This is a genomic window from Actinoplanes sp. KI2, from assembly GCF_025630775.1.
GTDB lineage: Bacteria > Actinomycetota > Actinomycetes > Mycobacteriales > Micromonosporaceae > Actinoplanes.
Genome location: NZ_JAOSZE010000004.1, coordinates 56,418 through 112,106, shown reverse-complemented (window position 1 = coordinate 112,106; position 55,689 = coordinate 56,418). Strand labels below are relative to the sequence as shown.

54 protein-coding genes, 1 tRNA gene and 1 riboswitch (2 of these 56 running past the window's edge) are annotated in these 55,689 nt (G+C 70.9%); of the genes, 27 read left to right on the top strand and 28 right to left on the bottom strand.

The window, feature by feature from the left end; translation table 11 throughout:
- The 3 genes from ODJ79_RS05440 to ODJ79_RS05430 all read right to left on the bottom strand — a co-directional run.
- Positions 1-49, bottom strand: the 5' portion of a protein-coding gene (locus tag ODJ79_RS05440; protein ID WP_263022208.1) for a sensor histidine kinase. The gene continues 1,538 nt to the left of window position 1, outside the view; only the first 49 of its 1,587 coding nucleotides appear in the window; it begins with the start codon at positions 47-49; the stop codon falls past the left edge of the window.
- Positions 46-1,248 (bottom strand): PP2C family protein-serine/threonine phosphatase, encoded by a 1,203-nt coding sequence (locus tag ODJ79_RS05435; RefSeq protein ID WP_263022207.1) that lies wholly within the window; start codon positions 1,246-1,248, stop codon positions 46-48. The genes ODJ79_RS05440 and ODJ79_RS05435 overlap by 4 nt, the downstream gene beginning before the upstream one ends.
- A 78-nt stretch (positions 1,249-1,326) precedes the next feature.
- Positions 1,327-1,662: a hypothetical protein gene (locus ODJ79_RS05430; protein ID WP_263022206.1), complete on the bottom strand. Its 336-nt coding sequence runs from the start codon at positions 1,660-1,662 to the stop codon at positions 1,327-1,329.
- Between the two features lie 77 nt (positions 1,663-1,739).
- Here ODJ79_RS05430 and ODJ79_RS05425 point away from each other — a divergent pair, with 77 nt between their 5' ends.
- A complete protein-coding gene (locus ODJ79_RS05425; protein ID WP_263022205.1) occupies positions 1,740-4,091 on the top strand; it encodes a M28 family peptidase in 2,352 nt (783 codons plus the stop codon).
- A gap of 3 nt (positions 4,092-4,094) precedes the next feature.
- Positions 4,095-4,634, top strand: a complete 540-nt coding sequence (locus ODJ79_RS05420; protein WP_263022204.1) for a dihydrofolate reductase family protein — start codon at positions 4,095-4,097, stop codon at positions 4,632-4,634.
- Here the strand turns inward: ODJ79_RS05420 and ODJ79_RS05415 are convergent.
- Positions 4,631-4,915, bottom strand: coding sequence for a Smr/MutS family protein (locus ODJ79_RS05415; RefSeq protein WP_263022203.1), 285 nt, complete (start codon positions 4,913-4,915; stop codon positions 4,631-4,633). The two genes, ODJ79_RS05420 and ODJ79_RS05415, sit on opposite strands and share 4 nt — an antisense overlap.
- A 10-nt stretch (positions 4,916-4,925) precedes the next feature.
- The gene (locus ODJ79_RS05410) at positions 4,926-5,297 is read right to left on the bottom strand and encodes a tetratricopeptide repeat protein (RefSeq protein WP_263022202.1); all 372 of its coding nucleotides are present in this window, start codon (positions 5,295-5,297) and stop codon (positions 4,926-4,928) included.
- A gap of 224 nt (positions 5,298-5,521) precedes the next feature.
- On the opposite strand from ODJ79_RS05410, the gene ODJ79_RS05405 reads away from it, so the two are divergent.
- The 5 genes from ODJ79_RS05405 to ODJ79_RS05385 all read left to right on the top strand — a co-directional run bounded on the left by ODJ79_RS05405 (position 5,522) and on the right by ODJ79_RS05385 (position 12,544).
- A complete protein-coding gene (locus tag ODJ79_RS05405; protein ID WP_263022201.1) occupies positions 5,522-6,259 on the top strand; it encodes a response regulator transcription factor in 738 nt (245 codons plus the stop codon).
- Positions 6,237-7,829: a sensor histidine kinase gene (locus tag ODJ79_RS05400; protein WP_263022200.1), complete on the top strand. Its 1,593-nt coding sequence runs from the start codon at positions 6,237-6,239 to the stop codon at positions 7,827-7,829. The genes ODJ79_RS05405 and ODJ79_RS05400 overlap by 23 nt, the downstream gene beginning before the upstream one ends.
- A 173-nt stretch (positions 7,830-8,002) precedes the next feature.
- Positions 8,003-9,082: a 3-deoxy-7-phosphoheptulonate synthase gene (locus ODJ79_RS05395; protein WP_263022199.1), complete on the top strand. Its 1,080-nt coding sequence runs from the start codon at positions 8,003-8,005 to the stop codon at positions 9,080-9,082.
- Between the two features lie 33 nt (positions 9,083-9,115).
- On the top strand, positions 9,116-11,170 hold the full coding sequence (locus tag ODJ79_RS05390; protein ID WP_263022198.1) for a glycosyltransferase family 39 protein: 2,055 nt from the start codon (positions 9,116-9,118) through the stop codon (positions 11,168-11,170).
- 135 nt (positions 11,171-11,305) lie between these two features.
- Entirely contained in the window at positions 11,306-12,544 is a 1,239-nt protein-coding gene (locus ODJ79_RS05385) for a bifunctional glycosyltransferase family 2/GtrA family protein (RefSeq protein WP_263022197.1), read from the top strand.
- Between the two features lie 158 nt (positions 12,545-12,702).
- Here ODJ79_RS05385 and ODJ79_RS05380 read toward each other — a convergent pair whose 3' ends face one another.
- The 3 genes from ODJ79_RS05380 to ODJ79_RS05370 form a co-directional block, all read right to left on the bottom strand.
- On the bottom strand, positions 12,703-12,999 hold the full coding sequence (locus ODJ79_RS05380; protein WP_263022196.1) for a DUF3040 domain-containing protein: 297 nt from the start codon (positions 12,997-12,999) through the stop codon (positions 12,703-12,705).
- Positions 13,000-13,155: 156 nt separating this feature from the next.
- Positions 13,156-14,253 carry a winged helix DNA-binding domain-containing protein gene (locus ODJ79_RS05375; protein WP_263022195.1) on the bottom strand — a complete coding sequence of 366 codons (1,098 nt, stop codon included), beginning with the start codon at positions 14,251-14,253 and terminating at the stop codon, positions 13,156-13,158.
- 34 nt (positions 14,254-14,287) lie between these two features.
- Complete coding sequence (locus tag ODJ79_RS05370; protein ID WP_263022194.1) at positions 14,288-14,896, bottom strand: GNAT family N-acetyltransferase; 609 nt, start codon at positions 14,894-14,896, stop codon at positions 14,288-14,290.
- A gap of 92 nt (positions 14,897-14,988) precedes the next feature.
- Here ODJ79_RS05370 and ODJ79_RS05365 point away from each other — a divergent pair, with 92 nt between their 5' ends.
- On the top strand, positions 14,989-15,618 hold the full coding sequence (locus ODJ79_RS05365; protein WP_263022193.1) for a TetR/AcrR family transcriptional regulator: 630 nt from the start codon (positions 14,989-14,991) through the stop codon (positions 15,616-15,618).
- Between the two features lie 36 nt (positions 15,619-15,654).
- On the opposite strand, the gene ODJ79_RS05360 is transcribed toward ODJ79_RS05365, so the two are convergent.
- Complete coding sequence (locus tag ODJ79_RS05360; protein ID WP_263022192.1) at positions 15,655-16,956, bottom strand: saccharopine dehydrogenase family protein; 1,302 nt, start codon at positions 16,954-16,956, stop codon at positions 15,655-15,657.
- Positions 16,957-17,086: 130 nt separating this feature from the next.
- Positions 17,087-17,267, top strand: a riboswitch (cyclic di-AMP (ydaO/yuaA leader).
- A gap of 1 nt (position 17,268) precedes the next feature.
- Between ODJ79_RS05360 and ODJ79_RS05355 the strand changes: the two genes are divergently transcribed.
- Positions 17,269-17,952 (top strand): LysM peptidoglycan-binding domain-containing protein, encoded by a 684-nt coding sequence (locus ODJ79_RS05355; protein WP_263022191.1) that lies wholly within the window; start codon positions 17,269-17,271, stop codon positions 17,950-17,952.
- 75 nt (positions 17,953-18,027) lie between these two features.
- Here ODJ79_RS05355 and ODJ79_RS05350 read toward each other — a convergent pair whose 3' ends face one another.
- Positions 18,028-18,393, bottom strand: a complete 366-nt coding sequence (locus ODJ79_RS05350) for a YybH family protein (protein ID WP_263022190.1) — start codon at positions 18,391-18,393, stop codon at positions 18,028-18,030.
- 70 nt (positions 18,394-18,463) lie between these two features.
- Here ODJ79_RS05350 and ODJ79_RS05345 point away from each other — a divergent pair, with 70 nt between their 5' ends.
- Together ODJ79_RS05345 and ODJ79_RS05340 are read left to right on the top strand one after the other, a co-directional pair.
- Complete coding sequence (locus ODJ79_RS05345) at positions 18,464-19,351, top strand: LysR family transcriptional regulator (RefSeq protein WP_263022189.1); 888 nt, start codon at positions 18,464-18,466, stop codon at positions 19,349-19,351.
- A 51-nt stretch (positions 19,352-19,402) separates the two neighbouring features.
- A complete protein-coding gene (locus ODJ79_RS05340; protein ID WP_263022188.1) occupies positions 19,403-19,765 on the top strand; it encodes a GatB/YqeY domain-containing protein in 363 nt (120 codons plus the stop codon).
- A gap of 77 nt (positions 19,766-19,842) precedes the next feature.
- On the opposite strand, the gene ODJ79_RS05335 is transcribed toward ODJ79_RS05340, so the two are convergent.
- The 3 genes from ODJ79_RS05335 to ODJ79_RS05325 form a co-directional block, all read right to left on the bottom strand.
- On the bottom strand, positions 19,843-20,622 hold the full coding sequence (locus tag ODJ79_RS05335) for an SAM-dependent methyltransferase (RefSeq protein ID WP_263022366.1): 780 nt from the start codon (positions 20,620-20,622) through the stop codon (positions 19,843-19,845).
- Positions 20,623-20,747: 125 nt separating this feature from the next.
- Positions 20,748-21,947, bottom strand: coding sequence for an NAD(P)/FAD-dependent oxidoreductase (locus tag ODJ79_RS05330; RefSeq protein ID WP_263022187.1), 1,200 nt, complete (start codon positions 21,945-21,947; stop codon positions 20,748-20,750).
- 5 nt (positions 21,948-21,952) lie between these two features.
- Complete coding sequence (locus tag ODJ79_RS05325) at positions 21,953-22,516, bottom strand: TetR/AcrR family transcriptional regulator (protein WP_263022186.1); 564 nt, start codon at positions 22,514-22,516, stop codon at positions 21,953-21,955.
- A gap of 110 nt (positions 22,517-22,626) precedes the next feature.
- Here ODJ79_RS05325 and ODJ79_RS05320 point away from each other — a divergent pair, with 110 nt between their 5' ends.
- The gene (locus ODJ79_RS05320; protein ID WP_263022185.1) at positions 22,627-23,178 is read left to right on the top strand and encodes a class I SAM-dependent methyltransferase; all 552 of its coding nucleotides are present in this window, start codon (positions 22,627-22,629) and stop codon (positions 23,176-23,178) included.
- Here ODJ79_RS05320 and ODJ79_RS05315 read toward each other — a convergent pair.
- Genes ODJ79_RS05315 through ODJ79_RS05295 form a run of 5 tightly spaced genes read right to left on the bottom strand, consistent with a single transcriptional unit; the run spans position 23,161 to position 30,910 of the window.
- The gene (locus ODJ79_RS05315) at positions 23,161-25,050 is read right to left on the bottom strand and encodes a lipopolysaccharide biosynthesis protein (RefSeq protein WP_263022184.1); all 1,890 of its coding nucleotides are present in this window, start codon (positions 25,048-25,050) and stop codon (positions 23,161-23,163) included. The two genes, ODJ79_RS05320 and ODJ79_RS05315, sit on opposite strands and share 18 nt — an antisense overlap.
- Positions 25,050-27,197, bottom strand: a complete 2,148-nt coding sequence (locus ODJ79_RS05310) for a hypothetical protein (protein WP_263022183.1) — start codon at positions 27,195-27,197, stop codon at positions 25,050-25,052. Before ODJ79_RS05310 ends, ODJ79_RS05315 begins: the two co-directional genes overlap by 1 nt.
- On the bottom strand, positions 27,194-29,548 hold the full coding sequence (locus tag ODJ79_RS05305) for a glycosyltransferase family 2 protein (protein ID WP_263022182.1): 2,355 nt from the start codon (positions 29,546-29,548) through the stop codon (positions 27,194-27,196). The genes ODJ79_RS05310 and ODJ79_RS05305 overlap by 4 nt, the downstream gene beginning before the upstream one ends.
- A gap of 43 nt (positions 29,549-29,591) precedes the next feature.
- Complete coding sequence (locus ODJ79_RS05300; protein WP_263022181.1) at positions 29,592-30,191, bottom strand: DsbA family protein; 600 nt, start codon at positions 30,189-30,191, stop codon at positions 29,592-29,594.
- Positions 30,188-30,910 carry a TetR family transcriptional regulator gene (locus ODJ79_RS05295; RefSeq protein ID WP_263022180.1) on the bottom strand — a complete coding sequence of 241 codons (723 nt, stop codon included), beginning with the start codon at positions 30,908-30,910 and terminating at the stop codon, positions 30,188-30,190. The genes ODJ79_RS05300 and ODJ79_RS05295 overlap by 4 nt, the downstream gene beginning before the upstream one ends.
- 90 nt (positions 30,911-31,000) lie before the next feature.
- On the opposite strand from ODJ79_RS05295, the gene ODJ79_RS05290 reads away from it, so the two are divergent.
- Entirely contained in the window at positions 31,001-32,419 is a 1,419-nt protein-coding gene (locus tag ODJ79_RS05290) for a DHA2 family efflux MFS transporter permease subunit (RefSeq protein ID WP_263022179.1), read from the top strand.
- A gap of 33 nt (positions 32,420-32,452) precedes the next feature.
- Here the strand turns inward: ODJ79_RS05290 and ODJ79_RS05285 are convergent, their stop codons facing one another.
- The 3 genes from ODJ79_RS05285 to ODJ79_RS05275 all read right to left on the bottom strand — a co-directional run bounded on the left by ODJ79_RS05285 (position 32,453) and on the right by ODJ79_RS05275 (position 35,984).
- Positions 32,453-34,384 (bottom strand): ABC transporter ATP-binding protein, encoded by a 1,932-nt coding sequence (locus tag ODJ79_RS05285; protein WP_411267263.1) that lies wholly within the window; start codon positions 34,382-34,384, stop codon positions 32,453-32,455.
- A 315-nt stretch (positions 34,385-34,699) separates the two neighbouring features.
- Positions 34,700-35,584: a universal stress protein gene (locus tag ODJ79_RS05280; RefSeq protein WP_263022178.1), complete on the bottom strand. Its 885-nt coding sequence runs from the start codon at positions 35,582-35,584 to the stop codon at positions 34,700-34,702.
- 324 nt (positions 35,585-35,908) lie between these two features.
- A tRNA-Arg gene (locus tag ODJ79_RS05275) sits at positions 35,909-35,984 on the bottom strand.
- Between the two features lie 566 nt (positions 35,985-36,550).
- Here ODJ79_RS05275 and ODJ79_RS05270 point away from each other — a divergent pair.
- From ODJ79_RS05270 to ODJ79_RS05250, 5 genes are read left to right on the top strand one after another with little or no spacing between them, the layout of a single operon-like run.
- Positions 36,551-36,979: a YbaB/EbfC family nucleoid-associated protein gene (locus ODJ79_RS05270; RefSeq protein ID WP_263022177.1), complete on the top strand. Its 429-nt coding sequence runs from the start codon at positions 36,551-36,553 to the stop codon at positions 36,977-36,979.
- An 8-nt stretch (positions 36,980-36,987) separates the two neighbouring features.
- A complete protein-coding gene (locus ODJ79_RS05265; RefSeq protein ID WP_263022176.1) occupies positions 36,988-37,302 on the top strand; it encodes a WXG100 family type VII secretion target in 315 nt (104 codons plus the stop codon).
- 3 nt (positions 37,303-37,305) lie between these two features.
- Complete coding sequence (locus tag ODJ79_RS05260) at positions 37,306-37,800, top strand: hypothetical protein (RefSeq protein WP_263022175.1); 495 nt, start codon at positions 37,306-37,308, stop codon at positions 37,798-37,800.
- 30 nt (positions 37,801-37,830) lie between these two features.
- Positions 37,831-38,301, top strand: coding sequence for an EndoU domain-containing protein (locus ODJ79_RS05255; protein ID WP_263022174.1), 471 nt, complete (start codon positions 37,831-37,833; stop codon positions 38,299-38,301).
- A gap of 33 nt (positions 38,302-38,334) precedes the next feature.
- Positions 38,335-38,763, top strand: a complete 429-nt coding sequence (locus tag ODJ79_RS05250; RefSeq protein WP_263022173.1) for a hypothetical protein — start codon at positions 38,335-38,337, stop codon at positions 38,761-38,763.
- A 60-nt stretch (positions 38,764-38,823) separates the two neighbouring features.
- Here ODJ79_RS05250 and ODJ79_RS05245 read toward each other — a convergent pair whose 3' ends face one another.
- Positions 38,824-39,660 (bottom strand): SDR family NAD(P)-dependent oxidoreductase, encoded by an 837-nt coding sequence (locus ODJ79_RS05245; RefSeq protein ID WP_263022172.1) that lies wholly within the window; start codon positions 39,658-39,660, stop codon positions 38,824-38,826.
- Positions 39,661-39,732: 72 nt separating this feature from the next.
- Between ODJ79_RS05245 and ODJ79_RS05240 the strand changes: the two genes are divergently transcribed.
- From ODJ79_RS05240 to ODJ79_RS05230, 3 genes are all read left to right on the top strand, one after another.
- Entirely contained in the window at positions 39,733-40,656 is a 924-nt protein-coding gene (locus tag ODJ79_RS05240) for a LysR substrate-binding domain-containing protein (RefSeq protein ID WP_263022171.1), read from the top strand.
- 145 nt (positions 40,657-40,801) lie between these two features.
- Positions 40,802-41,938 carry a Gfo/Idh/MocA family protein gene (locus tag ODJ79_RS05235; RefSeq protein WP_263022170.1) on the top strand — a complete coding sequence of 379 codons (1,137 nt, stop codon included), beginning with the start codon at positions 40,802-40,804 and terminating at the stop codon, positions 41,936-41,938.
- 150 nt (positions 41,939-42,088) lie between these two features.
- Positions 42,089-43,081, top strand: coding sequence for a polysaccharide lyase family 1 protein (locus ODJ79_RS05230; RefSeq protein WP_263022169.1), 993 nt, complete (start codon positions 42,089-42,091; stop codon positions 43,079-43,081).
- Positions 43,082-43,250: 169 nt separating this feature from the next.
- Here ODJ79_RS05230 and ODJ79_RS05225 read toward each other — a convergent pair whose 3' ends face one another.
- Positions 43,251-43,835, bottom strand: a complete 585-nt coding sequence (locus ODJ79_RS05225) for a TetR/AcrR family transcriptional regulator (protein ID WP_263022168.1) — start codon at positions 43,833-43,835, stop codon at positions 43,251-43,253.
- Positions 43,836-43,930: 95 nt separating this feature from the next.
- Between ODJ79_RS05225 and ODJ79_RS05220 the strand changes: the two genes are divergently transcribed.
- Positions 43,931-44,767: an alpha/beta fold hydrolase gene (locus tag ODJ79_RS05220; protein WP_263022167.1), complete on the top strand. Its 837-nt coding sequence runs from the start codon at positions 43,931-43,933 to the stop codon at positions 44,765-44,767.
- Here ODJ79_RS05220 and ODJ79_RS05215 read toward each other — a convergent pair.
- On the bottom strand, positions 44,764-45,249 hold the full coding sequence (locus ODJ79_RS05215; protein WP_263022166.1) for a hypothetical protein: 486 nt from the start codon (positions 45,247-45,249) through the stop codon (positions 44,764-44,766). The two genes, ODJ79_RS05220 and ODJ79_RS05215, sit on opposite strands and share 4 nt — an antisense overlap.
- A gap of 102 nt (positions 45,250-45,351) precedes the next feature.
- Here ODJ79_RS05215 and ODJ79_RS05210 point away from each other — a divergent pair, with 102 nt between their 5' ends.
- Entirely contained in the window at positions 45,352-46,035 is a 684-nt protein-coding gene (locus ODJ79_RS05210; protein ID WP_263022165.1) for a response regulator transcription factor, read from the top strand.
- Complete coding sequence (locus tag ODJ79_RS05205) at positions 46,032-47,291, top strand: sensor histidine kinase (RefSeq protein WP_263022164.1); 1,260 nt, start codon at positions 46,032-46,034, stop codon at positions 47,289-47,291. The genes ODJ79_RS05210 and ODJ79_RS05205 overlap by 4 nt, the downstream gene beginning before the upstream one ends.
- On the opposite strand, the gene ODJ79_RS05200 is transcribed toward ODJ79_RS05205, so the two are convergent.
- From ODJ79_RS05200 to ODJ79_RS05185, 4 genes are all read right to left on the bottom strand, one after another.
- Positions 47,272-49,245 (bottom strand): ABC1 kinase family protein, encoded by a 1,974-nt coding sequence (locus ODJ79_RS05200; protein WP_263022163.1) that lies wholly within the window; start codon positions 49,243-49,245, stop codon positions 47,272-47,274. The two genes, ODJ79_RS05205 and ODJ79_RS05200, sit on opposite strands and share 20 nt — an antisense overlap.
- 53 nt (positions 49,246-49,298) lie before the next feature.
- Positions 49,299-49,808 (bottom strand): PepSY domain-containing protein, encoded by a 510-nt coding sequence (locus ODJ79_RS05195; protein ID WP_263022162.1) that lies wholly within the window; start codon positions 49,806-49,808, stop codon positions 49,299-49,301.
- A gap of 134 nt (positions 49,809-49,942) precedes the next feature.
- On the bottom strand, positions 49,943-50,845 hold the full coding sequence (locus tag ODJ79_RS05190; RefSeq protein WP_263022161.1) for an NAD-dependent epimerase/dehydratase family protein: 903 nt from the start codon (positions 50,843-50,845) through the stop codon (positions 49,943-49,945).
- A gap of 105 nt (positions 50,846-50,950) precedes the next feature.
- Positions 50,951-52,915 carry a glycosyl hydrolase family 28-related protein gene (locus ODJ79_RS05185; protein ID WP_263022160.1) on the bottom strand — a complete coding sequence of 655 codons (1,965 nt, stop codon included), beginning with the start codon at positions 52,913-52,915 and terminating at the stop codon, positions 50,951-50,953.
- A 132-nt stretch (positions 52,916-53,047) separates the two neighbouring features.
- Between ODJ79_RS05185 and ODJ79_RS05180 the strand changes: the two genes are divergently transcribed.
- The 3 genes from ODJ79_RS05180 to ODJ79_RS05170 form a co-directional block, all read left to right on the top strand.
- A complete protein-coding gene (locus ODJ79_RS05180; RefSeq protein WP_263022159.1) occupies positions 53,048-54,073 on the top strand; it encodes a hypothetical protein in 1,026 nt (341 codons plus the stop codon).
- A 48-nt stretch (positions 54,074-54,121) separates the two neighbouring features.
- Positions 54,122-55,342, top strand: a complete 1,221-nt coding sequence (locus ODJ79_RS05175; RefSeq protein ID WP_263022158.1) for an EAL and HDOD domain-containing protein — start codon at positions 54,122-54,124, stop codon at positions 55,340-55,342.
- A 109-nt stretch (positions 55,343-55,451) separates the two neighbouring features.
- Positions 55,452-55,689, top strand: partial view of a hypothetical protein gene (locus ODJ79_RS05170; protein WP_263022157.1) — the 5' portion only. Its footprint extends 53 nt past the window's final position; the window shows 238 of its 291 coding nt (coding positions 1-238); the start codon lies at positions 55,452-55,454; the stop codon falls past the right edge of the window.

Here is a 55,689-nt window from a genome sequence, read left to right as displayed (position 1 = left end):
CGCAGAGCGCGGTGATCCGGGCACGGAGGGTCCAGCCGCGGAGGTTCATCGGCCACCGCCGTGGGTGATCAGCAGCATCGCCACGTCGTCGGGGAGCGGACCGCCGTTGGCCTGGTCGGCCTGGCCGACCAGCCACGCCGGGAGGGCCGGCAGCGGCACCCCGCGGGCGGCCGGCTCGTCCAGCAGGCCGCAGAGCCCGTTCACGTCGAGCCGTTCGGTGCCCACGCCGGTATGCCCCTCGATCAGGCCGTCGGTATACAACAGCAGCGACCAGTCGCCGCCGGTCAGCTCCAGCTCGGTCGGTGGGGCCGGCTTGGGTCGTACGCCGAGGACGATGCCCGGTTTGGCGTCGACCGGCCGGGCGCGCCCGCCGGAGAGCAGCACCGGGGGCGGATGGCCGGCCAGGCGTACGGTCGCCTTGTTGGTCCTCAGATCGAACGAGACGGCGGCGACCGTGGCGAACACCTCACGGGCCCGGCGCTCGCTCATCAGCACCTGCTCGACCGAGCCGAGCACCTGATCGTCCGGCACGCCGGCGAGCACCAGCGCCCGCCAGGCGACCCGGAGCTCGACGCCGAGCGCGGCCTCGTCCACCCCGTGCCCGCAGACGTCGCCGACGATCACGTGCAACCGATCGTCACCGACCTGGACGACGTCGAAGAAGTCGCCGCCGAGCAGGCCTGTCGCCCGGCCGGAGCGGTAGAACGTGTGCACACCGACCGCGTCGGTGGACATCAACGGCTGGGGCAGCAGGCCGCGCTCGAGGCGGGCCGACTCGGCCTGGCGCAGCTCGACCTCGCGGAGCCGCTGGGCGTTCTCGTCGGAGCGTTTGCGCTCGACCGCGTAGCGCAGTGAACGGGTCAGCAAGACCCCGTCGACCTGGCCCTTGACCAGGTAGTCCTGCGCGCCCTCGGCAACCGCGGCGACGCCCAGGTGCTCGTCGGAGCGGCCGGTCAGCACGCAGACCGCGGCGCTGCCGGCGACCGCGAGCAGCTTGCGCAGGCCGTCGATGCCCTCGGCGTCGGGCAGCCCCAGGTCGAGCAGGACGCACTGGACGCCGCGCATCTTCGTGGTCGCCTCACGCAGCGTGGTGGCCACCAGGAGGTCGAACGGCGCCTCCGCCTCGTGCAGCAGCTCGCGGACGAGGAAGGCGTCGCCCTCGTCGTCCTCGACCAGCAGGACGCGCAGCCGCTCCTGGGGCGCCGCGGAAACAGTCCGGGCCCGGGGGGCGACCGACCGTTCCGTCATGTCGTTACCCCACTCGCTTGACTCGACCGGACTCGACGATGGTGTACCACACCCGACGGGCGCACAACTCGACAAACCTCACGGGTGGTCCTCGGCGGCTATCCGGCGCGCGTGATCGACGATGACCTGCCCGAGGATGCCGTGCAGCCGCCCGCAGTCGGGGCAGTGCAGGTTCTCGTCGAGGCGCCGGCTGCCGCAGCCGACACAGGTCCCGCGGTCCGCCGGATCGTGATAGGACTCCAGGGCCCGGCACAGCGCGCGGATCACATGATCGCTCAGCGCGAAGACGCCCTCGCCGAGAGCGGTACGCACCCCGACGACGGCCACCGGGTCGGCATCGGGATTCGGATCATATGGGGCAACGTTGTCGATGAACTGCGCGATCACGGCGGCAGGGTCGAACGGCGTGCTCACCCGCACCACGCTATGCCACGCCGGGAAGGATCTTTTCGGCTACCCAGGTGTCGTACCCAACCGCTTAGATGCTCCTCATGACTGATCCAGCTCTCGTCACCGGCGTCCGCCGGGCCATCGCCGCTCTGGCCACGGTGGCCGTCCTGGCCCTGGCCGGGGTCGCGGCGATCTGGTCGGTTCGCCCGCCGGCCGCGCACGACGCCGGGCCCACCGGGTTCAGCGCCAGACGGGCCTTCCAGCAGGTCGAGGCGATCGCCACCCGGCCGCATCCGGTCGGCAGCGCGGCCCAGGGCGAGGTGCACGACCACCTGGTCTCGGTGCTGCGCGGGCTCGGGCTGTCGCCGGAGGTCCAGGACACCGTGTCGGTCGAGGGCGGCGCGCTGTCCTCCAGCGCCGGGGGTATCGGCCTGGCACACGTGCGGAACGTGGTCACGGTCGTCCCCGGCACCGCCTCGACCGGCCGCATCTTCCTGGTCGCGCACACCGACTCGGTGCAGACCGGCCCCGGCGCCAACGACGACGCGGCCGGCGTCTCGTCGATCCTCGAGATCGCCCGCGCGCTGACCAGCGGCCCGCGCCTGCGCAACGACGTGGTGCTGGTGCTCACCGACGGTGAGGAGGCCTGCCTCTGCGGCGCCAAGGCCTTCGTCGACCAGAACCCGCTGGCCAAGGACGGCGGGATCGTGGTCAACCTGGAGGCCCGGGGCAGCAGCGGCCCGGCGATCATGTTCGAGACCGCGACGGACAACCGCGCGCTGATCGACGTGTACGCGCACGCGCCGCACCCGGTCGGCACGTCGTTCGCGGTCGAGATCTACCGGCTGCTGCCCAACGACACCGACTTCACCGCGTTCCGGGAGGCCGGGTTCACCGGGCTGAACTCGGCGTACATCGACGGCGCCGCGGTGTACCACGCGCCCACCGACCTACCCTCGTCGATGGATCTCGACAGCCTCCAGCACCACGGCGACAACGCCCTCGCGGTGACCCGGGATCTCGGCGGCCGTGACCTGTCGACGCTGAAGTCGTCCGACGACGCCACCTATTTCCCCGCGCCCGGCCTGCTGGTCCGCTACCCCGGCGAGCTGGTCGGGCCGCTGGCCGGGCTGGCCCTGATCGCCGTCATCGCGTTCGGCTGGCTGGCCCGGCGGCGCGGCCTGACCACCGGTCGCAAGCTGGCCGGCGGCTTCGCGATCACACTTGTGCCGATCGTCGTGGCGCCGGTGCTGGCCCAGGTCTTCTGGCTGGTGCTCAAGCTGATCCGCCCGGAGTACGGTGCGATGCCGATCGACCCGTACCGCCCGCAGTGGTACCGCCTCGGCGTGCTCGCGCTGACCGCGGCGGTGCTGTTCGCCTGGTACGCGTGGTCGCACCGGATCCGCCGGGCCGGCCCGGTGGCGCTCGCCGTCGCCGGTCTCGGCTGGCTGGCCGTACTCGGCATCGCCCTGGCCACCGCCATGCCCGGCGGCTCCTACCTGGGCGCGGTGCCCGCGCTGACCGGCGCGGTGGCCGGCATCGTCGCGCTACTGACCCGCGGCTGGTGGTCCGCCCTGGCGATCGCGGCGGGCGGGGCGGTGGCGGTGATCGTCCTGCTGCCCACGGTGATCATGTTGTTCCCGGCGCTCGGCATGCCGATGGCCGGCGTCGGCGCGTTCCTGGCCGTACTGCTCGGCCTGGCCCTGCTTCCGGTGATCGAGCTGCTCCATCCGATCGCCGCCGGGCAGCGCGGGCTGGCGGCGCTGAGCGCCGTCCGGCGTGGCGCCGTGCCCGCCCTGGCCGCGCTGCTCGCCACCGTGGTCTGCGCCGCGGTCGGCCTCTCGGTCGATCGGTTCGACGCCGCCCACCCGTCGCTGACCCACCTGATGTACGCGCTCGACGCCGACAACAACACCGCGCAGTGGCTGAGCAAAGAGCCGAAGGTGCAGCACTGGACCTCGCAGTACGTCTCCGGCAACCCGCGACAGGTCAACGCGACGCTGCCCGCCTTCGGCCCGGAAGAGATGCGCACCGGCACGGCACAGCCCGCCGACCTGCCCGCCCCGAAACTCACCCTGGAGTCCGACACCCGGTCGGGTGACAGCCGGGTGCTGAAGCTCCGGCTGCAGCCGCAGCGGCCGGTCCGGTTCGCCACGCTGCACGTCGCGGCGGGCGTGACGGTCACCGCGGCCACGATAGGCGGACGCGAGGTCTCGCCCACGGTCAAGCCGGACGGGCCGTGGGGCTTCGGCTTCGTCTTCCACGGGCCGCCGGCCGACGGCATCGAGGTCACGCTGACCGTCAAGACGACCGGTCCGGTCAAGTTCCGGGCGATGGACGGCAGCGACGGGCTGACCACGCTGCCCGGCTTCCACCCCCGACCGGCCGGGGTCGGCATCCTCGGGTCGCACTCCAGCGAGTTGCTGGCGGTGGCCAAGACCTACACGCTGTAAATCATGGCGAAGGTGCTCTACTCCGCGACCATGTCGCTCGACGGCTTCATCGCCGGCCCGAGCGGCGACATGTCCTGGCTCGCCGACTACCTCGGCGACAACCCGGTCGCCGCGGGCCTGGTCGAGCAGATCGGCGCACTGCTGATCGGCCGGCGCACGTTCGAGGGTGACGACCCCCACCGGGGTACGGAGAAGGAGGGCGCGCTCGAGGGCGCGTGGCAGGGGCCGCAGTTCGTGGTGACCCACCACCCGCTCGCGCCGCCGCCCCCGGGCATCACCTACGTCACCGACCTGGAGAGCGGGGTCGCCGCGGCCGCGGCGGCAGCCGGCGACAAGTACGTCAACATTCTCGGCGCCGACATCGCCCGCCAGGCCTTGACCCTGGGCCTGGTCGACGAGGTGCTGGTGTTCATCGCGCCGGTCCTGCTCGGCGACGGCACCCGGCTGTTCGCCTTCCCCGGCGGTGCCAAGATCGGCCTGGAGCGGATGAGCCAGTCCGAGGCGCCGCTGGCCACCGGCGTCTGGTATCGGATCGCGCGCTAGCGACCCCGGCCGCGGCGTCCGGTCGGGGCGTCGTGGCGGAAGTGCACGAACAGGCGGCCCCAGTTGTCGCCGTCCTTCTCCACCCGGTGGTACAGCTGCTTGATCTCGCGCTGGTCGAGGAAGCGAAGCACCTTCTTCTTCAGCGCGCCGCTGCCCTTGCCCGGGATGATCTCGACCGTGGCGGCCTTCTTCTCGATCGCCTCGTCGATGATGCCGCGCAGGGCACGGTCGATCTCGTGACCCTTGTTGAAGATGTCGTGCAGGTCGAGCTTCAGTTTCACGAGAGCCAGCCTATGCGTGTTCGGATTTGCCGAGCCATTCCTCGACCCGGCGGACGGCGTCGTCGTAGTCGCTGTGCCGCTTCATCGCGGCCGCCAGCCGCAGGTGCGGCAGCGCCTCGCGGAATCGGCCGGCCCGCTCCAGGGTCCGGCCGAGCACGTGGTGCGCGTAGTGGTCCGACGGATCATGCTCGATCAAGGTCCTGAGCTGGGCCTCGGCCCCGGCCAGCTGCGCGGAGTTGAAATACGCGCGGGCCAGCAACTGGCGTACGGCGGTGTTGTGCGGCTCGGCCTCGACGATCGGCTCGAGCAGGCGGGACGCGCCGAGCGGGTCACCGGACTCGAAGAAGAAGTTGGCTCTGCGGTACTCCTCGAGAAGATCCACGTGCACGCTCCCCACGCTCGCGCCGCCCGGCAGACATCAACGCTGGCACAACAAGCGGCCAACTGCGAGTGTTCCGCGGTTGCAAGCTTCCCGACAGGCCACCGCATCAGGGCACGAAACGGGCATCTGGCGGTCGACCATGTCATCCGACCGTGCGGACGGGTCACAGGTGCTACACAGGAATCGAAAAGGTGGCGCAAAGCGTGACCGGTGAAAGTAGTGGCATGACGATGGCGAACGCAGAATCCGGCACCGAACTTCGCCGCCCCGACGGCGGCCCGGTTCGTGTCCTCGTGGTCGACGACGAGCCGACGCTCGCCGAGCTGCTCTCGATGGCGCTGCGCTACGAGGGCTGGGACGTGAAGAGCGCCGGCGACGGCCAGACCGCCGTGCGCACCGCCCGCGAGTTCCGGCCCGACGCCGTCGTCCTCGACATGATGCTGCCCGACATCGACGGGCTGGAGGTGCTGCGCCGGCTGCGCGGCGAGTCGCCCGAGGTCCCGGTGCTGTTCCTGACCGCGAAGGACTCGGTGGAGGACCGGATCACGGGGCTCACCGCCGGCGGCGACGACTACGTGACCAAGCCGTTCAGCCTCGAGGAGGTCGTGGCCCGGCTGCGCGGCCTGATGCGCCGGATGGGGCACTCGCCGATGCGTACCGACTCGCAGTTGGTCGTCGGCGACCTGTCGCTCGACGAGGACAGCCACGAGGTGCGCCGCGGCGGCGACCTGATCACGCTGACCGCCACCGAGTTCGAGCTGCTCCGCTATCTCATGCGCAACCCGCGCCGGGTGCTCAGCAAGAGCCAGATCCTCGACCGGGTGTGGAACTACGACTTCGGCGGCCAGGCCAACGTGGTCGAGCTCTACATCTCGTACCTGCGGAAGAAGATCGACGCGGGCCGCGCGCCGATGATTCACACCATGCGCGGGGCCGGCTATGTCCTCAAGCCCGCTGACTGATCTCCCCGCCGACCGTCCCGCCCGCTGGCGCAGCCCGCGGAGCTGGCCGCTGCGTACCCGCATAGTCGCGATCCTGGTCGTGCTGCTCGCCGCGCTCGGCCTGGTGGTCGGCACCACCGCCGAGATCTTCCTGCGGCACCAGCTGTACGACCAGTTGGACAAGCGCATGGACAAGGCGCTGTACCCGCCGCCCGGCGGCGGCAATCAGTTCGACAACGGCGGCCGCTTCCGGCCCGGCAACGACGGCGATTCCTCGAGACGCCCGTTGCTGGAGACCGGCTCGCTGTCGCTGACCTACGACCCGACGACGCACCAGGTCGACACCGGCACCAGCGGCATCGTCCAGCTTCCCACCGGCGCCGAGGGCAACTTCCAGCCCAGCTATGAGCCACTCAGCGCGGCCTCGCTGGAACAGCTCTTCTCGGTCAAGCCCAACGGCGACAAGACCAACATCACCCTCGATGGGCAAGGGTCGTTCCGCGTCGTCGCCCAGTCGCTCCCCGCCAGCGGCAAGGTCCGCGTGACCGGGCTGTCCCTCGGCAGCACCAACGTGGTGTTGGAGGGGGTCGCCCTGGTCACCGGCGGCGCCGTGCTGATCGCCCTGGTTATCGCCGGCTGGACCGGTGCGTTCATCGTCCGCAGCACGCTGCGGCCGCTCGGCCGGGTCGCGGCCACCGCCACCCGGGTCTCCGAGCTGCGGCTCGACCGCGGTGAGGTACAGCTGGCCCAGCGCGTGCCGGAGGCCGACACCGACCCGGGCACCGAGGTGGGCGCGGTCGGCGCGGCCCTCAACCGGCTGCTCGACCACGTCGGCAACGCGCTCGAGGCCCGGCACGCCAGCGAGATGCAGGTGCGCCAGTTCGTTGCCGACGCCAGCCACGAGCTGCGCACCCCACTCGCCGCCATCCGCGGGTACGCCGAGCTCAGCCGCCGCAGCCGCGCGCCGATCTCGGACGAGATCGGGCACGTGCTGAACCGGGTCGAGTCCGAGGCCAAGCGGATGACCGTGCTGGTCGAGGACCTGCTGCTGCTCGCCCGCCTGGACGCGGGACGGCCGCTCGCCCACGACCCGGTCGACCTGACCATGCTGGCCGTCGACGCGGTCAGCGACGCGCACGCCGCCGGACCCCGCCACTACTGGCAGCTGGATCTGCCCGAGGAGCCGGTCATGGTGATCGGCGACGGCGCCCGGCTGCACCAGGTGCTGGCGAACCTGCTGGCCAACGCGCGTACGCACACGCCGGAAGGCACCGGCGTCACGGTCTCGGTTCGCGCCGACCACGATGCGGCCGTGGTGCACGTGATCGACGGTGGGCCGGGCATCCCGGCCGAGCTGCTGCCGCACATCTTCGAGCGGTTCGCCCGCGGCGACAGCTCGCGCTCCCGGGCGGCCGGCAGCACCGGGCTCGGGCTGTCGATCGTGCACGCCGTGGTCACCGCGCACCGGGGCAACGTCTCGGTGCAGAGCGTCCCCGGCCAGACGATATTCACGGTGGTGCTGCCGCTCGTACCGCCGGACAGCGTCCCAACAGCTGGTCAGTTCGCGCAGGTTGCGCCGCGCGCGCAATGACACGTTATGCTTGCCGACGTGTCTTGGACCTATCGGTGGTTTACCGGGCCGGCTGTCGCCGGTGCCTCGGTTGTCACCGCATGACCTGAGACACCAGCCAGAGCCGGCCGAGGCAGCGACGACGTCGCTGCCTTTTTGTTTGCCGGCTCTCGCCACGGGCGCCGGCTGAGGAGATGAGGAACGTGACCGTCCCCGAGGTCCAGCGCGTCCGTGACCAGCGCATCGCCGCCGTCGTCCCGCTGATGAGCCCCGCGCTGCTGCACCACGAGCTGCCGCTGACCAGCGACCTGCACGACAACGTGGTCGAGGGCCGCCGCCAGGTCGAGAACGTGCTGAACGCCCGAGATCCGCGGCTGCTCGTCGTGGTCGGCCCGTGCTCGGTGCACGATCCGGCCGCCGCCGGCGAGTACGCGGGACTGCTGCGCGAGCAGGCCGACCGGCTCGCCGACGACCTGCTGATCGTGATGCGCGTCTACTTCGAGAAGCCGCGCTCCACGGTCGGCTGGAAGGGCCTGATCAACGACCCGGCGCTGGACGGCACCGGCGACGTCGGCACCGGCCTGCGTATCGCCCGCCGGCTGCTGCTCGAGATCGTGCGGCACGGGCTGCCGACCGCCGTCGAGTTCCTCGACCCGATCACGCCGCAGTACATCGCGGACACCGTGGCCTGGGGCGCGATCGGCGCCCGTACGGTCGAATCGCAGGTCCATCGGCAGCTGGCGTCCGGCCTCTCCATGCCGATCGGCATGAAGAACCGCCCCGACGGGAGCATCAGCACCGCGGTCGACGCCATCCAGGCCGCCGCCGTGCCGCACGTCTTCCCCGGCATCGACTACTCCGGCACCCCGGCGATCCTGCACACCACCGGCAACCCGGACACCCACCTGGTGCTGCGCGGTGGCGGCGGCCGGCCGAACTACAGCGCCGAGGACGTCGAGGGCGCGCTGCAGCTGCTGCGCAAGGCCGGGCTGCCGGAGCGGCTGGTGATCGACTGCTCGCACGGCAACAGCAACAAGGACCACCTGCGCCAGCCGCTGGTCGCCGACGACGTGGCCGGTCAGGTCGCCGACGGGCAGCGTGGGATCAGCGGCGTCATGCTGGAGAGCTTCCTCGTCCCGGGCCGGCAGGACCTCGGCGGCGAGCTGACGTACGGCCAGTCGGTCACCGATGCCTGCATGGGCTGGCAGCCGACCGTCGAGGTGCTGGAGAAGCTGGCCGCCGCAGCTCACAGCAGGCGCACAGCGACGGCATAAAGACACGACAGCGGGCGCGTCGAGAGTTGACCCATGACCTCGACGCTCCCCGCCCCACCGGTGGCCGCCGCCGCACCTCCCGAGGCGCCCGTACGCCGCCGCGATCCCGCGTGGGTGCGGCCCTCGGTAATCGCCCTGCTGCTGCTCACCGGTGTCCTCTACCTCTGGGGACTGAACAGGTCGGGCTGGGCCAACGCGTTCTACTCCGCGGCGGCCCAGGCCGGCTCGGTGAGCTGGAAGGCGTTCTTCTACGGCTCGTCCGACGCGGCCAATGCGATCACTGTGGACAAGACGCCGGCCGCAATCTGGTTCATGGCGCTCTCCGCCCGGATCTTCGGCGTCAACGCCTGGAGCATCCTGGTCCCCCAGGCCCTGATGGGCGTGGCCGGCGTCGGCCTGCTGTACGCCACGATCAAGCGCTGGTTCGGCCCGGTCGCCGGGCTGATCGCGGGCGCGACGCTGGCGCTGACCCCGATCGCGGTGCTGATGTTCCGGTTCAACAACCCGGACGCGCTGCTGGTGCTGGCGATGGTGGCCGGCGCGTGGGCGACCACCCGGGCGATCGAGAACGGGTCCACCAAGTGGCTCGCGCTCGCCGGGATGTTCGTCGGGTTCGGCTTCCTCGCCAAGATGCTCCAGGCACTGCTCGTGGTGCCGGCGTTCGCCCTCGCGTACCTGATCGCCGGCCCGCCGAAGCTCGGCAGGCGGATCGGCCAACTGCTGATCTCCGGGGTCGCGCTGGTGGTCTCGGCCGGGTGGTACATCGCGATCGTCGAGCTGGTGCCGGCGGCCGACCGGCCGTACATCGGCGGCTCGCAGAACAACAGCCTGCTCGAGCTGGCTCTCGGCTACAACGGGCTCGGCCGGCTCTCCGGCGACGAGACCGGCAGCGTCGGGGGTGGCGGCGGAGGCGGCGGCTGGGGCGAGACCGGCCTGCTGCGGATGTTCGACAGCTCGCAGGGCGGGCAGATCTCCTGGCTGCTGCCGGGGGCGCTGATCGTGCTGGTGGCCGGGCTGGTGCTGACCGCGCCGCGGCTGCGCACCGACCGGCAGCGGGCCGCGCTCGTGCTCTGGGGTGGATGGCTGGTCGGCACCGGTCTGGTGTTCAGCTACATGCAGGGCATCTTCCACGCGTATTACACGGTGGCGCTGGCGCCGGCCGTGGGCGCGGTGGTCGGCATCGGGTCGGTGCTGCTCTGGCGAGCCCGGCGCACCATGCCGGCGGCGGCGACGCTGGCCGCGGCGATCGCGGTCACCGCCTGGTGGTGCTACCACCTGCTGGCGCGCAGCGCGGACTTCCTGCCCTGGCTGCGCTGGGTGGTGCTGATCGGCGGGCTGGTCGCGGCGGCCGGGGTGATCGCGGCGGCCGGGGTGCCGGGCCGGCGCCTGTCGGCGCGGATCGGTGTGGTTTCCGCGGGGGTCGCTCTGGTCGCGGCGCTTGCGGGGCCTTCCGCGTACGCGGTACAGACCGCGTCCCAGGCGCACACGGGTTCGATCCCGTCTGCCGGGCCGGCGACGGCTGCCGGATTCGGCGGGCCCGGCGGGGGTGGAGGTCGAGGCGGTGGCTTCCCAGGAGGCGGCTTCCCCGGCGGCGGGTTCCCCGGCGGCGGTGCCCAGAACGGCTTTGCCGGCGGCGCTTTCCCGGGCGGCAACGGCGGCGGTGGCGGTGGCGGCCGCGGGATGCGTGGCGGTGGCGGCGCGGGCGGCCTCCTCGACGCCGCGACGGTCAGCGACGAGATGAAGACCCTGCTGCAGACCGACGCCTCGAAGTACACCTGGGTGGCGGCCGCGGTCGGCTCGCAGAACGCGTCCGGCTACCAGCTGGCCACCGGCGACCCGGTGATGGCGGTCGGCGGCTTCAACGGCACCGACCCGTCCCCGACGCTCGCCCAGTTCAAGCAGTACGTGGCCGAGGGGAAGATCCACTATTTCATCGGCGGCGGCTCCGGCTTCGGCGGCATGCGCGGCGGCAGCAACACCGGCGGCAGCAACACCGGCTCGCAGATCTCCCAATGGGTGTCGCAGAGCTTCACCGCCAAGACGATCGGAAACACCACCGTCTATGACCTGACGGCTCCGATCTCCTGATTCACCATCGAAGATGGGCGGCACCCCGCGCCAAGGGGTGCCGCCCATTCGTACCTTCTCTCCTTTTTGAATTTCACAGGGCCGGCACAGGGTGGCCCTACGAATCCCCCAGTTGCGGAGTCGAACTTGTATGGCATGAGCCTTGAGACGCTGCCATCGCACGCCGCCGACCCCGCCCGGATCGACGCCCCGGTGCTCGACGTGGTGGTCCCCGTGTACAACGAGGAGATCGACCTCGAGCCGTGCGTGCGGCGCCTGCACGCGTACCTGTCGACGCACTTCCCGTACCGGTTCCGGATCACGATCGCCGACAACGCGAGCACCGACTCGACCGCCGACGTGGCCAGGTGGCTCACCCGGGAACTGCCCGGCGTCGCATCGGTGCATCTGCCGGAGAAGGGCCGGGGCCGGGCGCTCAAGCACGTGTGGACCACCTCGGACGCGGCCGTCCTCGCGTACCTGGATGTCGATCTCTCCACCGACCTGGGCGCGCTGCTTCCGCTGGTGGCGCCGCTGATCTCCGGGCATTCCGACCTGGCGATCGGGTCGCGCCTGGCCCGCGGTTCCCGGGTGGTGCGCGGCGCCAAGCGGGAGTTCATCTCGCGCAGCTACAACCTGATCCTGCGGGGCACGCTGTCGGCCCGCTTCTCCGACGCGCAGTGCGGCTTCAAGGCGATCCGCGGTGACGTGGCCGAGCGGCTGCTGCCGATGGTGGAGGACACCGGGTGGTTCTTCGACACCGAGATGCTGGTCCTGGCCGAGCGGGCCGGCCTGCGCATCCACGAGGTGCCGGTCGACTGGGTGGACGACCCGGACAGCCGGGTGGACATCGTCTCGACCGCGATCGCCGATCTGAAGGGCATCGCGCGGCTGCTCCGGGCGCTCGGCTCGGGCCGACTGCCGCTGGCGACGCTGCGGGAACAGCTGGGCCGCAACCCGCTGCCGGTGGCCGGCGTGCCGGCCGGTCTCACCGGCCAGCTGATCCGTTTCGCCGCGGTGGGCGCGGCGAGCACGCTCGCCTACTTGATCCTGTACGCCGTCCTGCGCACCGCCGTCAGCCCGCAGTGGGCCAACCTGGTCGCCCTGCTGGTCACCGCGATCGCGAACACCGCGGTGAACCGGCGCGTGACCTTCGGCGTCCGCGGCAACGACGGCGCCATGCGTCACCAGGCCCAGGGCTTGCTCGTCTTTGCCGTCGGCCTGGCCCTGACCAGCGGCTCGCTGGCCCTGCTCGACGCGATCACCACGCACCCGGCCAAGGGGGTCGAGCTGGCCGTGCTGATCCTGGCGAACCTGCTCGCCACGGCGGTCCGCTTCCTGCTGTTGCGCATCTGGGTGTTCCGGTCCCGCCGACGCAACCACGCTCGGGCCTGACCACGCGCGCACCACCGACCAGTGGCGCGTGTCCGGCCCTCGCCGCGCGTTGCGGGGGCGCATAGCGGAAATCCCCGGCACTGGTCGGCCCACGGAAAAGGCGGCGTCGAAACCTCGGCGCCGCCTTTCCGGTCACGGCAGCGGTGGAGACGAACGGGTCAGGCGGAGTCCGCGCGGTGCCGGATCAGGTGGAAGGTCAACACGGAGGCCACGGTGGTGCCGAGCACGGCCGCGATCACGGCAACGATCCACCAACCGAGCACGGCCAGCGTGATCGCGGCCGCCCAGAGGACGAGCGCGGTCACCAGCAGGGACAACGCCAGTTTCCGGCGAGGCCTGCGACGCGGTGCCGGACGGTCCATACCGCCGGTCATGCGGGCGCAGAACTCCGGGTCATCCCGCCTGAGCTGGCGTTCGAGCTCCGCCAGCCGCTGGTTGTCTTCCCTGCTCAGCATGTCGTCCCCTCCGGTCGGCACCGGGCCTAGCGCGATCGGGTAAGAGCCATCTCGATCTATCTCATTGTTACTCGCCCGTTGCCCTCGTGATACCTCCGACGGATGCCAGTTCCCACCAACCGCACGCTTTACTCCAACCGGTGGCGCGCAGCGCGGTCAGGTGAACGTGACGGTGGCCTCGGGGACGTCGCGGCCGCGGGCCACCTCGGCGGCCTCGGCCTCGATCTGTTTTCGGCGCGCGGCGGGGAGCGGGACGAAGGACGTGACGGTCAGGTCGACCCGTTTACGGCCGGCCGCCTTGGCCCGCCACACCCCGAGGATCTCCCCGTCGAGCAACAGCACGCCCGGATTGCCGAGGATGCGCCAGACCTCCTTTTGCTGTGCCCGGTCGGGAATCAACAGGTCACGGTCGCGGGCCTGGAGCAAGGGATCCATCCCCGGCAGCAGCCGCACCCCCTCGGCCGGGGCGGCCTCGGCCAGATCGTCCACCGAGGACTCGGGCAGCCACGCCCTGCGGCCCTCGACCTTGACCTCGGCCAGACCGGTCGCCGGCCAGACCCGCTTCATCTCGGCGGTCGTGCTGCCCAGATATTTACCCAGCTCGGCAGGGGTCGCCGGGCCGAGCAGGCGAAGATAGGTCGTGATCAGGTCGGCGATGCCCTCGTTCGCGCGGGGCTGCGGCGGCGCGTCGGGTATCGGGCCAAGGGTGGCGTCGCGCCCGCGCGACTCGACCTGGACGCCGCCGGCCAGCCCGGAATGCTGCCAGACATTGCCGGCGATGTGCTGCGCGCCGCAGCTGCGGCAGTAATACGTCAGCTCGCGCGGCACCCGCTTGCTCACCTCGGTGCTCACCACGTCGCGCGGCATCGAGTCGGTCACCACCTCGCGGAACGCGGCCGCGGTTGCGCTGAACGCGGCCACGCCGAGGCGCATGCCCTCGGGGATCTGGCCGCTCTTGATCCGGGCGGTCGCATCCGCGTCGCCGACCGGCCACAGCTGTTTGACCAGGGCCGCGAGGTCGGCTCGACGGTGCAGGTGTGGCGCGCCGCGGGCGGCCCAGACCGTGATCAGCCGGTCGTCGTCGAGATCCGCGGAGGTGCGCGCGGCGAGGGCGACCCGCTGCGAGCCGGGCATGTATTCCTGCACACCGAGATCCAGCACCGGCAGGTCGGCGGGGCGCCGGTCGACGCGCTCCGCCAGACCGAGGGCGGCCACGCGGAACGCCATCACTCGAGCACGGTCGACAGTGACCATGACCCCTCCTGCCCGACTGGGTATTGCCCCGTTTCTAGGTGCGACGACCGTACCGCCGGGCTGCGACATTTTTCAGTCGATCAAGGCGGCTGCCGGGGTGGCCGGTGAGTTGTTCCCAGGTGTCCAGGCTGCTCGGGCCGTGCGGGCCGACCTGCAGGATCGGTGCCTCGCCGGTCAGCGTGTAGCCGCAGCGACGGGCCACCGCGATGCTGGCCGTGTTCGCGGGATCGATTCTCAGCAGCAGGCGACTCAGTTTGAGCGTGGTCCCGGCGTACGCGGAAAGAAGTGAGAGTGACCCCGCCGCGAGCCCGCGCCGGCGATGGCGCGCACCCACCAGGTAGCCCAGCTCGGCCTCGCGGAGGCCGGCGTCGATGCCGAAGAGCAGGACCTCGCCGAGCGGACGCCCGCCGCCCTCGGTGATCGCGAGCTGGAGGCGCTGCCCACTCATCCGGCCCTGGTGGGCGCGCTTGAGGTAGGCGACACCCGCCTCTCGATCGAAAGGCGACGGCATCGGGGTCCAGCGGGCGATGTCGGGCTCGTCCAGAAGGTCGATCAGATCGTCGAGATCTTCCGCCCGCCAGTCGCGCAGGACGATGCCGTCGCCCGCCAACGTGAGCGGGAACGGAAGACGGCGAGCGACCACAACGTTGATCCTGCCCGAATGAACCCAATTCAAGCCAGTAGGTCATGTCTCCCACTAGGCGCTCGCCGCCGGAGTGGGCCTACCGTGATCTGGTGGACGAACGGACTGCGGTCGGTACACGCCGGGGCGAGAACTACGGCGGCCGAACACGCGAGGAACGGGCGGCGGATCGGCGCGATCGAATTCTCGCGTCGGCGCTGCAACTGTTCGGGACCCGGGACTATGAGGACGTCACGGTCGCCGAGGTCTGCACCGGTGCGCGGGTGTCGAAGCGCTACTTCTACGAGCACTTCGTCGATCGCGAAGATCTGGCGCGTGCGCTGCAGAAGGAGCAGAACGAGTGGCTGCTCGCCGGCGTGGTCGCGGCGACGCCACCGTCGCCACGCACCGTCGAGGAAGTGATGCGCCCGGCGGTGCACCAACTGCTCACCATGCTACGCGCCAACCCGAGGCGAGCACAGGTGATCTATATCAACGCGCCGCGCATGGAAACCCGACGCCGGGGCGTGCTGCGCGAGGACGCGCAATTCCTGGCGTGGATGCTGCGCCGGGTCAGCCCTCAGACCAAGGACCGGATTCGGTACGAGCGATTGCTGCTCGCGCTCGTGGCAGGTCTGAGCGAGGTGATCATCGACTGGCTGTCCCGCGGGATGACGGACGACCTCGACGACCTCGCCGACCACCTGACCGCCTACTGCCAGTCCGTGCTCGCCGCCGCCTAGACCCGCCCGCCCCGACCACGCGGCCGCCGACCTCGGTCAGCTCCTCTTCGCGCTGATTTCCATTCCGGCGGATCGCAGGCGGGCCACCAGTGCGTCGCCGAGTGCGGTCGCCGGGGTGAGCACCCCGCCCTCGGACGGCGGCAGCACGTCGCGATCGTGGACCAGAGCCAGCGCCGACTCGCCAAGCATGACCGCGGTGGCGGCGTAACCGGGATCGCCCTTCGCCCGGACCCGTGCGGTGTAGCGGGCGCCGGTCGTGGTGGTGCCGAAAAGGTCCATCGTGAAGTGGCCGTTGTCCCGGGACTTCTCGTCCGGGCCCTCCCCGGGCTTAGGCAGCACCCGGTCAAGCACGTACCGGGTCGGCGGCAGCGACAGGCCGATCATCAGCGCGCCGAGACCGAGCCGGGTGACCTGCGCGAGCACCGGGGAGAGCGGGGAAGCGCCGACACTCATGGCCTCGCGGTAGCGGAAGGTCCGCCCGTACGCCCAGCCGCGCAACGCGTTGCTGCGGCGCACCACCCGGGTGTTGTACGAGGCCATGAAGAACGGGGCGAGCGTTCCCCGCAGCCGCAGATCGATCTCGGGACCGGAGAGTGTGGCGGTGTCATCCTGCCGGCCGAGGTCGGGCTCGGCCGCGCGGTCGGGGCTCAGCGAATACGGGCTGGCGGCGACCCGGCGCAGCTTGCCGTCGGTCTTGACCACGTCGAGCTGGTGTCGCATCGAGTCGATCGTGCCGCCGCTGACGCCGCCGCGCATGCTTGTGACGACCAGCGTGGTGTCCGTCAGCTCGCCGGCGCCGTCGGCCTTGACCTGCTGATCGAGCACGTGCACGCCGATGTCGGACGGGATCGAGTCGAATCCGCACGAATGGACTATTCGGGCGCCGGTGGCTCGGGCGAGCTCGTGGTTGTCATCGATGCTCTGCCGGGCGAACAGCACCTCGCCGGTCAGGTCGACATAGTCGGTGCCGGCCGCGGCGCAGGCCTGCACAAGGGTTTTGCCGTATTTCGCATACGGGCCCACCGTGGTGATCACGACTCTTGTCGCTGCGGCGATCTTCTGCAGGGCGGGCTCGTCGGCGGCTTCGGCCACCAGGATCGGCCAGTCCACCCGAAGACGCTGCCTGACCTGCATGAGTTTGGCCTCGGAGCGACCAGCGAGGGCGATGCGGGTGCCGGCCGCGGCATGTTCGGCCAGATACTTCGCCACCAGTTCCCCGACGAAGCCGGAGGCACCGTAGACGACGATGTCGTGATCGCTCATGGCTGCCGATTCTCCATCAGGTTCCGGGTTTCGGCGGGCCAAGTTACCGATCGGTAATTTGACATGCTGACGCATCGGTCATTCCCGACATAAAACAAGATCAAATATCTCAATTCGTGAGAACAACGTCACCTTTCCCGCCGTACGCTTGGCCGTTCTCGATGGCTCGTGGTTACCGTCGGCCGGTCCCGCGATGGCGGGCACCGCGGGTGGAACGCCGAGTCCCTGCCACCGCCCGCCGGACAACGAACCCGTGGCAGGGAGCGGGGGACCCACACGTTCCTCGGCGCGCGGTTCGCGCGCCTCGGGGTGAAGCCGCACGACGCGGCCGGGCAGACTCCGTCCGAACCCGACAGCTGACCTCGTAGGCGTGGAGGTTTCTCTGTCATGGCACAGACCCACAAGCATGCCCGCACGCCGCGGGTGCGCAAGCATGCCCGTCTCGCGCTCGGCCTCACCGCCGCCGGCGTGGCGGGCACGGCCGCTCTGCTCGGCCCGGCCTCTGCGGCGCAGGCGTCCAGTGTGAACTGGGACGCGATCGCGCAGTGCGAGTCCGGCGGCAACTGGAGCATCAACACCGGCAACGGGTTCTACGGCGGCCTGCAGTTCACCAAGGGCACGTGGCGGGCCTACGGCGGCGGCAAGTACGCCGCCACCGCCAACAAGGCCAGCCGATCGGAGCAGATCGCGATCGCCGAGAAGGTGCTCCGCGGCCAGGGCATCGGCGCGTGGCCGGTGTGCGGCAAGAAGGGCGGCTCGTCCAAGCACTACCAGGGAACCAACACGAGCGGTTCGAAGTCGCACAAGTCCTCCTCGCATCGGTCGTCGACGCACCGGTCCAAGTCGGTGACCCACCGGTCGACGAAGAAGGCGGCCACGGCTCCCAAGGTCACCCGCGCGACGGCCGTACGGGCCACCGGCAAGACCTACGTCGTCCGCTCCGGCGACACCCTGTCGGCCATCGCCACCAGGAACCACATCACCGGCGGCTGGCACACCCTCTACCAGCTGAATAGCAAGATCATCAGCAACCCCAACCTGATCTTCCCCGGTCAGCGGATCGCTCTCTGATCCAAGTCGTGCGGCCCGGTTGCCTGTCCCCCCGGAATCCTCCGAGGCGGCCGGGCCGCATTCCCCGGTCGATCGTCAGCCCTTCGGCGTGACGAACTCGGGCTGGTCGAGCACCCGCAACCAGGTGCCGTCCGGCTGGCGGCGCGCCACCTGGGCTCGGGCGCCGGCGCCGTCCTTCGGCGGGGTCGAGGTCAGCGCCAGGTTGTCGCTGATCAGGGTGGGCAGCGGCTGCTCCGGCTCGAACGCCGGCATGTGCGGCAGCGCCTCCTCCCACAGCCGTTGAATCGCGACTCGGCCCACGGTCTGCCGGCCGGGCGGATAGGCCATCACGGCATTCTCCTCGTACAGCAGGGCGAGGCCCTCGGCATCCTTCGCGTTCGCCCGCTCGACGAACAGACGGGTCAGATCTTCTGGCTTTCGAGCCTTCTCGCGTTCGGTCATGACTCCACCCTTCCCCGGCCGCCAACAGAAGTCCAACGCATAGTTCTTCTCAGAACTAGAATCAGCGGTTATGGAACTCCGGCAGCTCGAATACTTCCTGGCGGTGGCCGAGGAGGCCAACTTCACCCGTGCCGCGCAGCGCGTGCACATCAGCCAGTCCGGGGTGAGCGCCCAGGTCAGGGCTCTGGAGGCCGAGCTGGGCGCGGAGCTCATCGACCGATCCGGCCGGGTCGCGCGGCTCACCGAGGCGGGGACGGTGGCTCGGCCGTACGCTCAATTGGCCTTGGATGCCGCCGCGGACCTGAGGGAGGCGGTCGATGCGGTGAAGGGGCTCATCCGCGGCCATCTGACCGTGGGGATGGTGACCGGATGCGAGGTCACGCCGCTGTTCGCCGCGCTGGCCGCGTTCCACCGCGAGCACCCCGGGATCGAGCTCGAGCTGACCGAGGAGAAGTCGACCCACCTGATCAACGCCGTACGGGTGGGCCTGGTGGACATCGCGCTGGTCGGCGTGGCCGGCACGACGCCGGAGCACCTGTCGGCCCAGGTGATCGCCAGCGAAAGTCTGATTGCGCTCGTCCCGCCCGACCATCCACAGGCGAGCGAAAGGGCCTTACCGCTCACGGAATTGGTGGCGTACCCTCTGGTCACGTTGCCCGAGGGGACCGGTATCCGCGCCGCATTCGACGAGGCGTGTGTGACCGGGGGCTTGATTCCCGACGTGGTGCTGGTCGCGTCGGCACCCGGTGCCGTGGCCGAGCTCGCGTCACGTGGTCTGGGAATCGCCGTGCTGAGCGAGTCGATGGCGAAGGTGCACGCCGGGCTGGTAGCGGTGCCGATCACCGGCGTGCCGCTTCCGGCACTGCTCGCTCTGGTATGGCGACCGCGGACGAGTCCGGCCTTGTCCGCGCTACTACCCCACTGCCGACGAGAGTTTTCGTTGACAACTGCACAGTGATCGCGGCGAAATGAGTTTCGGCGCAGGTGGCGGGGCTATACCGTCGCGGACATGACGGAAACCTCGTTGCGGCAGCGGCTGCGGGCGGCGCTGCCGGCGGCCATGAAGTCGCGAGACCGGTCGGCGACCGCGGCGCTGCGTGCCACCCTCGCAGCGATCGACAATGCCGAGGCAGTGGCACCGGCCGGGGGCGAGGTTCGCGGGCAGGCGATCGAGCAGGTCGCCATCGGGGTGGGCGCCACCGAGGTGGCGCGGCGCGCGCTGACCGACGTCGAGGTCGAGGAGATCGTGCGTGCCGAGTTGGCCGAGCGGGAGACGGCGGCCGACGAGTACGACCGGGCGGGGCGCACCGAACGGGCAGACCAGCTCCGCAGCGAGGCCCGCGCGCTGGCCGCCCACCTGCCCGACTCGTAACACAGCCCACCCGGCGGCACGTTCCGCCAGGGACTCACCACCCACGGATGCCGGGAACGGCGTGCCTGTGCCGCGGGCTACGCCTTGCGGCCGACCGCGCCGTAGATGGCGACGTCGGCGGCGATCGGCCGGTCAGCCCTCTCCGGACGCCAGTCGCTGACCGCCACGATTCCGGGATCAACGACGTCCAGCTTGGCGAAGAACCGGCCGAATTCCGAGACGTCCCGCGCCCGAGCATCCGTACGCCCCGACGCCAGCAACTCCTCGTGCTTGGCGATCTGCTCCGGCGGCGCATAGTCCAGCGTCAAATTGCTGGCCACCAGATAACTGCCCGCGGGCAGCGCCGCAAGAAGCTCGGACACCACCGAGACGGCCTGGTCGTCGTCGTGGAGGAAATGCAGAACCGCGACCAGCAACAACGCCACCGGCTCGCGCAGATCGAGCACCTCCCGCAACTCCGGATGACCCAGAATCGCCTCCGGATCCCGCAGATCCGCCTCGACGTACCCGGTGCGCCCCTCCGGCGTCCCGATGGTCAACGCCCGCGAATGCGTCATGACGATCGGATCATTGTCCACATAGAGCACCCGCGACTCCGGCGCGATGTGCTGCGCGACCTCGTGCGTGTTGTCCGGCACCGGCAGCCCGGTGCCGATGTCGAGAAACTGCCGCACGCCCGACTCGGCGAGAAACCGCACACTCCGCCGCAAGAAGTCCCGATTTTCCCGCGCCGCGATCCGCGCCGTCGGAAACGCCTTGGCCAGCAGATCGCCCGACTCCCGGTCGGCCGCGAAATGATCCTTGCCGCCCAACCAGTAGTTGTACCGCCGAGCGGGGTGCGGCACCGAGGTATCCATGCGATCCACGATCGAACTCTAGTCCGCACGCCTTAGATCAAAAACCCCACGACGGGGTACGTGCCCAGGCGCGAGCCGCTCCAGGCCGCACCGGGCACGGCCGATGTCGTCGTGGCGGACGCGGCTCAGTCCGCCAGGTCGGACAGGTCGACGCCGGGGTCGGCGAGCCGGGCCGGGTCGATCGGCCGGTTCGAGCGGATCAGCGCCTCGATCTGCTCGGTCACGTCCCAGACGTTGACGTTCATGCCCGCGGCGACCTTGCCGTCGACCAGCCAGAACGAGATGAACTCGCGGCCGGCGAGGTCGCCCCGGACGACCACGGTGGGCTTCGCGTCCGGCGCCACCCAGCCGGTGTACTCCATGCCCAGGTCGAATTGGTCGGTGTAGAAGTACGGCAGCTTGTCGTAGGTGACGTCCTGGCCGAGCATCGCCTTGGCCGCGACCGGCCCGGTGTTCAGCGCGGTGGCCCAGTGTTCGACTCGGATGTGGTGCCCGAGGAACGGATGGTCGACGTTCGCGATGTCACCGGCCGCGAAGATGTCCGGGTCGCTGGTGGTCAGCCGGCGGTCGACCAGCACGCCGTTCTCCACGGCCAGGCCGGCGTCGGCGGCGAGCCCGACGTTCGGTGTGACGCCGATGCCGGCGATGACGACGTCGGCGGCGAGCGTCTCGCCGTTCGCCAGTCGCACCGTGCTGCCCTCGACCGCCTCGGCCTGCGTGTCCAGGTGCAGGGTCACGCCGTTCGCCCGGTGCAGATCGGCGAAGACCTGGGCGATCTCGTCGCCGAGCACGTTTGCCAGCGGGAGCTTGGTGGCGCCGACGACGTCGACGGTCGCGCCCCGGCTGCGCGCGGCCGCGGCGACCTCGAGGCCGATCCAGCCGGCGCCAATCACCACGACCCGGCGGTCCCCGGTGACGGCGTCGGAGATCCGGCGCGAGTCGGCGAGCGTCCGCAACATCAGTGCCCGGTCGCCGCCGGGCACCGGGAGTGGGCGCGGGGTCGAGCCGGTGGCGAGCAGCAGCTTCTCGTACGCGATCTCGTCGCCGGCGTCGGTCCGGACTACCTTCGCGGCCCGGTCGACGGCAGTCACCGTCGTGCCGCTGCGCAGCGTGACATCGTGCTCCGGATACCACTTCGGAGAGTGGACGAAGACGCTCTCCGGTTCGTCCGAGCCGAGCAACAGGCCCTTGGAGAGCGGCGGCCGCTCGTACGGTCGCACGTCCTCCGTCCCGATGAGCGTGACCGGACCCTCGAAGCCCTCGTCGCGCAGGGTTTCCACCGCTTTTGCGGCGGCCAGGCCGCCGCCGACCACGACATACGTCATAGGCCCTATCTTGGCCCTTCCGGATGGATCGCGCGCAGCGCAGCCATGACACCGGGCTGAGTCATCTCCCGGCACATCCGGGCCATCTCCTTCGGCCCGCTCGGGAAGCCGGCCCGCACCCACCAGCCGAGCACGCCGATCAGTGCGCTGGCGTGGTACTCCGCGACGATCTCGACCGGCAGCCGGGTGTCCTGCTCGGCCAGATGATCACGCAGCGCCCGGAAGAGCAGGTCGTGCAGATGCGCGGCGCCCACCGCGCGGTAGACGGGCCGATTGCGGTCGGCGTGCTCGAAGATCACCCCGATCGGCGAAGCGGGGTCGCGGGGCGGCGCGCCATCCATCGCGTTCAGCTCGCGCTCGAGGTCGGCGCGCAGGTCGTCGAAGCAGGAGGCGAACAGCGCGTCCTTGTCCCGGAAGTGGGCGTAGAAGGTGGTGCGGCCGACGTCGGCACGGTCCAGCACCTCCTGCACGGTGACCTTCTCGTAGCCACGCTCGGTGATCAGCGCCACCAGCGCCTGCTGCAAGGAGTGCCGGGTACGGCGAACCCGCCGGTCTTCGTTTCCGGCCAATGTCACCACCCCTGTTCGGTTCCGGACGGTTGGCCGGGATCGGCCGTTGACCCCGGACAGCATAGCCGAACACGATGTTCGGAAAGGAACACGGAGTTCGGGAGGACGCCATGCAGGCCGCACACATCTTCGCCAACGCCGAGCGCTACGACCGGCACGCGGGCCGACTCGCCGCACGGCTTTACGCCAGGGTGGTCACCGACGCCGCGGCGTCCGGGCTGCCCGCCGGCGCGCGGGTGCTGGACGCCGGCACCGGCCCGGGTCGCATCCCCCGCGACCTGGCCGCGCTGCGTCCGGCCTGGACGGTCGACGCCGTCGACCTGGAACCCCGCATGATCGATTTCGCCCGCCGGCAGGACACCGAGGGCCGGGTGACCTTCGCGGTCGGCGACGTCGCGGCGCTGCCGTACCCCGACGAGACGTTCGACCTGATCGTCTCGTCGATCAGTCAGCACCATTGGGACGATGTCGAGGGCGGCATTCGCGATCTGCGCCGGGTGCTGCGCCCCGGCGGGCGGCTGTGGATCTACGACGTGCGGTGGGCGCTGCGGCGCGCGCTGCGCGTCGCCGAGAAGACCTTCGATTCGGTACGCAAGGAGCCCGTCGCCCTCGGGCACTGGCCGCTGGGAATGCTGGTGACCCGGCTATCGGCCCGCGCGTGACCAATCGGGAACGGGCGGCCACGGCTCGCCCGGCCCAGGCTTGAGTGGCGGCCACGGCGGCGGGGGCACGGACAGCGGGACGGACGGTGGCACGGGCTGCGGCGCGGACAGCGGCGCGGGGAGCACCTCGGTCGGTGGTTCGACGCGGAGCACCTCGGTTGGTGGTTCGACGCGGAGCACCTCGGTTGGTGGTTCGACGGGGAGCACCTCGGTTGGTGATTCGACGCGCCAGTGGCGGCCGGCGAGGCGCCGATCGTCGAACCGGCGCTCCGCCGGTCCGGAGTACTGCTCTGGGTCGGCCTGCCGCCGATCCGTGCGCCGCCGATTCGGCACGATGGCGGCCATCTCGACGGTCGCGCCGACCCAGAGCAGTTGCGTGGCTTCCGGGTCCCAGAGCAGCTGCGTGGCTTCCGGGTCGAAGGCCGGCTCCGTGCGCGCCTCGGCCGCCGGGTTCTCCTGGCCGATCGTCCGCAGCACCAGAAGAAACCACACCCCGGCACCGGCCCCGGCGATCGCCCGCAGCGTGAGGGTCATCGTGCTCTCCGGCACCCACGCGGACCCCAGGGCCAGCGCCGCCACCCCGGCCAGCCGCGCCTGGAGGCCGCGGGGCGAGCGCGGCACCCGAGCCCGGCGACCGATAACTTCGAGCAGGACATACAGGAATGCGTACGCCGCGAGGGTCGCGAACGCGCACCCCTCGATGCCGAAGCGTGGCACCAGCGCCAGGTTGAGCCCCACGTTGGCCACCGCCGCGGCCAGCGTCGCCATCGCGGACGCCCCGGTTCGCCCGTCGGCCATCAACGTCCGGGTCACGGCGAGCTGCCCGGCGTACGGGATGGCGGTGATCAACACGAGGCTGACGACGAAATGCAGCTTTGCCGGGTGGTACGAGGAGGGCGCCCAGATGCGCAGCACCAGCGGGGCACCGCAGGCGAAGCCGGTCACCACCGGCAGCATCAACCGGTACAGCGCATCCCGGCTGGAGGCCAGCGCCCGCCGCCGCTCGGTTCGGTCGGAGATGCCGAAGAAGCGCGGCATCCAGGCCGAGTTCAGCACCGAGAGCAGCAGCATCGGCATCGACGCCACGTTGTACGCGACCTGGTAGCGGGCCACCGCCTCGGCGCCCAGCTGTGCCTCGACGATGAGCCGGTCGGAGACCGACAGCACGAACGTGCTCAGCGCGGCGGGTACCAGCGGGAGGGCGAACCGCAGCGCCCGGTCCAGCACGTGCTTGTCCCGCCAGAGCAGCAGCGCCGGCGGCGCCACCGCCAGGCCGAGGAACGCCGCCGCGAACTGCGCCACCACCTGGCCGCTGAGAAACGCCTCGGCGGTCGGCCGGTAGAACTTGACCAGGCCGAGCGCGAGCGCCTCGGCGACCACCGACTGCACGAAGCTCACCACGCTGAACATCAGCAGCTTGTCGAGGCTGCGCAGCAGGCCGAGGGAGACCGTGGTGATCGCCGACGAGCCGGCCCAGAGCACCGCCCAGCGCAGCGCGGTCCGGTCGTCGCCCATCTCCAGGGCGCCGGCCCAGAGCGGCACGGTCCACCAGGCGAGCGCCGAGACGGCGACGGTCAGGCCGAGCGCGGCGAGCACCAGCTGGCGAGCGCCGCGCGGGTTCTCGAAGGTCGAGTATTCGCGTTGTACCGCGGTCTGCAGGCCTAGCCCCGCGAAGACGAACAACACCTGCATGATCGCGTTGGCCGAGGTGACCGTGCCGAACTCGCCCAGGCCCAGCACGCGGGTGGTGATCGGGGTGAGCAGCGCCGCGCAGATGATCTGCACGGCCCACATCAGCATGTAGAGCGAGTCTCGCCCGAAGAGTTTCGCGACGTGGCTCTGTTCCTCCGCGGTGGTGGTGCCCGCGGCCATCAGGAGCCCACGTACGCGAACAACATCGAGCCACCCTCGGAGAAGGTCACCTTCCACAGCGGCGAGGCGGCGAACGCGTCCCGCAGGGCGGCGAACTGCTCGGGCGTGTGCAGCCCGTACTCCCAGCCGTAGTAGGAGGAGGTGGGCGACCAGAAGGCGTAGAGCCGGTCGGTCGGGTCGCTCAGGCCGGAGTACGCGATGAGCTGCTCGGTGAGGGTCTCGACCGTCTTCGCGTCGACGGTATCGATCGTGAAGCCGTACGTCGTGTCGATGGCGTCGCGGTAGACCGCGATCCTGGTGTTCGGGCCGGTGTTCGGACCGCTCGGCACGTCACCCGGCCCGATCACCAGGCAGTAGTTGACGCCACCGTCGGTGTGGGTCTGCGCGTAGGCGGCGAAAGCGTCCAGGTCGCCCTTCCGCATCACGTTCGAGGCGTCCAGGCTGAACGTGCCGATCACGAAATTGACCGTGAGCATCGAGGCGACGGCCAGTTGGGTCGCCTGCCACCAGCGGTTCGCCCGCAGCGCGAACGCCTGGGCGGCGAGCACCGCCAGCCACGGCAGCGCGAACAGGACGGCCCGGTAGAGGCCCTCCTTGCCGTACGGGTGGGCAATGACGATCGCCAGCCCGGCGCCCGGGCAGGCGGCGAGCGCCCACAGCCGGAGGTTCTCGGGCTCCCACTGCCGGGGGCTCCTGCGCTGCCGCCACAGGATGACCAGGCTCATGCGCTGCCGCCACAGGACGACCAGGCTCAACGCGCCGAGGATCAGCAGGCTCACCGCAAGTGTGGCCTCCATCGCCAGGAACACCGTCAGGCGGCCCAGGCCGCTGGACGCGGTGGGTGTCGGCGTGGTCAGGTTGCCGGATCTGCCGAGGTGGCTGAGGTCTACGAACTGGCTGATGTCGGCCCAGTTGACCAGGGCCCAGAGCACCGCCGTGCCGAGCACCGTCGCCGGCAGCCACCACGGCTTGAGCTGGCGGAACACCACCAGGACGCAGAGCGCGCCGCCGACGATGTAGGGGCTGAGCTGGTGGGTGACGGCCATCGTGAGGCCGGCGCCGATCATCGCCGCCGCCTTGACGGGCAACGGGAGACGGGACAGGGCGAATCCGAAGATCAGGATGCCGAGGACGAACCCGACCGACTGCGGCGAGAAGTAGTCCTGGCCGATCGTGTCCGGCAGGGCACAGAACAGCACGGCCGGCCAGATCAGCCGGCGGTCCCGGATCACCTGGCCGGCGAACCAGCGCATCGCGACCACCCGGTACAGGCCGATCAGCAGCTGCCAGGCGGTGGCCAGGTGGAGCGGGTCACGGATGCCCGCCGCGTCCGCCAGCCAGGCCATCGCCGAGAAGAAGCCGGGCCATCCGTTGTAGACCGCGACCGTGCTCTGCAGCAGGTGCTGGTGCCGGATCTGCTGGACCATCTCGACGTGCTTGGCCGAGGACTGGATCCGCGGCAGGTCGTAGACGATCGCCTGGGTGCCGGTCAACACCACGATCAGCGCGAGCACGCCGATCGCGGTGGCCGCCTCGGCGTACGAGCGGGAGATCGCCAGCGACAGCACGACCAGGCCGACGCCGACGTACCAGAGCGGCCCGATCTGAGCGAGGAAGCCCCAAAGTCCCGGGTCGGTGTGCCGGTGCATGAGGGCGGCGACCAGACAGAGCAACACGCCGGCGCCGGACACGAAGACGCCCGGCCCGAGCGGCCCGAGCGTGATCCGCAGACTAGGCGGCCGTCGCTCGCGCAGGCTCATGGCGAGCCCGGCGACGTGCAGCGGCACGGTGACCGCGCACAGCACCGAGGTGGCCACGGCGGTCTGCCAGGCCCCCGCGTCGAGCATCGCGGTGGAAAAGATCACCAACGCGCCGAGGGACGTGGTGACGGTCAGTGCGAGCCGCAGTGGCAGGTCGAGCTTGGGCAACAGCGCCCAGGGCGCCGCGCCGACGCCGAACAGGAAGTAGCCGACGAAGCCCACCAGCCGCAGGCCCGGCACGTCGGCGAGCAGCCCGGTCACCCCGGACAGGAACGCGAGCAGGCTCAGCGCGGAGATGACCAGCCGGGTCCGGGTCGTGTCCTGGACCCTCGGGATCACCTCCGTCGGCGCCGAGGCCGAAGCCGCGTGTTCACCGAGCAGGGTCACCGTTGGTCCCGCAGGGCGCGGCGAGCGCGCAGGTAGAGCACCGGGCCGGCCAGGTAGCCGGTGAGCTCGCGGCGCATCGCCCCGGCCGGTGCGGCCACGGTCGGGCCGAGCCGCTCACCGGTCTGGTTCCGGATCCGGGCGACCCACAGCAGGCCGGCCGGCAACCGGCGCAGCAACTGGGTGCGCGTCGACCGGTCGAGCATCAGCTTCGTCAGGTACGCGGTGAGGCCGGTGCCGTACCCGTACATCTGCTTGAGCAACGACTCCTCGGTGGCGCGATGGTGGTGCCAGACGACCGCGGCCGGCTCGTACGCGATCGCCCCGCCGTCGAGCAGCACCCGGACGAAGATGTCCAGGTCCTCGCCGCCGCGGGTGAGCGTGCCCGCGCCCAGCGCCTCGTCGAAGCCGCCGATCCGGACCAGCCGCTCCCGGTCGAAGGCGAAGCTGGCGCCGGTGCCGAAGATGCCGGCCGAGAACGGGTAGAGCGCTCCGTACCGGTCACCCATCGACAGGTCGAAGAACTCCGCCTGGCTGCGGGCCGACCAGGACGCGAGCCGGGCGTCGAAGTACGCCTCCGGCCCGTTGCTGATCGCGGCGGTGCAGACCAGCCCGGTCACGCAGGCCACATCCGCGCGCCGGTGGAAGCCCCGCAGCAGCCCGTCGATCCAAAGCCGGTCGACGGCGACGTCGTCGTCGGTATACGCGAGGTACCGGCCCTTCGCCGCGGCGAGTCCGGCGTTGCGCGCCCGGGACAGGCCCGGCCGTGGCTCGCGGACGTACCGGAACCGGTCGTCGACCGCGGCGTACTTCTCGATCAGGTCTTTGGTGGAGTCGTCGCGGGGGGCGTTGTCGACGATGACGAACTCGATCGGCCGGTAGGTGATCTCGGCGAGCCGATCGAGACAGGCCGGCAGCGAGTCGCTGCGGTCCCGGGTGCAGACCACCACCGAGACCAGGTCGTCAGCGACCACGTGGCTGGGGCAGGCCGCGGCCGGCGCGGGTGCCCGCCAGCCTTCCCGCTCGGTTTCGCGCGGTACCGCAAGCCCTTCGGCCGTCAGGTGTTGCTCCAGCGGCCCGGCCAGCCGGCGGAACGTCTCGGCCCGGATCAGGTCGAGGTCGTCCGGCGTGCCGGTGCGCGGGAGGGTCAGGTAGCCGAGCGGCTCGCCGTGCAGCCGGACCAGCACCCGCATGGTGGTCTCGTCGCGGGGCGGCACCACGGCCGAGGTCTCGTCGCCGGCCAGGTCGAAGTCGCAGCACCAGATCGCGTCGTCGGGGGTCCAGGCGCGCTTCCCGTTCTCGGCGATTGCGGGCTGCGCCACGGCTGAGGGCTGCGCCACGACCGAGGGCTGCGCCGTCGCTGTCGTTTGGGGGCGGACGAGCGGCGTCGCCGGCCCGGGGGCACTCGCGGCGGCAGTTTCGCCCGACACGGTGAGCGGGCCGCGCCGGATCGACTCGACGGCGTAGCCGAGCACCGTGCTGCCCAGCCCGAGCACCACCACGCCGGCCCGCACCAGACCGTTCGGGTCGCGCACCGCGCCGGTGACACCGCGCGCGACGGCCGCGGGCAGCGTCTCCCGCACGTACGTCCGTTCCGCGGAGAGACCGGCCGTGGTGCCGCGCAGCATCGAGACGATCCGCTTGGACCGGCCCTCGTGGTAGCAGCGGCGGACGAAGTAGCGCACGGTCTGCCGCGCGGCCGGGACGTGGTGGTCGACCGCGGTGCTCGGGTCGAGCACGACCTTGGCGTCGGCGTCGTGCGCCGCCACCCGGATGCAGAACTCGGTCTCCTCACAGCCCACCGGCGTGGCGCCGACCCGGCCGATGGCGTCGGAGAAGCCGCCGACTTTGCCGAAGACGGAGCGGCGCACGGCCATCGACGCGCCGATCGGATTGCGCACGGCCGCCTTGGTCTCCGGCTGCCCGCGGTAGCTGCAGCCGACCACCCAGCCGAACTCGGCGGGGAACCAGCGCGGCGGACGGCCGCCCTCCCACTCGGCGACCACCGCGGTGCCGGCCACCGCGACGTCGGCGCCGTCGAAGGTGGTGCGCAGCCCGGCCAGCCAGCCGGGCCGCGCGGCCGCGTCGTCGTCGAGGAACGCGACCACGTCCCCGGTCGCGGTGGCGACGCCGGTGTTGCGGGCGTCGGAGAGGCCCTGCTTGCCGCCGTTGGGCACGACCCGGGCGCGAGGGATCTCGGCCCGGGCGCGCGCCAGCAGGGCGTCGTTGTGGTCGATCACGACGACCAACTCGTCGCCGTCCAGCAGTTGCCGCTCGACGGACGCGCAGGCCCGCCGGAAGTCGTCCCAGCGCCGATCGGTGTAGCTACAAATGACCACGCTGATGGAAGACATGACCGGTGTTACGGCCGGCTAGCGCCATACTTGAGAAAAATTCTCAGTCGAACTTCAACCCACCGGTACGCGTGCGCTTGAGCTCGAAGAAGTCCGGGTACGAGGCGAGCGCCACGGCACCGTCGAACACCTTCAGCGCGTCCTCGCCGCGCGGGATGCTGGACAGCACCGGCCCGAAGAATGCGACCCCGTCGATGTGAATGGTCGGGGTGCCGACATCGTCGCCGACCGGGTCCATCCCCTCGTGGTGGCTGCGGCGCAGCTCCTCGTCGTACTCGTCGGTGTCGGCCGCGTCGGCGAGCTCGGCCGGCAGGCCCAGCTCGGCCAGCGCCTCGCGGACCACCACCGGGAAGTCCTTGTTGCCCTGGTTGTGGATGCGGGTGCCGAGCGCGGTGTAGAGCGGGCTGAGAATCTCGTCACCGTGCTTGGCCTTGGCCGCGGTCACCACCCGGACCGTGGCGAGCGAGCGGTCGATCAGCTTGCGGTAGTCCTCGGGCAGGTCGCGGTTCTCGTTGAGCACGTACAGGCTCATCACGCGGAAGCGGAGGTCGACGTCGCGGAGGCTCGCGACCTCGAGCATCCAGCGGGACGTGATCCAGGCGAAGGGGCAGGCCGGGTCGAAATAGAAGTCGACTGTTGTCACGCCTCGACCGTACGCCCGACCGCGGCTTCCGGCTGATCCAATTCCGGGCCGGTTGACTGGGCCGATCGGGGCGCGACCGCCTCGACGCCGGCCATCACCAGGTCGAGGCCGAAGGCGTAGTACCGCTCGATGTCGGGCACCCGGGCGTAGCTAGTGGCGAACGCCACCATCATCGGGTATTTGTCCGCGGGGAGGCTCTCCAGCTTCAGGCGTTTCTGCCGGCGCCACTCGGCGGCCTGCTCGGCCGGCACGTTCATCGGGCAGTCGGGCTGGGCGGCGACCAGGCCGATCGCGGCATGCAGGAGGTGCGAGGCCACCCAGTACGCCTCCTCGACGTCGAATCCGCCCGTGGTCAGCAGCACCAGCGCGTCGTTGGAGGCCCGGGTGAAGCTCTCGCCGTCCTCCTTGGCGACGTTGTGCATGAGGTCGGCCAGCGCGGGATGCTCGCGCATCGCCCGGATCAGCGCCTCGACCATCGCGCGCAGTTGTTTCTGCCAAGGGTCGGCGGCCTCGCGGTCGGCCCGGACGGTGGACAGCGCGTGGTCGACGATGCCGACCATCAGCTCGTCCTTGTTCTTGAAATGCCAGTACAGGGCCATGGGCGTGACACCCAGCTCCTGGGCCAGCCGGCGGATGGTCACCGCCTCCAGCCCCTCCTCGTCGCCGAGCCGCAGCGCCCGCTCGGCCACCGTCGCCTTGCTCAATTTCTCGCCTGCCACTTGACAACCATACAACGTACAGGTCTGATGTACGAGGTACATGTACGACGTACAAGGACGCCGTACAAGGACGTTGTACAGGGGGATCCCGTGGAGAAGAACCGGCGGTGGTGGGCGCTCGTGGCGGTGGCGCTCGGCACCTTCATGACCTACCTCGACAACAACGTGGTCAATGTGGCCCTGCCGTCGATCCAGCGGGACCTTCAGCTGAGCATCTCCGGGCTCGAGTGGATCGCCAGCGCGTACGTGCTGGTCTTCGCCGGCCTGCTGCTGGCCGGCGGCCGGATCGCGGACGTGCTCGGCACCCGCACCGCGTTCCTCGGCGGCCTGGCGATCTTCACGCTCGCGTCGGTCGGCGCCGGCCTCGCCCAGAGCCAGGAGATGCTGATCGGCGCCCGGGCCGTCCAGGGCGTCGGCGCCGCGCTGCTCACCCCGGCCTCGCTGGCCCTGCTCCCCCGGCTGTTCCCCGACCCACGCGAGCGCGGCACGGCCGTCGGCATCTGGGGCGCGGTCGGCGCGCTCGCCCTCGCGGTCGGCCCGTTCACCGGCGGCTGGCTGTCCCAGCACGCCTCCTGGGGCTGGATCTTCCTGATCAACGCGCCGATCGGCGTCGCCACCGCGATCCTCACCCTGATCAGCGTCCCGGCCTCGATGCGGGGCACCGCCCGCGGGCTGGACCTGCCCGGCGTGCTGACCTCCTCGGTCGCGCTCTTCGCCCTCACGTACGCCCTGATCGAAGGGGAATCGCGGGGCTGGACCTCCGGCGTCATCCTGACCTCGTTCGCCGTCGCGGCCCTGTCGGCGATCGCCTTCGTGGTCATCGAACTGCGCTCGAAGAACCCGATGATGGACCTGAACATGCTGCGGCAGCGGGTGTTCAGCGGCGGCCTGCTCGCGATGGGCCTGTGGGCGTTCGGCGTCTTCGGCATCTACTTCTACACGGCCATCTACCTGCAGAACGTGCTCGGCTTCTCGCCGACCGAGGCCGGCTCGGCGTTCGTGCCGATGGCGCTGGTCATGGCGGTCAGCGCGACACTCGCGCCGCGGCTGGAGGCACGCTTCGGCGCCGGGCGCACGGTGGCGCTGGGCCTCGCGATCATGGCCATCGCGATCTTCGGGATCTCCGGGTACGGCGAGGGCACCACCTACACCGACCTGCTGCCCTGGTTCGTGTTCTACGGCGTCGGCGGCGGCATGCTGGTCCCGCTGAACAACGTCATCGTCAGCGCGCTGCCGGCCGAGCGGGCCGGTGTCGGCTCCGGCATGCTGAACGTCTCCCGCGAGGTCTTCGGCCTGCTCGGCATCACGATCCTCGGCGCGATCCTCAGCAACCGGGCCAACGCGGCCAGCGGCACCGAGCTGCACCGCTACCTGGCCGGCTACCAGTTCTCGCTGGTGGTGGCCGCGGTCCTGGTCGCCGTCGGGGTCCCGGTGGCGCTCTGGTCGCTGCGCTCGGTCCGCCCGGTCGAGGCGGTCGAGGCCGAGGCGCCCCAGCTCGAACTGGTCTGAGCATCTCCCAAGAAGCGGCCCGCGGGCCCTTCGTCACGACTGATAGCCGGCGGCCTGCAGAGTGAACAACTCCGCGTATCGGCCGCCGGCTGCCATCAACTCGGCGTGGGTGCCGTGCTCCTCGAGGGCGCCCTCGTGCATCACGTAGATCCGGTCGGCGTGGGTGATGTTGGCCAGCCGGTGGGTGATCAGGATGGTGGTCTTGTCGCCCTGCCGGCTCCGCAACGCTTGGAACAGGGCGTCCTCGGCGCGCGGGTCGAGCGCCGAGGACGGCTCGTCCATGATCAGCAGAGGCGCGTCGCGGTAGAAGCCGCGTGCCGCGGTGATCCGCTGCCACTGCCCACCGCTCAGGTCCTGCCCGTCCTTGAACGTCCGATCCAGCAGCGTGTCGTAGCCGTGCGGCAGCTCCCGGATCATGTCGTGCGCGGCGGCGAGGCCGGCGGCGGTCTCGACCCGCGGCGGGTGGGCGTCGGCGCAGATGTCGCCCATGGCAATGTTGGTGGTAGCGCTGAACGGCCACTTGTGATGGTCCTGCAGGACGACCGCGATCTGCTGCTGAATCCGTGCGGTGTCCCAGGTGGACAGAGGCCGGCCGTTCCAGGTGATCTGCCCGCCGGTCGGCGTCCGGAGACCGGCGATCATCGCGGCGAGGGTGGATTTGCCGGAGCCGTTCTCGCCGACCAGGGCGATGGTCTGCCCGGCCCGGAGGGTCAGCGTCAGGTCGTCGACCGCCGGCCGGTCCCGGTCGGGGTAGTGCAGGCTCACCCCGTGCACGCCCAGCTCGACCAGCCGGCCCGGCGACGGCCGCTGCTCGATGGCCGGGGCGAGATAGGTCTCGGCGGCGCCGAGGAACTTGACGTACTCGTTGAAGAACTGCCCGCTCGCATACACCCGGTCGATCTGGAACGTCAGCATGGTCAGCGCCCGTTGGGCGGCCTGCACCGCCACCACGCAGGTCGCCGCCGCCGCGAGCGGGATCTGCCCGTCCAGCAGCAGCACCCCGAGCAGCACGTACACGCCGGTCAGCGCGATCCCGCCGACCGCCGCACCAATGCTGGTCGTGGTGGTGACCCGTTTGGCCACCGCGAGCTCGACCGCGATCTGCGCCCCCATCACCCGGTCATAAAGACCGAGCAAAAACTCCCGCAGCCCGTACGTGCGCAGCTCCGCCGCCGATTTTCGCTCGGCCATCAGCGTCTGCAGCACCCATTGCCGGCGTCGCCGGGTCGAGCTGGCCAGATAGCTCTTGAACTTCTCGTGCCCGGCCCGCAGCGCCGCGTACCCGGTCGGCACGGTCGCCACCAGCAGGGCGAGCAGCAGCAGCGGGTTGATCGCCACCACCGCGACCGTCACCGCGAGCAGGCTGACCACCCCGGCGAACAGGTTCATCGTGTTCTGCACCAGCTCGATCGCGGCCTCGGTGCCGCGGGTCGCCCGCTCCATGCCCTCGGCGAACGCTTCGTCGTCGAACGCCGCGAGCTCCACCGCGGTGGTGTGCTCGAACAACTCCCGCTCGACCGCCTGATGCACCCGGGGCGTCAGCCCGTTCAGCGCGTACCCGGTCGCCATGCCCAGACCGCCGCGGATCGCCGTGGCGGCCGCGAGCAGGGTCAGCGCCGGCAGCGCGGCGCGGACCCGGTCCGGGGTCGGGCCGCCGGCGAACAGCTGGATCAGCACCCGCTGCGTCGCGAGCAGGCCGAACGCCGCCATCGCGCCGGACAGCAGGGTCGTCGCGGTCGCGGTCGCCGTCCGCCAGCGATCGGCGCGCCACGCGACCCGGACCGCCTTCACCACCAGACCGGGCAGCTCGGTGAAGACGCCCAGCAGACCCGTCTCGGCCCTGCGGCGCAGCCCGGTCTCCCACCAGGACGGCCGGAACTCGGGAAGCACGGGTTCGGCGTCGCGTACCCCTGGCTGCGCAGGGACTGTCGCCGTGGCGCGGTCGGAGTCTGCAGTGGCGCTCACGTTCCCGTCCTTCCTCGTGATGACGCGGCAGCGATGGGGCGGGTCATGGCCTAGCGGTACCGGCGAGCGATCACCCGATGCGAACCGGCGCGCGGCCTTCGTCGCCGGGCCGGGCGGATCTGTCGCCCGGACGAACGACGCGGCCGTATCCCACCGATTGACGCCGAACCCATCGACGACGAGCAACCGCCTTTGCCGGGCACGGTCGTCCGCCGCGCCACCCTCGTCGGGCGGCACGGCGGCGAACCAGGCGGCGGCTGCTAGCGGGCAGCCTCGATCTCCGGCGTCAGAGCGCCCATCGCCGACCGGCGGAGATCAGCTCTCCGGCAGGTCGACGACGGCGATCGGCCGGTCCGCATCGTTCAGGATCTGCCGGCTCACCGAGCCGAGCAGGATCCGGCGGATCAGGCCCTTGCCGTGCGTGCCGACGACGATCTGCTGCGCGTCGTCGGCGTGCGCCAGGATCACCTCGGCGGCGCGGCCCTCCACGGCCACCGGGTCCACGCTCACGGCGGCGGGGTTGTTGCCCTGCGCCTCGTCGAGCGCCTGGCCGATGGTGCCGACCACGTCCTCCTGGACGCCCGCTCGCATGCGCGCGCCCAGCTCCGGGTCGGCCGGGACCGCGCCGTCCAGCACGTCGAAGGCGACGACGGCGCGCACGGAGGTCTTTCGTACGGCCGCCTCGGCGATCGCGTAGCGGAGAGCGTTCGTGCCGAACTCCGACCCGTCGACGCCCACGACGACCGGACCCTCTGTCGGAAGCTCGCCCGCACCGACCACAATGACCGGGCATTTTGCCTGGACCGTGAGTTGGTTGCTCACCGAACCCAGCAGGGCGCTCGCGGCGGCGCCGAGGCCGCGCCGTCCGACCACGATGGCGTCCGCGGTCTCGGAGACCGCCGCCAGCGTGTGCGCCGGGTGGCCCATCTGCGAGGTCACTGTGCAGGTCAGGTCGGGGGCAAGCTCGCGTACGCGGGCATTCGCGGCCTCGAGCAGCTGCTCGGAAAGCTCGATGTACCACTCCAGGTGCTGGCTCGTGGCGAGGCCGTGATAGCCGAAGAAATCGACGGGGGCGGCGAGGTTGTAAGAGTTGACCAGCTCGAGGTGCTCGCCGCCGAGGCGTGCTCGGGCCACCGCCCATTCGAGTGCGTTGCCGCTCAGTTGTGAGCCGTCGATACCGACGACGATCCGACCGGTCATGCGATGTCCTCCCCACGAGAGAGCCGACCCGTCCGAACCTAGACCGCGTCGAGCCGGTACGACAGCTTTGCGCCGTCTGTCCTCTGTGGTGACCTTGGAGCCAAAAGTCCTAGGGCCACTGCGAGTCAGCGTTTCGTGTCACGCCGAGCGACCGCGGGATTGCCCGCCGACCCGTGTCGCCGATTTTCACGAGCTCGAGGTACCGGTCAATAGGCTGATTCACCGTCGCACGGGACTTGCCTGGCCTGACGTTGCCGCTGGCCGTTTCGTGCCACGAACCGAACCACGCGAACGGCACGAACGAGCCGATCAAGGCTCTGACCTTGGTGCCCCCGGCAGGAATCGAACCTGCGACACACGGTTTAGGAAACCGTTGCTCTATCCCCTGAGCTACGAGGGCCGCGGCTCATATCGTACCGACCTGCGGATACTCGCGAGTGCTCGGGCGTGCCGTCGGGGTGCCAAACCGTCCCATCGGGTACGTCAGGGGCGGTTCGTCGCTGGTAGGGGCACGCACGAGGCAATTTCGGAGCACATGCGGTCCGGTCTACCCGGTGCTGACCGGGGGTGCCCAGTGCTGATCTCGGGTGCTACCCGCTCGCCGAGAACCCCGGGGCATTCGCGGCATCTTCCTGGACGGGGAAGATGTCTTCCGCGGTCGACTTGATGTCCGGGCAAGGCCGGGCGGGCCGAGCGATCGTTCGTGCGCCGGTACCGCGAGGTGCGCCTCCCTCGGCAGCGTCGCCGGGCACCTCGCGCACGAGGTACCCGACGCCACGCCGCGAACCGGCTCCAGATCTCGCCGAGCGCTCGCCCGGTGACGCCGTACTGGGCGAAGTCGTCCGGGCATCCGGCAGCGGACGGCCAGACCTGTCCCGTGCCATCGAACACCAACGTAGCCCTGGGCTGGACAGGTTTCGATATGGTCACGGTTCGGGCAGGACTGCCCGCGCGAGGAGGTTGGAGATGACCGGCCCGATCGATCCGTCCGGCCTGGGCGGCACGCTGGCGGACGTGCTGGCCGCGCTCGGCCGGGCGCAGGCGTCCTCCGGCGACCAGGAAGAGCGGGAACCGCCCGTCGGTACGGGCGAGGCCGCCGACGGCCGGGTCCGGGTCCGGGCTGTGCTGCCCGGGCGGATCGAGAACCTCGAACTGGAGCCGTCTGTATTGCGGCTGAGCGGCGAGGAGCTGGCGCGGGAGGTCGAGTCGGCCGTCAACGCTGCGCTCGCCGATCTGCAGGGCCGAGCCGTGGCCACCGCCGGTCCGGCCGACCTCGGTGCGCTCACCGACCAGCTCAAGGACATCCAGTTCAACGCCGAGCGCCAGTTCGCGAAGCTGACCGCGTCGCTGGTCGAAGCGCAGGAACAGCTCACCCGCCGGGCCGGTGACCGATGACCGGCTTCATGATCGATCCCCAGCGGCTTTCGGCGACCGGGTCTGCCCTGCAGAGCGTTGCCTCGCGTCTCTCCGCGGAACTGGCGTCGTTCCGGGCCGAGCTGGCGGGTTTCGGCGCGCCCTGGGGCAGTGACGACATCGGCTCGCTGATCGGCGCCGCCCACGACGAGGTGTCCTCGTGGGCGTTCGAGTGCTATCAGGACGCCCTGGACGAGGTGGCCTCGGCCGGCGCCGACGTGGTTGACATCAGCGCGCAGTACACGGAGGTGGACGAAAACGTCAGCCGCCGGTTCCGCGGGCTGCCCACCGGGCCGGGGAACTGACGCGTGGGCATGGAGATTCCGGGGGAGCTCCGGTCGCTGCTGGGCATCCTTGGTTACAACTGGCCGGAGGCCGACGAGACCGTACTGGTCGAGATGGGCCGGGCGTGGACGGCGTTCTCCGGCCGGCTCGAGGCGATCGTGTCGGACGCGACGTCGAGCGCCACCGAGGTGTGGACCGGGCACGAGGGTGAGGCCGTCGCCGCCTTCCAGCACTGGTGGGGCAGGGAGGACAGCCCGGCCAAGACACTCCTGGACGGCGCGAACGCGGCCACGCTGACCGGCACCGGCCTGATGATCTGCGGCGGGATAGTGCTCGCCCTCAAGGTGGCGGTCATCGCCCAGCTCGCCATCCTGGCGGTCGAGATCGCGCAAGCGGTGGCGACCGCGGCGCCCACGTTCGGCGCGAGCCTGGCCGAGATTCCGATCTTCCAGCAGCTGACCCGTACGATCGTCGGGAACCTCGTGCAGGACGCCATCTTCCAGCTGCTGGACGGGTGACCCGGGATGGCTAGGGGCTCCGGCAAACTCATGCGCGCCGCCCTCCGGTTCCTCCGCAAGACGCGCAAGCGGGCCCGCCCGGATCGGATGAATCCGTACTTCACTACCCACACCATCGGCGGTGGCCACGTGAAGCCGGGCCTGCCCAAGGGCTCCGGTTACCACTACCGCCCCGGCGGCGAGGACTTCCCCGACCGCCGGCTCGTGCCCGGCACGAAGGTCACTTACCCGAACGGCGTGTACAAGGCGGAGCCCGAGTTCTTCGACCCGACCCTGAACCCACCGGCCGGCGCTTGGAAGCCCAAGGCCGGTAACGGCGGCGTCAGCACGTTCTTTCCCGATGACTGGACACCGGCACAGGTCGACAACGCGGTGTCTGGAGCATTCAAGAACTCGACGCGGGTGTCCGGGAACAGATGGATCGGTACCTACAATGGCGTCACAATCGAAGGTTTCTACAACCAGTCCGGCGGCTTCACGCACGGCTGGCCCGTTCCCTAGCGCACCGGAAGGCTCGCGGTGAGTGTTGTCAGCTTGCGGATCGATCCCACGTTCCGCCGTCCCGTCTATCAGGTCGAGGAGCAGCGATACGACCTGCTGGGTGAGTGGCTGACCACCGACCTCGGCACGTTCTTCCTCGTCACCCTGGACGCGCTGGCGATGGCCGACGACGTGGCCCGCGGCGACCCGCCGTTCGAGGAATGGAGCAGCGAGAACTACGAGGTGTCGTTCACGCCGGCGGCGCTGCAGATCACCAACCTGTGGGTGCCGGGCGCGGAGGGCGAATTCCCGGCTGACATCGCCCGGGTGGCGATCGAAGATTACTGGCGCTTCCTGGTCGCCCAGCCGGAACGGCCCGCTGTCCGGGAGTACCGCCCTGACCTCCCGGAGTGGCAGGCCGACCTGCTGCGGTGGGAGGAGAAGTGGGGCCGCCCCCACCCGTACCGGGGGCGACTCTTCTGACACGGGCAGCCGTTAGCCAGCGATCGATGCGAAGCAGCTCCTGACATCAGGTTAGGCCGCTCACACCCACGGGAGGACGTGTCCGTGGCGGACCAGCTGGCCGTAGTGATCCGGATTGACTGGGCCGAGGGCCAGTTCGAGCAGCGGGACCGCGGCCTGCGCCGGAGTGGGTGCCGAGCTCACGTCCCACCACATCGCTGAGCTCGGAGTGTTGATCATGCCGGGGCAGACGGCGGTCAGCAGGATGCCGCGGCGGGTGTCCTCGTCGTGGCGTTGGGCGGCCAGCGCGCGTACGGCGGCGACCTGGCCGATCTTTGAGGGGATGTTGACGAAGCCGGGCCAGGGACCGCTCCGGGCGGTGCCGTCCCGCACCGCGTCGCGCCAGGCCTCGACCTGTTTGTCGACCTCGTCCAGGGAGGACAGGTCGGCGAAGCGGTCGTGCAGTACCGGAGCGAGGTGGCGCAGGGTGCCGAACGAGCTGGCCACGACGATCAGCCGGCCGTCGGTGCGCAGCAGCGGAGCGAAGGCGCGCAGGACCCGGGTGGTGCCGAAGTTGTTCACCTGGGTGTAGGCGTCGACGATCGCGCGCGGGTCGTCGTCGGGGCCGACCCGCATGACGGCGTTGTTGACCACGATGTCGGCGCCGCCGTGCCGTTCCCGCAGCTGTGCGGCGAGGCGGCCGGCCGCCTCGGGCTGGGCGACGTCCAGGAGCTCGCCGCGCACCCGGGCGCCGCCGCCGGGCATGGCCTCGACGGCCGCGGTGATCCGGTCGGGGTCGCGGCCGGTCAGGTAGACGGTGTCCGCCGGGGTCAGTCGTGCGGCCAGCCCTTCGACCAGTGCCAACCCCAGGCCCTGGGTGGCGCCGGTGACGACGGCGACCTTCAGTTGAGTGGTCATGAGCTCGACGGTAGGCAGTGCGCCGGTCATGCGGCCAACGAGAGATGCTCAAGCGTGGTATGCGTATTCGTCATGAGCTTCGCCGATGCGTCGTTGCCCGCGCTCCGGGTGTTCCGCGAGGTGGCCGAGCGGGGCACGCTCACCGCCGCGGCGGCCGCGCTCGGGTACACCCAGTCCGCGGTCTCCCGGCAGATCGCCTCGCTGGAGCGGGCCGCCGGCACACCGCTGTTGCAGCGACGGCACGACGGGGTGCATCTGACCTCGGCCGGGCAGCTGGTGCTGCGCCGGGCCACGATCGTTCTCGACGAGGTGGACGCCGCCGCCCGGGAGCTGGCCGGGCTGCCCGACGAGCACAGTGCGGTCCGGCTCGGCTGGTTCGCCAGCGCCGGCTCGTGGCTGGTGCCGCCGGCTCTCGCGGCGCTGCGTCGCACCCATCCCGCGATCACCGTCACGACGCGTGAGGGCAGCACACCGGCGCTGGTGCGGGCGCTTCGTGCGGGCACCATCGACCTCGCGCTGCTGGCGGCGTCACCGCCGTATCGGCCGCCGGACGCCGAGACCCCCGCCCTGCATCTGCAGACCCTCACCGAACGCAGCCTGTGCGTCGCCGTGCCGGCCGGCCACCCGCTCGCGCGCGGCGAGTTCGTGGATGTCGGCGACCTGCGCGGCCAGCGGTGGATCGCCGGGCCGCGCTCGGGCGAGGACCGGCTCATGGGGGTGTGGCCCGGGCTGGACGAGCGCCCCGAGATCGCCCACACCGCGCGCGACTGGCTCGCCAAGCTTCACCTGGTCGCCGCGGGGTTGGGCGTGACGACCGTGCCGGCGTCGTTCGCCCGGGTGGTGCCGCCGGGGGTACGCGTTCTGCCGATCCATGGTGGACCGCGTGAGGGGCGGCGTCTCCTGCTCGCCCGACTTCCGCAGACACCGCCCGAGCCGGTGGTGCGGCTGGCCGCCGCGCTGCGGGCTGCCGCGATCGGGGCAGGCCCGCCGATGTAGCGGTACGGTAGCCGCGGGCCGGCGGTCCGGCAACCGCGGGCGGGCGGTCCGGCAACCGCGGGCGGGCGGTCCGGCAACCGCGGGCGGGCGGTCCGGCAACCGCGGGCGGGCGGTCCGGCAACCGCTGGCGAGCGGAGGCGTGCCGATGAGCGAGCCGATCGGGATCGGCGTTGTCGGGTTCGGCTGGATGGGCCGGGTGCACACCCAGGCGTACGCCCGAATGCCGCACCACTACCCGCAAGCGCCACCCCTCGCCCTCGTCGCCGTCGCCGACGATGTCCCCGGCCGGGCCGTCGACGCGGCCGCCCGCTACGGCTTCGACCGTGCCACCCAGGACTGGCGCGACCTGCTCGACGACCCCGGCATCCAGGCGGTCAGCATCACGCTCCCGAATTTCCTGCACCGCGAGGTCGGCTCGGCCTTCGCCGCCGCCGGCAAGCACATCTGGATCGAGAAGCCGGTCGGCCTGTCCGCCGACGACGCCCGTGCCATCCGCGGCGAGGTCCAGGTCGCCGTGGGCTTCAACTACCGGAACGCGCCCGCGGTCGAGAAGGCCCGGGAACTCCTCCGCGCCGGCCGGATCGGCCGGGTCACCCATGCCCGGTTCCGGCTGCTCAGCGACTACGCCGCACACCCCGAAGGGGCCCTGAGCTGGCGTTTCGAGCGGGACCGAGGCGGCAACGGGGTCCTGGGCGACCTGGGCTCGCACGGCATCGACCTGATCCGCCATCTCCTGGGCGAGATCGACGCCGTGGTGGCCGACACCGCCATCTTCATCCCGAGCCGCCCCCGCCCGACCGCCACCACGAAGGGCCACCAGCGCGGCGGTGGCGAGCCCGGCCCGGTGGAAAACCAGGACTGGCTCGGGGCGCTGCTGCGACTGACCAGCGGCGCCCGGGTCAGCCTCGAAGCGAGCCGGGTCGCCGTGGCCGAGCAGAACAACTACGGCTTCGAGATCCACGGCACCGCGGGCGCACTCTTCTGGGACTTCCGCCGCATGGGCGAACTGGGGGTGAGCACCGGCGACTCCTATCAGGACGAGCCGGTGCGGACCGTTTTCGCCGGCCCCCTCGACGGCGAGTACGGGACGTTCCAGCCGGGCGCCGGCATCGCGATGGGCTACGACGATCTGAAGGTCATCGAGGCGTACCGGTTCCTGCGCTCGATCGCCGACGGCCGACCGTACGGCGCCACCCTCGACGACGCGATCCGCAGTGCCGAGGCGCTCGACGCGCTGGAAAGGTCGGTGGCCACCGGCGGCTGGGTCAGCCTGGCTGGGTGAACCACTCCAGGTGGGGCAGCGCGTGACTTCTTGACGGCATTGAGGTTAGTCGATACCGTCACCCTTCGGGAAAGCGCTTACCTAAGCTCCCGTCCGTACAGCGGGCCGCTCCCCCGGTCTGGGTGAACACACCACATCGGAGGTCCCCTGATGTCCACCCGTTCCTGGCGCACTCCGCTCTTCGCCGCCGGTGTCGCCGCTGCCACCGCGGCCGCCCTGCTCGCGTACGCCCCCGCCGCCTCCGCCGCCACCTACAACCAGGAGGGCTGGTCCACCCAGTCCGGCGGCACCAGCGGCGGCTCGACCAGCACCACGGTCACCGTCACCAGCCTGTCCGCGCTGACCAGCGCGGCCGGCTCGAGCACCTCGCAGACCGTCAAGGTCAGCGGCAACTTCACCTGCTCGTCCGACGTCACCGTCGCGTCCAACAAGACGATCCTCGGCGTCGGCTCGAGCTCCGGCCTCACCGGCTGCGGCTTGAAGATCAAGGGCGTCAACAACGTCATCGTCCGCAACCTGAAGATCGCCAAGGTGCTGGCCGGCAACGGCAACGGCGACGCGATCCACGTCGAGAAGGCGACGCACGTCTGGATCGACCACAACGACCTGTCCAGCGACACCAGCCACGGCACCGACTACTACGACGGCCTGATCGACATCACGCACGCCGGTGACTACATCACCGTGAGCTGGAACTACGAGCACGACCACATCAAGTGCAACCTGCTCGGCCACTCGGACGACAACGCCTCCGAGGACACCGGTCACCTGCGGGTCACGTACCACCACAACTACTTCCGCAACTGTGACCAGCGCGGGCCGCGGGTGCGTTTCGGCAACCCGGTGCACGTCTACAACAACTACTACTACAACAGCGGCACGTACGGCGTCGCCACCACCTGCAACGCGGGCGTCTACGTCGAGCGCAACTACTTCGAGAACACGCCCAACACGGTGGTCACGTCGACCGGCAGCTCGCCCAAGGGCAACGTCAAGCTGCTCAACAACTACCTGGTCAACTCGGGCACGCCGCAGACCAACAACGGCGCGGCCGTGGCCGCCATCCCGTACTCCTACACGGTCGACGCCAACAACAGCGTCAAGTCGATCGTCACCGCCGGCGCGGGCACCGGCAAGATCTGATCGCTTTGTTCGGTGATGCTGGGCGGCCGCCACCGAGCCGTCCAGCATCACCCTTTTCACCACCAAGCAGACGTACGAGGCAGCGGGCCCCCGCCGAGTCGGGCAGTCCCCGCCTCTCCCCGCGACCACCTGCAACGCAAGGCCGTGGACGCGACTCTCGCGTGAGTGGTCAGGCGAGCAGCCGGCGCAGAAACTCCTCGAACGCGTCCTGCGCCCCGGGCATCGCCGCGGCCGGGTCCGGAGAGCGGGCGACCAGCATCGCCGCCTCGTTGACCGCCGCCAGCACCAGATGCGAGAAGATATCCACGTGTCGGGCCTCGATCCGGCCCATCGCCGCGGCGGCCTCGAGCGCGGCCCGGAACTGGCCCAGCACACTCTGCTCGTCCAGCTCGCGGAAGCGTTGCCAGCCGAGCACCGCGGGCGCGTCGATCAGCACGATCTGCTGCACCTCGGGGTCGCCGGCCAGCCGGATCCAGGCCAGGCAGGCCGTGCGCAGCGCCTCGACCGGGTCGGTCAACTCGGCGACCCCGGCGGTCATCTCGGCGATCACCCGTACCTCCAGGTCTTCCAGGACCGCGAAGAACAACGCCTCCTTGCCCGGGAAGTGGTGGTAGAGCGAGCCCCGGCTGGCGCCGGTCTCGTGGAGGACCGCCTCGATCGAGGTGCCCTCGTACCCGTGCGTCGTGAAGAGCCGGGTGGCGACCCGGACGAACTGGTCTCGGGTCTCGCGGCCGCGCGCCACGTTCCTGTTCACTCGTGCCCTCTCATTGACAGACCGACAGTCGGTCTGGAACATGTAGACCGACAGTCGGTTTCTGACCGTACCAATCCCCGCGGGGAGCGAACGACATGATTCGACCACTGATCGCCACCACCAGCCGCGGCCCGGCCGGATATCTGGACACCGGCTCCGGCCCGGGCGAGGCGGCCCTGTTCATCCACGGCGTCGGCACCGGCAGCAGCCTGTGGCGCGGCGTCATCGACCTGATCGGCGACGAGCGGCGCTGCGTCGCGGTCGACCTGCCGCTGCACGGCCGCACGCCGGCGGCCTCGTCCTACGAGCTGGGCGAGACCGCCGACTTCGTGGCCGCCTTCTGCGCGGCGCTCGGGCTCACCGGCATCGATCTGGTCGCCAACGACACCGGCGGCGCGATCGCGCAGATCTTCGCGGCCCGGCATCCGGAGTTGCTGCGCTCGTTCACGCTCACCAACTGCGACACGATCGGCAACATCCCGCCCAAGATCTTCGCGCCGGTCGTCTGGCTGGCCCGGGCCCGGCTGCTCGCCCCGCTGCAGCGCGCCTTCCTGCGCGACCCGCGCCGGGCCCGCCGGCTGTTGTACGGGCCGGGGGTCCAGCGCGTCGAGGCACTCCCGATCACGCTGGTCAAACAGTGGCTGGCGCCGCTGTCCGGCGACCGGGCCCGCGAGGCGGAGCGCTGGATGGCCGCGATCCGGCCCCGCGACCTGGTGGCGGTCGAGCCGAAGCTGGCGAAACTCGAGGTGCCGACCCAGCTCGTGTGGGGCACCGGTGACGTCTTCTTCCGGCGCTCCTGGGCGTACCGGCTGAAGGATTCCCTCCCCGGCGCGCGCGAGGTGATCGAGGTGCCCGGCGCCCGCCTGTTCTTCCCGGCCGAAAGGCCGGCGGACCTCGCCGAGCCGCTGCTGCGGTTCTGGAAGACGCTCTAGTCCTCGTACCGGACGCGCAGGTCGGGGGCGCCGTTCGGGCAGGTCAGCACGACCTTGATGCGGTCGTGGTTGTCGCGGATGCCGCGGAATTCACCCTCCCGGCCGCTCTGCTCGTGCACCTGGAAGCCCTGCGCCGGGGACATCGCCGTGATCCCGTCGCAGGTCGCCACCACGATGCCGCCACGGGTCGTGAAGGACTGCGATGCCATCGCCGGCGTTGCGGACAACTCTGAGACGCCGGGCGTCGGGGAATCCGACCCGCCGGGCGTGGGCGAATCGGACACGCCGGGCGTGGGGGAACTCGACTCCCCCAACGCTCGCAGGACGTCCTCCTGGCTGGTCGGGGTGCCCTGCCGGGAGGTCAACCCCGCGCCCACCAGGCCGATCCCGACGATCCCCACCAGCACGCCCAGCACCGCCGCCAGGATCCACCCAGCGACGATCACCATGGGTTGCCGGCCCAGCCGATCCAAGAACCGCACACGCCGACTATGCGCCCCCGGACGCTAAGCCCGGCACCCGGCATGGCTAAGGGACGGTTAAAGACCCACTATTCGGCCGGTGTCACGGGCTAGCGTGCAGCCGTGGCCAGACTCCTGCTCATCGAGGACGACCCGGCGATTCGGGCGACCGTGCTGCGCGCCCTGCGCGAGCGCGGGCATGCCGTGGCGGCCGCCCCGGCGGCGATGGAGGGGCTGCAGACCGCGCTTGCCGAGCGGCCCGACCTGATCGTCCTCGACCTGGGCCTCCCCGACCTCGACGGCCGCGAGCTGCTGCGCATGCTGCGAGCGGTGAGCGCGGTCCCGGTGATCGTGGCGACCGCGCGCGACGAGGAGTCCTCGATGGTGCAGCTGCTGGACGCCGGCGCCGACGACTACGTGGTGAAGCCCTACACGGCCGCCCAGCTCGACGCCCGGATCCGCGCGGTCCTGCGCCGTTCCCCGGGCGCCGCCGAGTCCCCGGTGCTGACCGTCGGCGGCCTCACCATCGACCCGCTCGCCCGCACGGTCACGCTCGACGAGGTCGTCGTCGAGCTCACCCCGCGCGAGTTCGACCTGCTGCACCATCTGGCGGTCCGGGCCGGCCAGGTGGTCACCAAGCGGGAGCTGCTCACCGAGGTGTGGCAGGTGCCGTACGGCAGCACCGACAAGACGGTCGACGTCCACCTTTCCTGGCTGCGCCGCAAGCTGGGCGAGACCGCGCAGGAGCCGCGCTACCTGCACACCGTCCGCGGTGTCGGGGTCAAGCTGAGCGAGCCGCCGGCATGAGGGCCCGGCTGACCCTGCTGGTGGCCGCCACCACGGTGCTCGTGCTGCTCGCGTTCCTGGTCCCGATGGCGCTGCTGGTGCGCCAGGTGGCCGCCGACCGGGCGCTGAGCCGCGCCGACGACGTGGTGCGGACGATCGTCCCGCTGGCCGGCGATCCCGACGCCCTGCGGTTGGCGGTCGCGGTCCAGCCCGTACCCGTCTCGGTCTTTCTCCCCGACGGCCGCGTGCTTGGCACGCCCGCCACCCCCACCCCGGCGGTCCGGCTGGCCGCGTTGCGGGGCCAGGCGTTGACGGTCGACACCGGCGACGCGCAGGAGCTGGTGGTCCCGGTCGTCGGCGCCTCCGGCACCACGGTCGTGCGCACGGTGGTCACCGACGCGTCGCTGACCAGCGGCGTGCACCGGGCCTGGCTGACCCTGCTCGGGCTGGGGCTTGCCCTGGTGCTGATCGGACTGCTGGTCGCCGATCGGCTGGCTCGCGCCCTGATCGCACCGATCACCTCGCTGTCCGAGGTCTCCCATCGGCTGGCGTCGGCCGACCTGACCGCTCGGGCCGCGCCGACCGGGCCGCGGGAGGTGCGCGAGGTCGCGGGGGCGCTGAATCATCTGGCCGGCCGCATTCAGGATCTGCTGGCGGCCGAGCGGGAGCGGGTCGCCGACCTGTCGCACCGCCTCCGCACCCCGCTCACCGCCCTGCGGCTGGAAGCGGAGTCGCTACGAGACCCCGACGAGGCCGCACGCGTCTCGGCCGCCGCCGATGGTGTCGCACGGGCGGTCACCGCGGCGATCCGGCAGGCCCGGCGACTCGACGGCGTGTCACCGCCGGCCGTGTCGGATGCGGTCGCCGTGGTGGCCGACCGGGCCGCCTTCTGGGCCGTGCTCGCCGAGGACACCGGCCGGGTCATGACCCAGGACCTGCCGTCCGCCCCGCTGCCCGTGGCGGTGGCGGCCGACGACCTGGCCGCCGCGCTGGATGCGTTGCTGGGAAACGTCTTCGCCCACACCCCGGACGGCACGGCGCTGTCGGTCTCGCTGTCGGCCCGGCCCGGCGGCGGGGCGGTCCTGGTGGTCGCCGACGCCGGCCCGGGATTTCCGTCGTCCGCGGCCACCCGGGGAGCGTCGTCCGGCGGCTCGACCGGGCTGGGACTCGACATCGCGCGACAGGTGGCCGTCGCCTTCGAGATCTCCACGTCCGGTGGCGCCGTCGTCCGGCTCGAGCTCGCCGGCGTAACCGGCGTCAATCCCGGCGGAAAATGACGACCAGCACTCGCAGCACGAGCACGACGGCGACGATCAGCAGGCCGTAGCCGAGCAACGGGAACAGCGCGACCCCGGTGCTGAGCCGCGGACCGTTGCCCGAGCCGAGCAGCAACGCGGCCATCACGCCGCAGGTCGCGCCGATGATCGTCAGGAGCGCCTGGTGCAGCAGGCCGATCACCAGCAGCCGATCCCGGTCGTCGGCGAACAGCCGCACGTTGAGGCGCAGCCGGCCGTGCTCGACCGCGTCGCCGATCCGGTCGATCCGCCGCGGCAGGGCCCGCAGCGTCGGCAACAGCGCGGCCAGCTCCTCCTCGACCGTGCCGCGCAGCCGGTCCGGCGCGAACGCCTCGGTGATCCGCCGGGAGCCGGCCGCCCGGGCCTGTCCGAGCAGGTCGAAGCCGGGCCGCAGCAGCGCCAGCGTGCCCTCGAGCGTCGCGAAAGCCCGGAACACCGCCGCCACCGGCGCCGGGACGCCCAGCCCGTACGAGGTGAAGGTCCGCAGCAGTGCGCCGACCGCCGCGACGCCGACCGTGCTGCCCGGCGTCGCGTACCGGACGATGAGGACACCCACCGCCCGCTGCAGCTCCCGCTCGTCCACGTTCTCCGGCCGGTCGACCAGCTGCAACAACGCGTCGCTGGCCGCCACCGAGTCGCCCCGGCCGACCGCGCCGAGGAGTTGGCCGATCGAGGCCCGGGTGCCCGCGTCGAGCCGGCCGACCGAGCCGAGGTCGAGCATGCCCAGCGAGCCGTCGTCGTCCACGAGCAGGTTGCCCGGGTGCAGATCGGCGTGGAAGTTCCCGTGTACGAGGACCTGGTCGAGCATGCTGTCCAGCAGGTTCGCGGCGATCGCTGCCCGCCGCTCGGTGCCCAGCCCGGCCAGCGTCGACTCGGCCGACCCGAGCGGCGTTCCGGCGAGCCGCTCCATCACCAGCACCCGCTCGGAGCTGAGCTCGACGTACGGCGTCGGCACCCGCACCCCGCGGTCCGGCGAGGTCGCCAGCGCGGCCGCCACGGTCTGCAGGTTGTCCCGCTCGACGGTGAAATCGAGCTCCTCGCGCAACGCCTCGGCGAAGGCCAGCGCGAGCCGTCGCGCCCCGAACGAGCGGCCCCAGGACGTCCGGTCCTCGAGCGTGCCGGCCAGCCGCTGCAGGATGTCCAGGTCCCGCTCGACGACGGCGGCGATGCCCGGCCGCTGGATCTTGACCACCACCGGCGTGCCGTCGGCCAGCCGGGCCGAGTGCACCTGCGCGACCGAGGCCGCGGCCAGCGGCTCCGGGTCGACCTTGGCGAAAGCCTCGTCGATCGGCCGGCCCAGCTCGGCCCGGAGCACCGCGGCCACGCTCTCCCAGGGCACCGGCGCCGCCCGGTCCTGCAGCGCGGTGAGCTCCTCGACGAACTCGGCCGGCAGCAGCTCGGCCCGCGTGGAGAGCACCTGCCCGAGCTTCACGAACGTCACGCCCGCCTCGTCCAGCGACTCCCGCAGGGACCGAGCCAGCCGCCGCCGGGCCACCGCCGACTTGGGCCCGTCGCCGGGCCGCCCGCGCAGGAAACGCCCGAGCCCGTGCCGCAGCGCGATCCGCACGATCGTCGAGTACCGCCGGGCGCGGGCCACTCGTCGCCGCGCGCCCCGCCACAGCTCCACCGGTCCCGGCAGCGAGCCGGTCGGCAGCAGAACCTCGAGGATCACCAGGACGGCCATCGCCAGCAGCGCGGAGATCACCACGGCCGCGGTGCCGAGCAGAAACGCTTCGCCGCCGCTCACCGTCCGCGGATCGGGCGGCGCCAGGGCGGCGAGCACGGGCGCGGTGGTGAAGAGCGCCAGCAGGGCAGCCAGGAGGGTACGAACCCGTCCGACCCGCACCCCCAGCAGCCGCCGAATCACCACGGCGAAGACCAGCACGGTCCCGAGAATGAAGGGCACGAACAGAAGTACCGCGACAGCCCGTTCCACAACGCCCGACGATAACGGCGGGCCGGTATCCGGGCTGCCCCGTCTCCGTCTACTTAGTCGTCGGCCCCGTGCCCATGGCCGCCGTGATCGTCCCCGGCCTCCGCGCCGCGCCCGCGGTCGCCGCCGTGATCGTCGCCGGTCTCCACGCCTTGCCCGCGATCGTCCCCGGCTTCCGCGCCACGGCCGCGATCGCCGCCGTGATCGTCCCCGGCCTCCACGCCCCGCCCGCGATCATCGCCAGGCTCGGCCCGGCGACCACGGTCGTCGTCGCCGATCCGATGCCGCAGCACCGTCCCGGACGCGGCGTCCACGTCGATGTCGTGCTCGACGCCGGCCGCCAGCACGTCCACATCCCAGACGACCCGCCCGTGCTCGGCCTCCCGCTCCACCGACTCGACCGTCCCGCCCCCGGCCGCCCGCACCGCGATCGCCGCGGCCTCGTCCCTGCTGACCGACAGCTCCGCCCGCGTCGAGGCGGACACGGTCGGCTTGGGCCGAGCGTCGTCACTCCCCGAGGCCAATGCCGTACCCGCAACGCCCAGCGCGGCCAAACTCCCCGCCACGGCCACACCCACGAGACGCTTCCTGTTCACAGCCAACCTCCCAGCTCGTTCCGTTGTCCAGAACGATCGCCGAGGGTCACCTATGAGCACGCTGTCCGACCGTTAAGCCCCGGCTAAGACCTGCGGGGCAGCCGTCAGGGACGCAGCTCTCCGGGGCGGTGGGTGGCGATGAACGAGGCGATGTACTCGTCGAGGCGGTGGGACGGGCTCCAGCCCAGCTCGCCGACCTTCGTGGTGTCGGCCTGGCCGCGGGCCCGCTCGCCGCGCAGGGCGGGCTTCATCACGTACTCGGTCCGGAAGAGCTTGGCGACCTCGATCACCGGCCACTCCTGGCCGGCGCCGAGCAGGTAGCCGTCGCCGGTGCCCTTCTGCGCGACCAGCACGATGCCGCGGACGATGTCGTCGACGTGGGTGAAGTCGCGGGTCTGAGTGCCGGGCGAGATCACCGGCAGCGGCTCGCCGCGCAGGTAGTGGTCCTCGAAGATGCCGATCACCGTGGCGTAGCGACCGGAGGAGATCTGGCCGGGGCCGTACACGTTGTAGAAGTACGTGATCGCGTAATCCAGCCCGTACCAGTTCGCGTAGTTCGCGATGTACTCGATGTTCTTGGCCTTGGTCCAGGCGTACGGGTTGAGGTTCTCGTCCTGCCCGTCGTTGCCGAACTTGGAGCTCGAGCCGGCGTAGATCAGTTTCGACCCGTTGGCGGACGCGAACTTGACCACTTCCTTCGTACCGAGGAGGTTGAACTCCCAGGTCAGGTCGTGGTCGTCGAAGGACTGCACGATCCGCGAGTACTCGCCGAGGTGAAAGACGATCTCGGGGCTGGCTAGTCCGCGCTCGGCCCAGATCTTGGCGATGTCGGCGGTCGAGCCGTCGAGGTACGTCACGCGGGGGTCGTTGGTGTGATTTTCCCGGACGCCGGTGAAGTAGTTGTCGACCGAGACGATCGCCGCGGACGGGTAGTCGTGGAGCAGCGCCTTGATGAGGTGGGCACCGACAAACCCGGCACCACCGGTCACCAGCAACGTTTGGCTCACGAACTTCCTCCACTACGGCGGTCCACTCCGGCGATCGGTCGCCAACGTTACCAACAGGAAGCGGCCCCACTCGAATCAACGAGTGGGGCCACCCGGGAGGATGATCTACCAGGAGCTGGGGGCGGGAGGCGCGACGACCGGCGGACGGTCGTCGCAGGTGATCGTGTTGGGGAGCATCCACGGCGCGAGCCAGCCGCCGTCGTTGCCACCCAGGTCGGTCACCGAGAACTCACTGCCGGCAGCGGGGAAGTTGAATCGGCCGCAGTTGTTGACGCCGACCGCGCCGACGTTGCGGGCGTCGACGTTCTCGAAGGTCGCATTGCCGCCGACGCGGGCGCTGAGCACGCTCGTACCGGCGCCATCGATCTTGACGTCCTTGACGTGGACGTTGGTGATCGAATACAGGCCCTTCACCGGCCAGTCCGCGACCTCCATGATCGCGTTGTACGTGTTGTCGAGGAAGTTGTCCCCGACGACCTCGATGTCCGCGTCGATGTTCTTCTCCAGCGCGTACAGCCAGATCGCGCCGAGGCCGATGTTCCAGTTCAGCTCGTACGTGCCGGACCGGACCGTGGTGTTGCCGGTGAACCACAGGTGCCCGGTGAACGCCTCGGCGCCGAACCGGGAGCCGGCGTGCAGGGCGCTGCCCTCGCGGATCGGGTCGGCGACCAGGTTGTTGGAGACGGTGTTGTCCGTCCCGCCGTAGATCGCGATGCCGTTGGCCAGCACCGGCGTCTGAACCGTGTTGTGGTCGAAGGTGTTCCGCGCGTCCGCGGTCTTCTCCGACCACATCGCCAGCGCGTCGTCGCCGGTGTTGCGGATGAAGTTGTTCTTGACGAGCGAGTCGGTGACGCCGGTGTGGAAGTTCACGCCGTCGGCGATCTGGTCGACGATCACGTTGTTGGTGATCGTGAGGTGGGACATCGGCCCGTCGAACCACATGCCCACCTTGGTGTGGTGGATGTAGAGGCCGTCGATGGTCGAGTCGCTCATCGCGCCGCCGATGCCGTTGACCTGGTCGGTGTCGATCCGCTCGCGGACGTCACCCTCGATCGCGAAGCCGCTCAGATGGACATTTCGCGAGTTGTTCCCGTAAAAGCCGACCCCGGTATGGACCGAGCCGTCCGGTGCGGGCGTCGACAACGTCTGCTGAGTGCCTTTGATGATCGTGTACCAGCTGCCGGCGCCCTCGATCGTCACGTCGTCGACGACGATGTGCCGGTTGACCTGGTACGTGCCCGGCGGCACGTACACCTTGAGCTTGGCCTTCCGGGCGAACGCGATCGCGGCATCGAACGCGTTGGCCGAGTCCTTACGACCGGCCGGGTCGGCACCGAACAACAGCACGTTCGCCGCCACCAGGTCGATCTTCGGAGCGCCGACCAGCTCGGTGTCCAGCAGGTCGATCACGGTGGCGGCCGAGGACGCTGTCAGCCGGACCTTCTCGCCCGCCCGGTACGTCTTGCCGAGCAGCAGCCGCTGCTCGTCGTAGAAGTGGTTGGGGCGGAACGGCGTGGTGATCACCGGGGCCGGGGTGGTCGCGCTCGGCACGCAGCCGCACTCGGTGATCCACCAGTCCGGGTGCAGCAGGCCCGCGTTCGGGTCGTTGCTGAACGGATATTGGTTGTAGAGCCAGGAGTACTGCGAGGTCAGCGTCATGGTCCGGGCGTCCTTGCCGACCTTGACGGCGAGCGGCGCGGTCCTTCCGCCGCCGGTCGGCGCGTCCGGGATGCTGTACCGCACGGTGATCGCGTTGGTGGCCTTGGGCAGCGTGAACTCGACCCACTGGCCGGGCGCGAGCTGGACGGCCGAGCGCCCGGAGGCCTCGGCGGGCAGGGTGTAGGCGCTGCGGCCGGGGCCGATCACCGTGCCGCTGGTCGGTGCGGACTCGGCCTCCTGCTCGGTGAACCCGACGGTGGCGCCGCGACCGGCGACGAGCGCCGGATCGAGCGCGGCCCGGGTGCCGGCCGGCAGGTTCGACGCCGGCGCTTTGGCGGACGCGGTGCCGGTTGCGCCGACCGCAAGGGCGACGCCCGCGGCCACGGCGGCGGTTATGGCGGCTCTCTTCATCGACGGTTCTTTCTTTGTGGGGAGCGTTGCTCCAAGCGGGACGGACGCCCGGAGGTGGAGTGACCATAAGATTGCTGTGACGTAGTCCACAAGGTCTCGTCCTACCTTTTCAGGAGATTGCTCAGCAGTTTCATGAAGGCATCGCTTTCTTGCACGTTCGCCGTCGCGCTGGCGGTGCTTTCGAGCAGCGCTTGCAGCAAGCCGGACCCGTCGCCGGCCTGGCGCGAGGTCGGCCCGCCGGGCGTGGGCGAACTGCGCGCGGTCGCCGACTGCGGCGGCCGCTGGTGGGTGGCCGGCGCGCCGGCCACCGGCGGCCCGGCCGCCTGGACCAGCACGGACGGCGCGGTCTGGCAGTCTGTGCCGTTCGCGGCGCTGCCCGGCAGCTACTACGGGCCGCGCGAGGTGATCACCGACGTGGCCTGCTCCGGCGACCGGGTCGCGATGATCGGCGCGGTGCCCGGCGGCGCGCACGGCAACCCGCGGGTCAGCTCGTGGCGGCTGGACGGCGGGCGGATGGTGGAGAACCCGGCGCCGTTCGAGACCTACGGCGGGGACACCGCGGTCGACGTGGGCCGGCTGGCGGCCGGGCCGGCCGGGTTCGCGATCGCCGGCAACCGCAGCAGCGGGGCGGCGGCCTGGCTCGCCCCACCGGGCGCCCGGGTCTTCACCCTTTTCGAGAACGCGCCCGGGCTGGCCGGGGCCACGGTGGCGCGGGACGCGGTCGCGCTGCCGGACGGGCGGTGGGCGATCGTCGGCGGCGAGGCCCGGCGGGGCAGCGCCGATCAGCGGGCCGCGGTCTGGACGACCACCGACGGCAGGGCCTGGACCAGGGACGATCCGCCGGCCGAGGGCGGGTACAACGAGCTCCAGCGAGCAGTCCGGGACGGCGACGACGTGGTCGCGGCGGGAGCGCGAGGCACCCGCTTCGGGCTCTGGCGGTGGCACGCGGGCCGGTGGACGACCGGGCAGGCCTTCGGCGGGGACCCCGCCGGCGTACGGTCGATGGCGGTCGCCGACGGCCGGACGGTGGTGGTCGGCGGGGGTTTGTTCCTCGACGGCCGCAAGATCGACTCACCGGAGCCGCCGGTCGCCGTCGCCGCGCGCGGCAGGCAGGTGCTGCTGGTCACCCGAGCCCGGCTCTGGCTGGCTCAGATCTGATCACCGGTTTTCGTCAACTTGTTGGGACCCGAGCCGATACCTAGCGTTGTGACAGATACGGCGGCCGCGGACGGCACTCAGCTCGTGCACGTCGGGCGTCAGCCCATCTTCGACGTGAACGGCGACGTGGTCGCCTACGAGTTGCTGTTCCGCGGGAACTGGAACGCGGTGTCGGCGGGACGCCAGGACACGTACGCGACCAGCACCGTCATGATCAACGCGTTCACCGAGTTCGGCATCCACGAGGTGGCCTCCGGCCGGCTCTGCTTCATCAACCTCACCCGCGAGTTCCTGGTCGGGGACATCGCCCTGCCCTTCGGACCCGAGCAGGTCGTGCTCGAGGTGCTGGAGACGGTGGAGATCGACGAGCAGGTGATCGCCGGGATCAGGGCGCTCTGCGAGGCCGGCTACCGGATCGCGCTCGACGACTTCGTCTGGGGCTCGGGCCACGAGGTGCTGTTCGAGCTCGCCTCGTTCGTCAAGCTGGACCTGCTGGACGGGGACCTGTCGCGGCTCGACGAGGTCGTCGCCGCGTGCCGGAAGTACCCGAACATCCAGATCGTGGCCGAGCGCCTGGAGACCTCCGAGCAGCTCGCCATCGCCGACCGGTACGGCATGGAGCTGCGCCAGGGCTACGCGCTCAGCCACCCCCAGGTGCTCACCGTCGCCAGCCTCTCCCCGAGCCGGCTGCGCCGCCTCGAGCTGGTCTCCGCGCTCGGCTCCGCCGAACCCGACCTGCAGAAGATCGTCAGCATCATCGCCAGCGACCCGCCGCTGTCCCTGCGGGTGCTGCGGGCCAGCAACTCGGTCGCGGCCGGGCACTCCAACCGGGTTTCCTCGGTGCGCCAGGCCGTGGTCATGGTCGGCCTGCCGAGCATCCGGCAGTGGGCGCTGCTGATGATGCTCGACGACCTGGCCGAGGGCACCGAGGAGCAGATGCTCGTCGTGCTCACCCGGGCCCGGCTCTGCGAGAACATCGCCACCTGGTTCGGCGCGCCGCAGGACGCCGCGTTCATGGCCGGCGTGATCAGCGGCGTCGGTCAGCTGCTCAATGTCACGCCCGAGGGCATGGCCGAGCAGTTCCCGCTCGCGCCGGCGCTGGTGGCGGCGCTGACCGAGGGCAGCGGGCGGCTCGGGCGGGTGCTGCGGGCGGTCGACGCGTACGAGAACGGCGAATTCGGCAGTTTTGATCTGGCCGGCCAGTACATGGATGCCGTCCGATGGTCGACGCGCGCCCTGGACGCGTCCCGTCACCTGGCAGCCGCATAGACGTCCCCGAACGACCCAAAATAAATAGATATTTCGACTATTACCTGGGTTTTTCTGGCGGCGCATCATAAGAGATGTCAGGACATGTTGGAGCCAAAGGGGGCCCGTCATGTTGTTGCAGGAGAAGCAGAGCCAGGTCCGCACCCAGCCCGTCGACAACCGCTCGTACGGGCAACGGCCCGTCGTCGCGGAGCCCGCGCGCAGCCGCACCTACCCGCCGATCACCTGGGACCACCCGAGCCTCGGAAAGGTGGTCGCCGACAGCATCTTCGGCCTCAGCAAGTCCACGGTGCAGCTGCTGATCGCCGGCGGCGTGCTCGTCGGCTCCGCGGTGGCGATCGCGTACG

Bases quoted from the DNA above. Each gene is read 5' to 3' on its own strand.
- ODJ79_RS05335 (WP_263022366.1), bottom strand. From the start codon at position 20,622: ATGGATACCTCGGTGCCGCACCCCGCTCGGCGGTACAACTACTGGTTG.
- ODJ79_RS05330 (WP_263022187.1), bottom strand. From the start codon at position 21,947: ATGACGTATGTCGTGGTCGGCGGCGGCCTGGCCGCCGCAAAAGCGGTG.
- ODJ79_RS05345 (WP_263022189.1), top strand. From the start codon at position 18,464: ATGGAACTCCGGCAGCTCGAATACTTCCTGGCGGTGGCCGAGGAGGCC.
- ODJ79_RS05280 (WP_263022178.1), bottom strand. From the start codon at position 35,584: ATGACCGGTCGGATCGTCGTCGGTATCGACGGCTCACAACTGAGCGGC.
- ODJ79_RS05205 (WP_263022164.1), top strand. From the start codon at position 46,032: ATGAGGGCCCGGCTGACCCTGCTGGTGGCCGCCACCACGGTGCTCGTG.
- ODJ79_RS05360 (WP_263022192.1), bottom strand. From the start codon at position 16,956: ATGCGTCAGCATGTCAAATTACCGATCGGTAACTTGGCCCGCCGAAAC.
- ODJ79_RS05255 (WP_263022174.1), top strand. From the start codon at position 37,831: ATGCGCGCCGCCCTCCGGTTCCTCCGCAAGACGCGCAAGCGGGCCCGC.
- ODJ79_RS05395 (WP_263022199.1), top strand. From the start codon at position 8,003: ATGAGGAACGTGACCGTCCCCGAGGTCCAGCGCGTCCGTGACCAGCGC.
- ODJ79_RS05315 (WP_263022184.1), bottom strand. From the start codon at position 25,050: ATGGCCGCGGGCACCACCACCGCGGAGGAACAGAGCCACGTCGCGAAA.
- ODJ79_RS05350 (WP_263022190.1), bottom strand. From the start codon at position 18,393: ATGACCGAACGCGAGAAGGCTCGAAAGCCAGAAGATCTGACCCGTCTG.
- ODJ79_RS05305 (WP_263022182.1), bottom strand. From the start codon at position 29,548: ATGTCTTCCATCAGCGTGGTCATTTGTAGCTACACCGATCGGCGCTGG.
- ODJ79_RS05230 (WP_263022169.1), top strand. From the start codon at position 42,089: ATGTCCACCCGTTCCTGGCGCACTCCGCTCTTCGCCGCCGGTGTCGCC.
- ODJ79_RS05435 (WP_263022207.1), bottom strand. From the start codon at position 1,248: ATGACGGAACGGTCGGTCGCCCCCCGGGCCCGGACTGTTTCCGCGGCG.
- ODJ79_RS05405 (WP_263022201.1), top strand. From the start codon at position 5,522: ATGACGATGGCGAACGCAGAATCCGGCACCGAACTTCGCCGCCCCGAC.
- ODJ79_RS05400 (WP_263022200.1), top strand. From the start codon at position 6,237: ATGTCCTCAAGCCCGCTGACTGATCTCCCCGCCGACCGTCCCGCCCGC.
- ODJ79_RS05185 (WP_263022160.1), bottom strand. From the start codon at position 52,915: ATGAAGAGAGCCGCCATAACCGCCGCCGTGGCCGCGGGCGTCGCCCTT.
- ODJ79_RS05270 (WP_263022177.1), top strand. From the start codon at position 36,551: ATGACCGGCCCGATCGATCCGTCCGGCCTGGGCGGCACGCTGGCGGAC.
- ODJ79_RS05265 (WP_263022176.1), top strand. From the start codon at position 36,988: ATGATCGATCCCCAGCGGCTTTCGGCGACCGGGTCTGCCCTGCAGAGC.
- ODJ79_RS05180 (WP_263022159.1), top strand. From the start codon at position 53,048: ATGAAGGCATCGCTTTCTTGCACGTTCGCCGTCGCGCTGGCGGTGCTT.
- ODJ79_RS05240 (WP_263022171.1), top strand. From the start codon at position 39,733: ATGAGCTTCGCCGATGCGTCGTTGCCCGCGCTCCGGGTGTTCCGCGAG.
- ODJ79_RS05235 (WP_263022170.1), top strand. From the start codon at position 40,802: ATGAGCGAGCCGATCGGGATCGGCGTTGTCGGGTTCGGCTGGATGGGC.
- ODJ79_RS05385 (WP_263022197.1), top strand. From the start codon at position 11,306: ATGAGCCTTGAGACGCTGCCATCGCACGCCGCCGACCCCGCCCGGATC.
- ODJ79_RS05375 (WP_263022195.1), bottom strand. From the start codon at position 14,253: ATGGTCACTGTCGACCGTGCTCGAGTGATGGCGTTCCGCGTGGCCGCC.
- ODJ79_RS05355 (WP_263022191.1), top strand. From the start codon at position 17,269: ATGGCACAGACCCACAAGCATGCCCGCACGCCGCGGGTGCGCAAGCAT.
- ODJ79_RS05220 (WP_263022167.1), top strand. From the start codon at position 43,931: ATGATTCGACCACTGATCGCCACCACCAGCCGCGGCCCGGCCGGATAT.
- ODJ79_RS05245 (WP_263022172.1), bottom strand. From the start codon at position 39,660: ATGACCACTCAACTGAAGGTCGCCGTCGTCACCGGCGCCACCCAGGGC.
- ODJ79_RS05380 (WP_263022196.1), bottom strand. From the start codon at position 12,999: ATGCTGAGCAGGGAAGACAACCAGCGGCTGGCGGAGCTCGAACGCCAG.
- ODJ79_RS05320 (WP_263022185.1), top strand. From the start codon at position 22,627: ATGCAGGCCGCACACATCTTCGCCAACGCCGAGCGCTACGACCGGCAC.
- ODJ79_RS05425 (WP_263022205.1), top strand. From the start codon at position 1,740: ATGACTGATCCAGCTCTCGTCACCGGCGTCCGCCGGGCCATCGCCGCT.
- ODJ79_RS05340 (WP_263022188.1), top strand. From the start codon at position 19,403: ATGACGGAAACCTCGTTGCGGCAGCGGCTGCGGGCGGCGCTGCCGGCG.
- ODJ79_RS05420 (WP_263022204.1), top strand. From the start codon at position 4,095: ATGGCGAAGGTGCTCTACTCCGCGACCATGTCGCTCGACGGCTTCATC.
- ODJ79_RS05390 (WP_263022198.1), top strand. From the start codon at position 9,116: ATGACCTCGACGCTCCCCGCCCCACCGGTGGCCGCCGCCGCACCTCCC.